Source organism: Zobellella endophytica (assembly GCF_003012775.1).
Classification (GTDB): domain Bacteria; phylum Pseudomonadota; class Gammaproteobacteria; order Enterobacterales; family Aeromonadaceae; genus Oceanimonas; species Oceanimonas endophytica.
Genome location: NZ_PXYG01000009.1, coordinates 1 through 56,115, shown reverse-complemented (window position 1 = coordinate 56,115; position 56,115 = coordinate 1). Strand labels below are relative to the sequence as shown.

General features: G+C 64.5%; 54 protein-coding genes (1 of these 54 only partly in view). 31 read left to right on the top strand and 23 right to left on the bottom strand.

Going from position 1 to position 56,115, the window contains the following annotated elements; translation table 11 throughout:
* Together eutB and C7H85_RS16740 are read left to right on the top strand one after the other, a co-directional pair.
* A protein-coding gene (eutB, locus tag C7H85_RS16745) for a hydroxyectoine utilization dehydratase EutB (protein WP_106730849.1) crosses the window boundary here: on the top strand, positions 1–197 show its end. 796 nt of this gene lie to the left of the window's left edge; the window shows 197 of its 993 coding nt (coding positions 797–993); its start codon lies beyond the left edge, outside the window; it ends in the stop codon at positions 195–197.
* Positions 198–235: 38 nt separating this feature from the next.
* Positions 236–1,180 carry a cyclodeaminase gene (locus C7H85_RS16740; RefSeq protein ID WP_106730848.1) on the top strand — a complete coding sequence of 315 codons (945 nt, stop codon included), beginning with the start codon at positions 236–238 and terminating at the stop codon, positions 1,178–1,180.
* Between the two features lie 65 nt (positions 1,181–1,245).
* On the opposite strand, the gene lysS is transcribed toward C7H85_RS16740, so the two are convergent.
* On the bottom strand, positions 1,246–2,730 hold the full coding sequence (gene lysS, locus C7H85_RS16735) for a lysine--tRNA ligase (RefSeq protein ID WP_168388275.1): 1,485 nt from the start codon (positions 2,728–2,730) through the stop codon (positions 1,246–1,248).
* Positions 2,731–2,786: 56 nt separating this feature from the next.
* A protein-coding gene (prfB, locus tag C7H85_RS16730) for a peptide chain release factor 2 (protein ID WP_106730847.1) occupies positions 2,787–3,885 on the bottom strand; the annotation gives its coding sequence in 2 pieces (ribosomal slippage) (positions 2,787–3,809 and positions 3,811–3,885; 1,098 coding nt in all).
* A 199-nt stretch (positions 3,886–4,084) separates the two neighbouring features.
* Between prfB and C7H85_RS16725 the strand changes: the two genes are divergently transcribed.
* The gene (locus C7H85_RS16725; RefSeq protein ID WP_106730846.1) at positions 4,085–5,965 is read left to right on the top strand and encodes a methyl-accepting chemotaxis protein; all 1,881 of its coding nucleotides are present in this window, start codon (positions 4,085–4,087) and stop codon (positions 5,963–5,965) included.
* A 374-nt stretch (positions 5,966–6,339) separates the two neighbouring features.
* Here the strand turns inward: C7H85_RS16725 and recJ are convergent, their stop codons facing one another.
* Both recJ and xerD read right to left on the bottom strand, forming a co-directional pair.
* Entirely contained in the window at positions 6,340–8,073 is a 1,734-nt protein-coding gene (gene recJ, locus C7H85_RS16720) for a single-stranded-DNA-specific exonuclease RecJ (RefSeq protein WP_106730845.1), read from the bottom strand.
* Positions 8,074–8,325: 252 nt separating this feature from the next.
* A complete protein-coding gene (gene xerD / locus C7H85_RS16715) occupies positions 8,326–9,213 on the bottom strand; it encodes a site-specific tyrosine recombinase XerD (RefSeq protein ID WP_106730844.1) in 888 nt (295 codons plus the stop codon).
* Positions 9,214–9,288: 75 nt separating this feature from the next.
* Here xerD and fldB point away from each other — a divergent pair, with 75 nt between their 5' ends.
* Complete coding sequence (fldB, locus tag C7H85_RS16710; protein ID WP_106730843.1) at positions 9,289–9,804, top strand: flavodoxin FldB; 516 nt, start codon at positions 9,289–9,291, stop codon at positions 9,802–9,804.
* Positions 9,805–9,808: 4 nt separating this feature from the next.
* Here fldB and C7H85_RS16705 read toward each other — a convergent pair whose 3' ends face one another.
* The 4 genes from C7H85_RS16705 to C7H85_RS16690 form a co-directional block, all read right to left on the bottom strand.
* A complete protein-coding gene (locus C7H85_RS16705) occupies positions 9,809–10,051 on the bottom strand; it encodes a DUF6868 family protein (protein ID WP_106730842.1) in 243 nt (80 codons plus the stop codon).
* Between the two features lie 95 nt (positions 10,052–10,146).
* Positions 10,147–10,521, bottom strand: a complete 375-nt coding sequence (locus C7H85_RS16700) for a DUF6746 family protein (RefSeq protein ID WP_210433683.1) — start codon at positions 10,519–10,521, stop codon at positions 10,147–10,149.
* A gap of 194 nt (positions 10,522–10,715) precedes the next feature.
* Entirely contained in the window at positions 10,716–12,032 is a 1,317-nt protein-coding gene (gene brnQ / locus C7H85_RS16695; RefSeq protein WP_106730840.1) for a branched-chain amino acid transport system II carrier protein, read from the bottom strand.
* 152 nt (positions 12,033–12,184) lie between these two features.
* Entirely contained in the window at positions 12,185–12,892 is a 708-nt protein-coding gene (locus tag C7H85_RS16690) for a tRNA1(Val) (adenine(37)-N6)-methyltransferase (RefSeq protein ID WP_106730839.1), read from the bottom strand.
* Positions 12,893–12,970: 78 nt separating this feature from the next.
* On the opposite strand from C7H85_RS16690, the gene srmB reads away from it, so the two are divergent.
* Entirely contained in the window at positions 12,971–14,281 is a 1,311-nt protein-coding gene (gene srmB, locus C7H85_RS16685; protein WP_106730838.1) for an ATP-dependent RNA helicase SrmB, read from the top strand.
* Positions 14,282–14,342: 61 nt separating this feature from the next.
* Positions 14,343–14,504, top strand: coding sequence for a hypothetical protein (locus C7H85_RS19750; RefSeq protein ID WP_158260114.1), 162 nt, complete (start codon positions 14,343–14,345; stop codon positions 14,502–14,504).
* Between the two features lie 109 nt (positions 14,505–14,613).
* Here the strand turns inward: C7H85_RS19750 and yaaA are convergent, their stop codons facing one another.
* Genes yaaA through C7H85_RS16670 form a run of 3 tightly spaced genes read right to left on the bottom strand, consistent with a single transcriptional unit; the run spans position 14,614 to position 17,578 of the window.
* The gene (gene yaaA, locus C7H85_RS16680) at positions 14,614–15,393 is read right to left on the bottom strand and encodes a peroxide stress protein YaaA (protein WP_106730837.1); all 780 of its coding nucleotides are present in this window, start codon (positions 15,391–15,393) and stop codon (positions 14,614–14,616) included.
* A gap of 10 nt (positions 15,394–15,403) precedes the next feature.
* Positions 15,404–16,513 (bottom strand): PilT/PilU family type 4a pilus ATPase, encoded by a 1,110-nt coding sequence (locus C7H85_RS16675; RefSeq protein WP_106730836.1) that lies wholly within the window; start codon positions 16,511–16,513, stop codon positions 15,404–15,406.
* Between the two features lie 30 nt (positions 16,514–16,543).
* Positions 16,544–17,578 (bottom strand): type IV pilus twitching motility protein PilT, encoded by a 1,035-nt coding sequence (locus tag C7H85_RS16670; protein WP_106730835.1) that lies wholly within the window; start codon positions 17,576–17,578, stop codon positions 16,544–16,546.
* 33 nt (positions 17,579–17,611) lie between these two features.
* Between C7H85_RS16670 and C7H85_RS16665 the strand changes: the two genes are divergently transcribed.
* Genes C7H85_RS16665 through mutT form a run of 10 tightly spaced genes read left to right on the top strand, consistent with a single transcriptional unit; the run spans position 17,612 to position 23,622 of the window.
* Entirely contained in the window at positions 17,612–18,304 is a 693-nt protein-coding gene (locus C7H85_RS16665; RefSeq protein WP_106730834.1) for a YggS family pyridoxal phosphate-dependent enzyme, read from the top strand.
* Positions 18,305–18,314: 10 nt separating this feature from the next.
* Positions 18,315–19,139, top strand: a complete 825-nt coding sequence (gene proC, locus C7H85_RS16660) for a pyrroline-5-carboxylate reductase (protein ID WP_106730833.1) — start codon at positions 18,315–18,317, stop codon at positions 19,137–19,139.
* Between the two features lie 9 nt (positions 19,140–19,148).
* The gene (locus C7H85_RS16655) at positions 19,149–19,700 is read left to right on the top strand and encodes a YggT family protein (protein WP_106730832.1); all 552 of its coding nucleotides are present in this window, start codon (positions 19,149–19,151) and stop codon (positions 19,698–19,700) included.
* Positions 19,697–19,999, top strand: a complete 303-nt coding sequence (locus C7H85_RS16650; protein ID WP_245879704.1) for a DUF167 family protein — start codon at positions 19,697–19,699, stop codon at positions 19,997–19,999. The genes C7H85_RS16655 and C7H85_RS16650 overlap by 4 nt, the downstream gene beginning before the upstream one ends.
* Before the next feature lie 40 nt (positions 20,000–20,039).
* Entirely contained in the window at positions 20,040–20,453 is a 414-nt protein-coding gene (locus C7H85_RS16645) for a DUF4426 domain-containing protein (RefSeq protein WP_106730831.1), read from the top strand.
* 47 nt (positions 20,454–20,500) lie between these two features.
* On the top strand, positions 20,501–21,097 hold the full coding sequence (rdgB, locus tag C7H85_RS16640; protein WP_106730830.1) for an RdgB/HAM1 family non-canonical purine NTP pyrophosphatase: 597 nt from the start codon (positions 20,501–20,503) through the stop codon (positions 21,095–21,097).
* On the top strand, positions 21,097–22,242 hold the full coding sequence (gene hemW / locus C7H85_RS16635; RefSeq protein ID WP_106730829.1) for a radical SAM family heme chaperone HemW: 1,146 nt from the start codon (positions 21,097–21,099) through the stop codon (positions 22,240–22,242). Before rdgB ends, hemW begins: the two co-directional genes overlap by 1 nt.
* 51 nt (positions 22,243–22,293) lie before the next feature.
* On the top strand, positions 22,294–23,028 hold the full coding sequence (gene zapD, locus C7H85_RS16630; RefSeq protein ID WP_106730828.1) for a cell division protein ZapD: 735 nt from the start codon (positions 22,294–22,296) through the stop codon (positions 23,026–23,028).
* Complete coding sequence (gene yacG, locus C7H85_RS16625) at positions 23,025–23,225, top strand: DNA gyrase inhibitor YacG (protein WP_168388273.1); 201 nt, start codon at positions 23,025–23,027, stop codon at positions 23,223–23,225. The genes zapD and yacG overlap by 4 nt, the downstream gene beginning before the upstream one ends.
* A complete protein-coding gene (mutT, locus tag C7H85_RS16620; protein WP_106730827.1) occupies positions 23,206–23,622 on the top strand; it encodes an 8-oxo-dGTP diphosphatase MutT in 417 nt (138 codons plus the stop codon). Before yacG ends, mutT begins: the two co-directional genes overlap by 20 nt.
* A 43-nt stretch (positions 23,623–23,665) precedes the next feature.
* On the opposite strand, the gene C7H85_RS16615 is transcribed toward mutT, so the two are convergent.
* Positions 23,666–24,403, bottom strand: a complete 738-nt coding sequence (locus tag C7H85_RS16615; RefSeq protein WP_210433682.1) for a FadR/GntR family transcriptional regulator — start codon at positions 24,401–24,403, stop codon at positions 23,666–23,668.
* A gap of 265 nt (positions 24,404–24,668) precedes the next feature.
* Here C7H85_RS16615 and C7H85_RS16610 point away from each other — a divergent pair, with 265 nt between their 5' ends.
* The 7 genes from C7H85_RS16610 to C7H85_RS16580 all read left to right on the top strand — a co-directional run bounded on the left by C7H85_RS16610 (position 24,669) and on the right by C7H85_RS16580 (position 32,454).
* Positions 24,669–25,640 carry a TRAP transporter substrate-binding protein gene (locus C7H85_RS16610; protein WP_106730826.1) on the top strand — a complete coding sequence of 324 codons (972 nt, stop codon included), beginning with the start codon at positions 24,669–24,671 and terminating at the stop codon, positions 25,638–25,640.
* 3 nt (positions 25,641–25,643) lie between these two features.
* Positions 25,644–26,264, top strand: coding sequence for a TRAP transporter small permease (locus C7H85_RS16605; protein WP_210433681.1), 621 nt, complete (start codon positions 25,644–25,646; stop codon positions 26,262–26,264).
* Positions 26,261–27,547: a TRAP transporter large permease gene (locus tag C7H85_RS16600; protein WP_106730825.1), complete on the top strand. Its 1,287-nt coding sequence runs from the start codon at positions 26,261–26,263 to the stop codon at positions 27,545–27,547. The genes C7H85_RS16605 and C7H85_RS16600 overlap by 4 nt, the downstream gene beginning before the upstream one ends.
* A 2-nt stretch (positions 27,548–27,549) precedes the next feature.
* Positions 27,550–28,575 (top strand): 4-hydroxythreonine-4-phosphate dehydrogenase PdxA, encoded by a 1,026-nt coding sequence (locus C7H85_RS16595; RefSeq protein ID WP_106730824.1) that lies wholly within the window; start codon positions 27,550–27,552, stop codon positions 28,573–28,575.
* Positions 28,576–28,694: 119 nt separating this feature from the next.
* A complete protein-coding gene (locus C7H85_RS16590; RefSeq protein ID WP_106730823.1) occupies positions 28,695–29,867 on the top strand; it encodes an L-rhamnonate dehydratase in 1,173 nt (390 codons plus the stop codon).
* A 4-nt stretch (positions 29,868–29,871) separates the two neighbouring features.
* Positions 29,872–30,867, top strand: coding sequence for an AraD1 family protein (araD1, locus tag C7H85_RS16585; RefSeq protein ID WP_106730822.1), 996 nt, complete (start codon positions 29,872–29,874; stop codon positions 30,865–30,867).
* Positions 30,868–30,876: 9 nt separating this feature from the next.
* The gene (locus tag C7H85_RS16580; RefSeq protein ID WP_106730821.1) at positions 30,877–32,454 is read left to right on the top strand and encodes an aldehyde dehydrogenase (NADP(+)); all 1,578 of its coding nucleotides are present in this window, start codon (positions 30,877–30,879) and stop codon (positions 32,452–32,454) included.
* A gap of 245 nt (positions 32,455–32,699) precedes the next feature.
* On the opposite strand, the gene parC is transcribed toward C7H85_RS16580, so the two are convergent.
* The 3 genes from parC to C7H85_RS16565 form a co-directional block, all read right to left on the bottom strand.
* Entirely contained in the window at positions 32,700–34,949 is a 2,250-nt protein-coding gene (gene parC / locus C7H85_RS16575; protein WP_106730820.1) for a DNA topoisomerase IV subunit A, read from the bottom strand.
* A 10-nt stretch (positions 34,950–34,959) separates the two neighbouring features.
* The gene (gene parE, locus C7H85_RS16570) at positions 34,960–36,855 is read right to left on the bottom strand and encodes a DNA topoisomerase IV subunit B (protein ID WP_106730819.1); all 1,896 of its coding nucleotides are present in this window, start codon (positions 36,853–36,855) and stop codon (positions 34,960–34,962) included.
* 110 nt (positions 36,856–36,965) lie between these two features.
* Positions 36,966–37,538: a YqiA/YcfP family alpha/beta fold hydrolase gene (locus C7H85_RS16565; RefSeq protein ID WP_106730818.1), complete on the bottom strand. Its 573-nt coding sequence runs from the start codon at positions 37,536–37,538 to the stop codon at positions 36,966–36,968.
* 334 nt (positions 37,539–37,872) lie between these two features.
* Between C7H85_RS16565 and C7H85_RS16560 the strand changes: the two genes are divergently transcribed.
* The 3 genes from C7H85_RS16560 to C7H85_RS16550 are packed head-to-tail and all read left to right on the top strand — an operon-like array spanning position 37,873 to position 40,917.
* Positions 37,873–39,186 carry a CmpA/NrtA family ABC transporter substrate-binding protein gene (locus C7H85_RS16560; protein ID WP_106730817.1) on the top strand — a complete coding sequence of 438 codons (1,314 nt, stop codon included), beginning with the start codon at positions 37,873–37,875 and terminating at the stop codon, positions 39,184–39,186.
* A gap of 16 nt (positions 39,187–39,202) precedes the next feature.
* Entirely contained in the window at positions 39,203–40,060 is an 858-nt protein-coding gene (gene ntrB, locus C7H85_RS16555; protein ID WP_106730816.1) for a nitrate ABC transporter permease, read from the top strand.
* Between the two features lie 11 nt (positions 40,061–40,071).
* A complete protein-coding gene (locus tag C7H85_RS16550) occupies positions 40,072–40,917 on the top strand; it encodes an ABC transporter ATP-binding protein (protein WP_106730815.1) in 846 nt (281 codons plus the stop codon).
* A gap of 1 nt (position 40,918) precedes the next feature.
* Here the strand turns inward: C7H85_RS16550 and C7H85_RS16545 are convergent, their stop codons facing one another.
* The 4 genes from C7H85_RS16545 to nudF are packed head-to-tail and all read right to left on the bottom strand — an operon-like array spanning position 40,919 to position 44,185.
* Positions 40,919–42,202: a nitrate regulatory protein gene (locus tag C7H85_RS16545; RefSeq protein WP_106730814.1), complete on the bottom strand. Its 1,284-nt coding sequence runs from the start codon at positions 42,200–42,202 to the stop codon at positions 40,919–40,921.
* Positions 42,203–42,262: 60 nt separating this feature from the next.
* Positions 42,263–43,048: a 3',5'-cyclic-AMP phosphodiesterase gene (gene cpdA / locus C7H85_RS16540; RefSeq protein WP_245879703.1), complete on the bottom strand. Its 786-nt coding sequence runs from the start codon at positions 43,046–43,048 to the stop codon at positions 42,263–42,265.
* A 56-nt stretch (positions 43,049–43,104) separates the two neighbouring features.
* On the bottom strand, positions 43,105–43,569 hold the full coding sequence (locus C7H85_RS16535; RefSeq protein WP_106730812.1) for a DUF1249 domain-containing protein: 465 nt from the start codon (positions 43,567–43,569) through the stop codon (positions 43,105–43,107).
* Positions 43,553–44,185, bottom strand: a complete 633-nt coding sequence (nudF, locus tag C7H85_RS16530) for an ADP-ribose diphosphatase (RefSeq protein ID WP_106730811.1) — start codon at positions 44,183–44,185, stop codon at positions 43,553–43,555. The genes C7H85_RS16535 and nudF overlap by 17 nt, the downstream gene beginning before the upstream one ends.
* Before the next feature lie 213 nt (positions 44,186–44,398).
* Between nudF and tolC the strand changes: the two genes are divergently transcribed.
* Complete coding sequence (gene tolC, locus C7H85_RS16525; protein WP_106730810.1) at positions 44,399–45,706, top strand: outer membrane channel protein TolC; 1,308 nt, start codon at positions 44,399–44,401, stop codon at positions 45,704–45,706.
* A gap of 103 nt (positions 45,707–45,809) precedes the next feature.
* Here the strand turns inward: tolC and C7H85_RS16520 are convergent, their stop codons facing one another.
* The 4 genes from C7H85_RS16520 to C7H85_RS16505 are packed head-to-tail and all read right to left on the bottom strand — an operon-like array spanning position 45,810 to position 49,799.
* Entirely contained in the window at positions 45,810–46,838 is a 1,029-nt protein-coding gene (locus C7H85_RS16520) for an AbrB family transcriptional regulator (RefSeq protein WP_106730809.1), read from the bottom strand.
* Positions 46,835–48,358: a tripartite tricarboxylate transporter permease gene (locus C7H85_RS16515; RefSeq protein ID WP_106730808.1), complete on the bottom strand. Its 1,524-nt coding sequence runs from the start codon at positions 48,356–48,358 to the stop codon at positions 46,835–46,837. Before C7H85_RS16515 ends, C7H85_RS16520 begins: the two co-directional genes overlap by 4 nt.
* Positions 48,359–48,362: 4 nt before the next feature.
* The gene (locus C7H85_RS16510) at positions 48,363–48,797 is read right to left on the bottom strand and encodes a tripartite tricarboxylate transporter TctB family protein (protein ID WP_106730807.1); all 435 of its coding nucleotides are present in this window, start codon (positions 48,795–48,797) and stop codon (positions 48,363–48,365) included.
* A gap of 12 nt (positions 48,798–48,809) precedes the next feature.
* Positions 48,810–49,799: a Bug family tripartite tricarboxylate transporter substrate binding protein gene (locus tag C7H85_RS16505; RefSeq protein ID WP_106730806.1), complete on the bottom strand. Its 990-nt coding sequence runs from the start codon at positions 49,797–49,799 to the stop codon at positions 48,810–48,812.
* Positions 49,800–49,925: 126 nt separating this feature from the next.
* Between C7H85_RS16505 and C7H85_RS16500 the strand changes: the two genes are divergently transcribed.
* From C7H85_RS16500 to C7H85_RS16485, 4 genes are all read left to right on the top strand, one after another.
* Complete coding sequence (locus tag C7H85_RS16500; protein ID WP_106730805.1) at positions 49,926–50,597, top strand: response regulator transcription factor; 672 nt, start codon at positions 49,926–49,928, stop codon at positions 50,595–50,597.
* Positions 50,594–51,997: a sensor histidine kinase gene (locus tag C7H85_RS16495; protein ID WP_106730804.1), complete on the top strand. Its 1,404-nt coding sequence runs from the start codon at positions 50,594–50,596 to the stop codon at positions 51,995–51,997. Before C7H85_RS16500 ends, C7H85_RS16495 begins: the two co-directional genes overlap by 4 nt.
* 10 nt (positions 51,998–52,007) lie before the next feature.
* Positions 52,008–53,084, top strand: a complete 1,077-nt coding sequence (locus C7H85_RS16490; protein WP_158260113.1) for an ABC transporter substrate-binding protein — start codon at positions 52,008–52,010, stop codon at positions 53,082–53,084.
* 153 nt (positions 53,085–53,237) lie between these two features.
* A complete protein-coding gene (locus C7H85_RS16485) occupies positions 53,238–55,850 on the top strand; it encodes a nitrate reductase (RefSeq protein WP_245879702.1) in 2,613 nt (870 codons plus the stop codon).
* Positions 55,851–56,115: the final 265 nt, after the last annotated feature.

Genomic DNA, 56,115 nt, shown 5'->3' with positions numbered 1-56,115 from the left:
CCATCGCCCGCGCCATGGTGCACTTCGTCGAGCACGAGAAGATGCTGGTGGAAGGTGCCGCCGTGGTGGGCGTGGCCGCCATCGAGCAGCACAGCCTGGACGTGCGCGGCAAGCAGGTGGTGTTCGTGGTCAGCGGCCACAACGTGGCGCTGGACACCTTCGACCGGGCCCGGGCGCTGGCGGCGGCATCGCGCTGACCGCCCCCCCATCGGGACATTCCGCTTTGGAGCAAAACATGAAGATTTATCATAAGGCGCAGATCACCGAGGTCACCGGCCTGACCGACGAGGCCCTGGCGGCGGTGGAAGCCGGTTTCGCCGCCCTGGGCCGGGGCGAGGTCACCATGCCGCCGGTACTCAGCATGAACATCGGCGAGAGCAACGGCGAAGTGGACGTCAAGACCGCCCATATCCGCGGCCAGGAACGGTTCGCCCTCAAGATAAGTTCCGGCTTTTTCGACAACCCCCAGTTGGGCCTGCCCAGCCTCAACGGCCTGATGATACTGTTTTCGGCCAAAACCGGGGTGGTGGACTCGGTGCTGTTCGACGAAGGTTACCTCACCGACATCCGCACCGCCCTGGCCGGCGCCATCGCCGCCAAACATCTGTCGCGGCCGGACAGCGGCTCGGTGGCGGTGATCGGCGCCGGCCTGCAGGCCGAACTGCAGGTAGCGGCCCTGGGGCTGGTGCGCCCGATCCGGGAAGTGCACGTGTTTGCCCGCAACACCGACAGCATGCTCGCCTACCAGAACACCATGGAGCATAAATACGGCCTGCCGGTGACCCTGCACCAGAGCGCGGCCTCCGCCTGCGCCCGGGCCGACATCGTGGTGACCACCACGCCGGCGTCCAGCCCGGTGCTGCATTGGGCCGACCTGCTTCCCGGCACCCACGTGACCGCCATGGGCTCGGACAACGGCCACAAGCACGAGCTGGAGCCGGCGATACTGGCCAATGCCGACGTGCTGGTGGTGGACAGGCGCAGCCAGTCGGAAACCATCGGCGAGCTGCACCACTTCCCCGGCTCCTTTACCAAACAGGTCCATGAGCTGGGCCAGGTGATTGCCGAGGCGCTGCCCCTGCGCACCGCGCCCGACCAGATCACCGTCTGCGATCTGAGCGGCACCGGGGTCCAGGACACCGCCATCGCCAACTACACCGCCACCCGCCTGGGTGGCTGAGCCATCCCAGAAACAAAAAAGCCGGTCGATGACCGGCTTTGAACTATCCTGGAGCACGCCCGGGCTTAGCGCTGCGGGCGCAGGGTCGGGAACAGGATGACGTCGCGGATGGTGTGGGAGTCGGTCAGCAACATCACCAGGCGGTCGATGCCGATGCCCTGGCCGGCGGTCGGCGGCAGGCCGTGCTCCAGCGAGGTCACGTAGTCCTCGTCGTAGAACATGGCTTCGTCGTCGCCCGCGTCTTTCTGATCAACCTGATCGCGGAAGCGCTGGGCCTGGTCTTCGGCGTCGTTCAGCTCCGAGAAGCCGTTGGCGATTTCGCGGCCACCGATAAAGAATTCGAAGCGGTCGGTAATGCTCGGATCCTTGTCGTTGCGGCGCGCCAGCGGCGACACTTCTTCCGGATACTCGGTGATGAAGGTCGGCTGGATCAGGCGATGCTCGGCGGTCTCTTCGAAGATCTCGGTGATCACCCGGCCCAGGCCCCAGCTCTTCTCGACCTTGATCTTGAGATCCTTGGCCACTTCGCAGGCGCCATCGAAGGTGGCCAGTTGCTCCAGGGTCACCTCGGGGTTGTACTTGAGGATGGCGTCCTTCATGCTCAGCCGCGTGAAGGGCTTGCCGAAGTCGAACACTTCCTCGCCGTATTTCACCTCGGCGGTGCCCAGCACCTGGGTCGCCACGGTGCGCAGCATCTCCTCGGTGAAGTCCATCAGGTCGCGGTAGTCGGCGTAGGCCCAGTAGAACTCCATCATGGTGAACTCGGGGTTGTGCCGCGGCGACAGGCCCTCGTTGCGGAAGTTGCGGTTGATTTCGAACACCTTCTCGAAACCGCCCACCACCAACCGCTTCAGGTACAGCTCGGGGGCGATACGCAGGTACATGTCCATGTCGAGGGCGTTGTGGTGGGTGATGAAGGGACGGGCCGAGGCGCCACCCGGGATCACCTGCATCATGGGTGTTTCCACTTCCATGAAGCCATGACCGTTCATAAACTGGCGGATGGCGGCCATTACCTGGGAACGGATCTGGAAGGTCCGGCGGGATTCTTCGTTGGTGATCAAATCCAGGTAGCGCTGGCGGTAGCGGGTTTCCTGATCCGACAGGCCGTGGAACTTCTCGGGCAGGGGGCGCAGCGCCTTGGTGAGCAGCTTGAACTGGTCCATGTTGACGTAGAGATCGCCCTTGCCGGACTTGTGCAGCACGCCGGTCACACCGACGATGTCGCCGATGTCCAGGCCGCCGTACTGATCCTTGATGATCTGCTGGGCTTCCTTGGTGGCGTAGGCCTGAATACGACCGGACATGTCCTGCAATGCCAGGAAGGGACCGCGCTTGGCCATGATGCGGCCGGCCACGGACACCACCTTGCCCAGGGCTTCGAGGGCGTCCTTGTCGTGCTCGCCGAATTCGGCCTGCAGTTCGCCGGCCAGGTGTTCGCGGCGGAAGTCGTTGGGGTGCGCGTTGGCCGGGCAGTCCTTGCGGATCTGCTCGAGCTTGGCGCGACGCTCGGCAATGAGTTTGTTCTCGTCTTGTAGCTGCTCTGTCATGATTAAGCCTTGTTTGAATCTTGTTTTGAGCCCTTCTGCCCGCCAGGGCCGGGGAATTACAGCCCAGACTTGAGGCTGGCTTCGATAAACTTGTCCAGGTCGCCGTCCAGCACCGACTGGGTGTTGCGGGTTTCGACCCCGGTGCGCAGGTCCTTGATGCGGGCGTCGTCCAGCACGTAGGAACGGATCTGGCTGCCCCAGCCGATGTCGGACTTGCTGTCTTCCATCGCCTGTTTCTCGGCGTTCTGCTTCTGCAGCTCCAGCTCGTACAACTTGGCCTTCAGCTGCTTCATCGCCTGATCCCGGTTCTTGTGCTGGGAGCGGTCGTTCTGGCACTGCACCACTATGCCGGTGGGCTCGTGGGTGATCCGCACCGCCGAGTCGGTTCGGTTGACGTGCTGGCCACCGGCGCCGGAGGCGCGGTAGGTGTCGACCCGCAAGTCCGCCGGGTTGATCTCGATCTCGATGTCGTCGTCGATTTCCGGATACACGAAGGCGGAGCAGAAGGAGGTGTGGCGACGGCCGCCGGAGTCGAACGGCGACTTGCGCACCAGCCGGTGCACGCCGGATTCGGTGCGCAGCCAGCCGAAGGCGTATTCACCGCTGAACCTGACGGTGGCGGACTTGATGCCGGCCACTTCCCCTTCGGACAGTTCGATGATCTCGCTCTTGAAGCCGCGGGCTTCGCCCCAGCGCAGGTACATGCGCAACACCATGTTGCACCAGTCCTGGGCTTCGGTACCGCCGGAGCCGGCCTGCAGGTCCAGGTAGCAGTCGGAACCGTCGTGCTCGCCGGCGAACATGCGGCGAAACTCCAGATCGGCCAGTTTCTTCTCCAGCGTGTCCAGATCGGCCTTGGACTCCTCGAAGGTGTCTTCGTCTTCTTCTTCCACCGCCAGCTCGACCAGGCCACCGATGTCCTCGATGCCCTGATCCAGCTCTTCCAGGGTGGTCACCACCCCTTCCAGGGCAGCCCTTTCCTTACCCAGTGCCTGGGCTCGCTCGGGCTGGTTCCATACATCCGGCTGTTCCAGCTCGGCGTTTACCTCTTCCAGACGCTCTTTCTTGGCATCGTAGTCAAAGGTACCCCCTAAGAAGCTGTGCCCGTTCAGACAGCTCCTTGAGTTTGTTGTACACAGGGTTTACTTCAAACATGGGTCGACAGACTCTCTGTTGTACTGAGTGAGTGTGTTTGGCGGCTCGCCAAAATCAGGGCGCTTATTCTACCGAAAGCCGGGCCTGAACGCAGCAGGGAGTGGCCATATTTCGAGCGACGTTCGATATTTAGTTTCAATTAATTTTTTTGAAACAGCCGTCGATATAATGAATCAACCACACAACCAGAATTAAAAACGTGAACAAATTAAAATTAAAGCACAAGATTCTGTTAAGTTTTATCGCTACCATTGTTATCACCGCCCTGATCCTCAGCGGCCTCGGCTTTCGGGACATGAAACACCAGTTGTATCAGGACAGCGAACAGCTGGTGTCCGGCCTGGCGCAGAAAGAAGCCGACAAGGTGGCCGAGTGGCTGGGCAGCCGCCAGACCATGCTGAGCGCCGCCGCCAAACAGCTGGGAGACAACCCCCTCTCTCCCCTGCAACTGGTGCAAGAGGCCGGTGATTTCCAGCTCGGCTTTTACGGCACGACCGAAGGCGTGATGCACGACAGCGATCCCCATATCGATCGCACCGGTTACGACCCTCGCAGTCGTCCTTGGTACCAACAGGCCCAGAGGGACAACAGAAGTATCGTCACCGCTCCCTACCTGGATGCCGCCTATAAGGTGCTGGTGGTGACTCTGGCCCAGCCGGTACAGCAAAGCGGCCGCCTGGCCGGGGTGATCGGCGGTGATGTGGCCATCACCAGCCTGATCGACGACATCAACGCCATCCGCCTGCCCGCCCGGGGCTACGCCATGATGCTCGATAAAAACGGTACCCTGATCGCCCACCGGGATGAAGCCCGGGTACTGCAGACCGCCACCCGCCTGGATCAGGCTTTGTCCGCCGCCAACCTGGCTCGCTGGCAGCAGGGCAACGCCCTGCATCCGGTGGTGCTGAATGGAGAAGACAAGCTGGTCCATGCCCAGACGGTGCCAGGCAGCGACTGGCAATTGCTGTTCGTGCTCGACAAGGCCGCGCTGGAAGCCCCACTCACCACCCTGCTGTGGCAACAACTGGGCCTGGCTGCCCTGGTGATCGTCGCCGCCGTGGTGCTGATCGGCCTGCTGGTACAGGTGCTGCTGGCGCCCCTGCTCAGGGTCTCCCGTGCCCTGGCCCAGATAGCCGACGGCCGGGGGGATCTCACCCAGCGTATCGAACTCTACAGCAAGGATGAAGTGGGCCAGCTCGCCGCCAACTTCAATCGCTTCGTCGACAGCCAGGCAGAGCTGATCCGCCAGATCCGCAGCCAGGCCGGACACCTGGGCAGCAACGCCGAGCAGGCCTCGGTGCGCGTCAATCAGACGGTAACCGAGCTGGGCCGTCAGCAGCAGGAAGTAGCCATGGTGGCCACGGCGGTGACCGAAATGGCCTCTGCCACCCAGGAGATCGCCAATAACGCCGAGCACACCGCCACCGCCGCCCAGCAGTCCTCGGCCAGCACCGAGCAGGGCAAGCAACTGGTACACAAGACCCGGGATTCCATCCAGTCCCTGGCCCGGGAAATGGCCGACGCGGCCTCGGTGATAGTGCGCCTGGATCAGCACGCCAGGGAAATTTCCAGCGTACTGGCCACCATCCAGGGCATTGCCGAGCAGACCAACCTGTTGGCGCTGAATGCCGCCATCGAAGCGGCCCGGGCCGGCGAGCAGGGTCGCGGCTTTGCGGTGGTGGCGGACGAGGTGCGGGTACTGTCCCAGCGGACCCACGCCTCCACCGAGGAAATCCAGGACACCATCAGCACCCTGCAGCAGGCCACCAGCGAAGCGGTGAAGCTGATGGACACCAGCCGCCATCTGGCGGATCTGAGCGTGGAAGACGCCGAGGCCGCCGCCCAGGCGCTGGCGGAGATCACCGCCGCCGTGGGGCTGATTTCGGACATGGCCAGCCAGATCGCCACCGCGGCGGAAGAGCAGAGCCAGGTGACCGGGGAAATCACCCAGAACACCACCGCCATCAAGGACGTGGCCGACGAGCTGGCCGAGGATGCGACCCAGTCCCTGCAGCAGTCGAAGGATCTGCACAAGCAAGCGGGCGAGCTGAACGGCCTGGTCAGCGCCTTTACCCTGTAACCGTCACCGGTGTTTACGGAATAACGCAAAAGGGCCCGAGCGGGCCCTTTCAGCTTGATGACAAAGTCGTTTGCTCTACAGGTATGGGCCGGCAAAGGACCAACTCCGCCGACACGCTGAGGGAGATGACACCCGCCCCCTGTGACGGTCGGCGGAGCCGTTCCCTTTGTCCGCCTGTTTTGGCCTGGGTGTTGGCTGATAAAGCGTCGAATCGCTGTGATCACTCTCACGAAGGCGGGAGTCCAGTGCAATCTTTCATGGATCTCCGCCTTCGTGGGAGAGATCTGGAAAAACAGACGATGGACGTTGTCCTGACCGAAGAGATCGGCCAAAAAGCTCCATAAAAATCCCTTTCTTATATAACGGCGTCGGCCCTACAACGGAGCCAGCTGCTCCACCAGCAGTTGCAGCTGGCGCCGCCCCTTCCATTCGTTGACATCCAGCTTGTAGGCCAGCTCCACCTTCTGAATGGCGGCATTGGGCCAGACACCCAGATCCACGTTGAAGGCGATGGCGTCGAAAATGGTTTTCCCCTCATCCGGGCTCAGCACCAGCTTGAGGTGCTTCTCCCCCACCAGCCGCTGCTGGATGATGCGGAACTCGCCATCGAACAGGGGCTCGGGAAAGGCCTGGCCCCAGGGGCCGGCGAAGCGCAACTGCTCGGCCAGCTCCAGGGTCAGCTCCTGTACTGCCAGTTCGCCATCGCTCAGGATTTCCCCGGCCAGCAGCTCGGGGCTGACCCATTCGTCCACCACCTGCTCGAACGCCGCCTTGAACGGGGCCAGCGCCGCCTTGGTCAACGACAGCCCCGCCGCCATGGCATGGCCGCCGAACTTGGTGATGAGGCCCGGGTGGCGGCTGTTGATGGCCTCCAGCAGATCCCGTAGGTGTACCCCGGGAATGGAGCGGCCCGAGCCCTTGAGCTCGTCCTCCCCCGCCTCGGCGAAGGCGATCACCGGGCGGAAGTAGCGTTCCTTGATGCGCGAGGCCACCAGCCCCACCACTCCCTGGTGCCAGTCGTCCTGATGCAGCACCAGGCCGGCGGGCAGCTCGCCGTCATCGATGCGCACCCGGGCCAGGCTGGCCAGCGCCTCCTGCTGCATGCTGGCTTCGATGGCCTTGCGTTCCCGGTTGAGCTCATCCATCAGCGCCGCCAGCCGGCGCGCCTCGTCCAGGCTGTCGCTGAGCAGGCAGGCCACCCCCATCGACATGTCGTCGAGCCGGCCCACGGCGTTGAGCCGGGGGCCGAGGGCAAAACCGAGATCCGAGGCCGCCATCCGCGCCTGGTTGCGGCCGGAAATGTCGATCAACGCCTGGATGCCGGGCCGGAGCCGGCCGGCGCGCATCCGCTGCAGGCCCTGGTGCACCAGCACCCGGTTGTTGCCGTCCAACGCCACCACGTCCGCCACCGTGCCAAGCGCCACCAGATCCAGGTAATCCGCCATGTTGGGCGCCCTGATCCCCTGCTTCTCGAACCAACCGTGCTCGCTCAGCGCCGAACGTAGCGCCAGCAGCAGGTAGAAGGCCACCCCGACCCCGGCCAGGTTCTTGGAAGGAAAGTCACAGCCATGTTGGTTGGGGTTGACGATGGCGTCCGCCTCGGGCGTTTCCTCGCCGGGCAGGTGGTGATCGGTAACGATCACCTGCATGCCTGCCGCCCTGGCCGCCGCCACCCCCAGGATGCTGGAAATGCCGTTGTCCACGGTGATCAGCAGCTCGGCGCCCAGGGCCACCGCCTCTTCCACCACTTGGGGACTCAGGCCGTAGCCGTAGTCGAAACGGTTGGGCACCAGGTAGCCGACCCGCTGTGCGCCCATGGCGCGCAGGCCGTGCACCATCAGCGCCGAGCTGGTGGCGCCGTCGCAGTCGAAATCGCCCACTATCAGTATGCTGCGCTGATCCCCCAGGGCCAGCTCCAGCAGCCGCACCGCCTCGGCCATGCCCTTGAAGCCGGGCTTGAGCAGGGCACCGGCCTGCAGGTTGAGCTGCTCGGGCAGCACCACGCCGCGGCTGGCATAGAGCCGCTGCAGCAGGGGAGAAAGGTCGGCGGGCAACTGATGGGGCGCGGCTTCACGCCGGCGGATGGGCAATCGGGAACGGGCGGACATGGGCTGACTTGTTTTTTAAACGAGCCGACCACACTAACCGCGCCGGGGGAAATTTGCAACGACCCACCGCAGACAGAGCCGGAAGCGATAAGCTTGAAGCTATAAGAGGAGTGGAATGTTGATCCCGAATTGTGCTGACGATTAGGCGGCGTCCGCACTCGAACAAAATTTGCAGGCATAATGCTGCATCAATAAATCACGCCTTCAGGCTTCCAGCTTATCGCTTACGGCTTCCAGCTCCGCCGCAGGCGGTTATCCCCTGGGATGATGCTGTTCGTGCAGGGCGTTGAGCCGGTGGGTGGCCACATGGGTATAGATCTGGGTGGTGGACAGGTCCGAATGGCCCAGCAGCAGCTGCACCACCCGCAGGTCGGCGCCGTGGTTGAGCAGGTGGGTGGCGAAGGCGTGGCGCAGGGTGTGGGGCGACAGCTCCATGGTGATGCCGGCGCGCAGGGCATAATGCTTGATGCGGTGCCAGAAGGTCTGGCGGGTCATCTGCCGGGCCCGGCGCGAGGGGAATACCACGTCCGACGGCTGCTCGCCCAGCAGCACAGGCCGCGCCTCCTTGAAATAGGTGGTCAGCCAGTACAGCGCCTCCTCGCCCATGGGCACCAGCCGCTCCTTGTTACCCTTGCCGGTCACCCGCACCAGGCCCTGGCGCAGGCTGACGCTCTCCATCGACAGGCTTACCAGCTCGCTCACCCGCAAGCCGGTGGCATAGAGCAGCTCCAGCATGGCCTTGTCGCGCAGCTCCAGGGGGTCGCCCACCTCCGGCGCCTGCAGCAGATTGGACACCTGTTGCTCGCTCAGATCCTTGGGCAGCCGCTTGGGCTGCTTGGGGCCGGCGATCAGCACGCTGGGATCGTCGGCGCGCAACTGCTCCCGGTGCAGGTACTGGAAGAAACGGCGCAGCACGCTCAGCATGCGCGCCGTGCTGCTGGCCTTGAAGCCCAGATCCAGCCGGTGTGCCAGGTACTGCTGCAAGGTGAGGCCGTCCACCGCCAGCAGGCTGCCACCCTCGCCGTCCAGCCAGGCGGCGAAGTGGGTCAGATCACTGCGGTAGGAGGCCAGGGTGTTGTCGGACAGCCCCTTCTCCAGCCAGAGGGCATCGACGAATTGTTCCACCAGGGGATGGCTCATGGTTACTCCGGGATCTGCCCTGCGCGCGGGCTTCTGTTATGATAGGGCCATTGTCAGTTGAGATGACGGAACCCCATGAATATCGGTCTCTTTTACGGCTCCACCACCTGCTACACCGAGATGGCCGCCGAGAAAATTCGCGACCAGCTCGGCGCCGAGCTGGTCGATCTGCATAATATCAAGGATGTGCCGCTCAAGCGCGCCCAAGACTACCCCATACTGATCTTCGGCATCTCCACCTGGGATTTCGGCGAACTGCAGGAAGACTGGGAATCCCACTGGGACGAGGTGGACCAGTTGGAGCTGGAAGGCCGGGTGGTGGCCCTGTTCGGCATGGGCGATCAGCTGGGCTACGGCGAATGGTTCCAGGACGCCCTCGGCCTGCTGCACGACAAGGTGGCCGCCCGCGGCGCCACCCTGGTGGGCTACTGGCCCAACCAGGGCTACGAGTTCGAGGCCTCCAAGGCGCTCACCGACGACGGCCGCTATTTTGTCGGCCTGTCGCTGGACGAGGCCAACCAGTACGACGACACCGACGCCCGCATCCAGGCCTGGGTAGCCCAGATACTGGAAGAAATTGCCGCGCTGTAATGGCCTAGAACACCATTTTCAACGCCAACCAGGGCACCAGGTTGAACAGCAATATGCCGATCTTGTACGCCGCCATGGCGGCGTAGTGGAGGGCATCGAACTGCTCGGGGGCAAGGAGGAACCAGCGCCCGTGCAGCCGGTGCATCCACTCCCTGGCAAAACGGAACACCAGAAACCAGAGCAGCAGAATGCCGTAGTTGAGCCCCAGGCACCACAACAGAAAATCCTGACCCGCTTCCATCGCCATCGCCTCATCCCCGAGTATCCTTCCATCAAGTGTACAGGCCCGGCACAAAAGAAGGCGGCCTTATGGCGGCCCACAGAAAACGCCGGATATATTACTCAGTGAACAAGGGTACGGGACACCTTGAGATAGGCCTCGCCCCTGTCCTTGACCACCTGGGGCTGATTGGTCTCGGAGGCGACATGCACTTCTTCCAGGGTCTGTGCCAGGGTCGCGGTTTCCTCATTTATTTTGGCCAGGGCGTTTTCCAGGGTGTAGGTGAGCTGATGCACCTCGTTCAGGGCGGCCGGCGTCAGTTCACCCACCAGCAGTTCGGCCAGCCTGGTGTTGTATTCTGAGAAGTTGGCCACCGCCTGCGTCAGGGTCTCGGCCGGTTCCCCCCCGTAATGATCCGGCCGCGCATCGGCCTGCACATGGGCCGCCAGCAGCAAAGGCAGGGCGGAGAATAATGATAGCGGAAGGGGTTTCATCATGGTGTCCTCGAATGGTGGGTTGAATATCAAGCTCAAACAAAACAATGATAATTATTATCATTTCTGTTTTTAAATGATTGATGTAGATCAACCCTGACCCATTCAATTAATTTGGCAGCCAAGATCCTGCACCACAAAAAGCAAAGGGGCGGCCCGATGGCCGCCCCCTGGGGACAAGATCCGCGTCTGGCGACTCAGGCCAGGGCTTCTTCCCGGGCCTTGCCCGCCACCAGGCCGATCACCGCGGCGACAGCGGTCGGCAGCACCCAGGCCATGCCGACGCCGAACAGCGGCAGGAAGTCGAACAGGACCATGTTCAGGCCCGCTGCCTGCATGCCGTCGAGCAGACCAAACGCCAGGGATACGGCGATGATCAGGCGGAAGGCGAACACCGGCGACTTCATCAGCGGCCGCAGGTAGGTGGCCAGCACCAGGGCAATAGCCACCGGATACAGCGCCACCAGAATGGGAATAGACACGGCAATCAGGGTGCTCAGGCCGACGTTGGCGACCAGCATGCAAGCCAGCGCGATCATCACCACCCAGCGGCGATAACTGCCCTTGCCGGTCAGGTTGTGGAAATAGTCGGCGCAGGAAGACACCAGACCCACGGCGGTGGTCAGGCAGGCCAGGGTGACGATGCCCGCCAGGATCCACAGGCCGGGGGTGCCGAACAGGGCCAAGACATAGGCACTGATGATCTCGCCGCCGTTGCTGGCGGACTCCACCACGCCCAGGCTGGTACCGCCCAGAATGAACAGGGAAGTGTAAACAAAACCCAGGCCGGCGGCGGCAATCAGCGCCGCCATCATCAGGTAGCGGGACTGGGCGCGGGGCTCGATCACGCCTTTCTTGCGCAGCACGTCCAGGATCAGGATGGCGAACAGCAGAGACGCGAAGGTATCCATGGTGTTGTAGCCTTCGATAAAACCCTTCACGAACGGCTGGTGCAGGTAAGCTTCGGCCACCTCGGGCTGGGTCCCCTGAGGATTGACGAAGACGGCGACGGCCAGGATGATCAGCAGCAACAGCAGTATCGGGGTCAGCAACTTGCCCACCGCTTCCAGCAACCGGCCCTGGCTGAGGGAGAGCAGCAGCGCTACCCCGAAAAAGACGATGGTGTACAGGGTGAGAGCCGCCTGCCCCGGATTGTCCAGGAAGGGTTTCACGCCCATCTCGAAGGCCACCAGGCCGGTACGGGGAGCGGCGAAGGCCGGGCCTATGATGATGAAGATGGCACAGCCCATCACGGTCACCACCACGGGGGGCAGATAACGGCCCATGGTGGGCAGGCCGCCGCCGGCCAGGGCGGCGGCGACCAACCCTGCCAGCGGCAGGCCCACGGCGGTCAGCAGAAAGCCGAACATGGCACTGTTCAGGTTTTCTCCGGCCAGAAAGCCGGCCAGCGGCGGGAAGATGATGTTCCCGGCCCCCAAAAAGAAGGCGAAGGTCATAAAACCCAAGCCCATCACATCAAAAGTGGATAACGACCTGTTCACAACAAACCTCATTGCGGTTGCCCGCGCAAAGATAGCTTCGTTTGGAAACTAATGATAATAACGATACGGCATGCTGCCAGCAGCGAGTTGTAAAATACTAAAAACTGGCACACCCCGAGCTTGCCAGTAGCATAATGATGTGAAAATTATCTTCAAGGCAAAATTTACATCTTCAAATAAAAATCGGCCACCATCTGCTTATATATGTCGCCATGATCATTTTTTTCAGTATTAATAACAATTTCACCCACATAAGTGCAGTTTTTAATGCTGGAAAATTGCAATAAAAACCGACCCGGGCTTCTCCCCTCTCTGGTGATCACCGCCTGTTTTTCGGTCAGATGTAAATCATTAAAACCGGCCTGATTAATAGCCTCATCCAGCGACTGCCAGGGTAAAATCACACATAATCTGCCATCCTCGGCGAGCAAACGTTTCCCATGGCCGAACAGCTCCGCCAGGCTCAGGCTGCCGGTGTGGCGGGCATCCGCCCGGGCCCGGCTGTCGAACGGCTGACCATGGGCAAAATAAGGCGGGTTGGAAACGACGAGATCGAAGGCCGCGGCCTGGTACCGCTGCAGGGCCCCTTCCACAATCTCGACCCGACCGGACCAGGGCGAGTCCGCCACGTTGTCCCGCGCCTGGCCGGCGGCGGCGGCATCCAGCTCCAGCCCGGTGATCCGCACCCCGGGCTCGCTGCGCTGGGCCAGCATCAGTGCCACCAGCCCCGAGCCGGTGCCCACGTCCAGAATGCGGCGCGCCCGCCCCAGCGGCGTCCAGGCCCCGAGCAGGATACCGTCGGTGCCCACCTTCATGGCGCACCTGTCATGGTTGATATGAAATTGCTTAAAGGTAAAACCGCGCCCGGCCATGATGTTTCACTATTCCTGTCAGGTTTTTTTATCCGAGTTCGCCTATAATACCCGCCTTTTAGGCTGACGAGATCGATCATGAGCAGTATGACCTTCGAGCAACTGGAACTGGATCCCATTCTGGTACGCGCCCTGGCACGCATGGGCTATGCCAGACCCACCACCATTCAGAGCCAGGTCATTCCCGAAGCCATGAGCGGCCGGGACATCATGGCGTCGGCGCCCACCGGCACCGGTAAAACCGCCGCCTTCCTGCTGCCGGTCTGTCAGCACCTGCTGGACTTCCCCCGCCGCCAGGCCGGGCCGGCGCGCATCCTGATCCTCACCCCCACCCGCGAGCTGGCCAAGCAGATCGCCGATGACGCCAAGGCGCTGCTGAAGGAAACCGGGCTGCGGGTGGAAGTGATCACCGGCGGCATCCACGCCGACAAGCACCTGCCCGCGCTCACCAAGACCACCGATATCGTGGTGGCTACCCCGGGCCGGCTGCTGCAGTATATCGAAGAAGAATCCTTCGACAGCCGGGACATCGAAATGCTGATCCTCGACGAAGCGGACCGCATGCTGGACATGGGCTTTATCGGGGATGTGGACCGCATCGCCGCCGAGGCCCGCTGGCGCCGGCAGACCATGCTGTTCTCCGCCACCCTGGAAGGCCGCGGCCTGATGAAGTTCGCCGCCGACATCCTCAAGGATCCGGTAGAGCTCAGCGCCGAACCGCCGCGCAGCGAGCGCAAGAAGATCAACCAGTGGCTGCACCTGGCCGACGATCCCGAGCACAAGTTTGCCCTGCTCACCCACCTGCTGCGCCAGGAAGAAGTGAGCCGCAGCATCATCTTCGTCAAGACTCGCGAGCGGCTGATGGAACTGGCCAGCCGGCTACAGCAGGAAGGACTGGACAACGCCTGGCTGCGCGGCGAAATGGATCAGGAAAAACGCTTCGAGGCGCTGCGCCGCTTCCGTAACGGCAAGGTCAATATCCTGGTGGCCACCGATGTCGCCGCCCGGGGCATCGATCTGCCCGAAGTCAGCCATGTGATCAACTACGACATGCCGCGCACCGCCGACGTCTATGTGCACCGTATCGGCCGCACCGGCCGCGCCGGCCGCAAGGGCACCGCCATCAGCCTGGTGGAGGCCCACGACATGCCGCTGGTGGTCCGGGTGGAACACTACACCGAGCAGAAGCTCAAGCGCCGGGTCATCGACGAGTTGCGCCCCAGGCATAAGGAAGCCAGTGTGAACTCGCGCAAGAAGAAAGACGACGAGGACAAGGGCAGGAAAGCGGCCCAGCCCAAGAAGAAGGTGCGCCTGCGCGAGCAGAAGGCCAAGGGTAAGCCGAAGTGGGCCAGGGAGAAGGCCCCGGCCAATCGCAAGCCGGAAGAGTAACCACTCACTGTTGCTCCGGCCCCGGTTTGAACTATGCTCAAACAAAAAGCGCGGAGTAACCATGATGGCCAATGACTATACCGGCCCGGAACGGCGCCGGGAGCAAAGACGCAAGATCGCCGATCGGCGGGATCTGATCCGCTGGGAGCCCGACAAGGCGGATCGCCGCCAGGGTTCAGGGCGGCGGCAATCCGACCAGACCCAGCCGTACTGGCGGCGCTAAAAGAAAACCGGCCCTCGGGCCGGTCAAAATGAAGAAGAAGAGAATTGAGAAAATTCAGTAGACACATGCTGTAGGAAAACGGCCGGAACAAAAAGTTCCGGCCGTTTTTTTATTTTTCCTGAGCTTCCCGCTTGAACACCAGTTCGGTGGCGGTGGACTCAGCCTCGACAAAATAGTAGCCGGCGCTGTCGAAGGCGGTGAGCTGGCTGACTTCGCTCAGCCGGTGCTCAATGATGTAGCGCGCCATCATGCCCCTGGCCTTCTTGGCATAAAAGCTGATGATCTTGTACTGGCCGTTTTTGCAGTCCTTGAACACCGGGGTCACGATCTGGCCGTCGAGCCGCTTCGGCTTCACCGCCTTGAAGTACTCGTTGGAAGCCAGGTTGATCAGCACGTTGTCGCCCTGCTCCGCCAGCGCCCGGTTGAGCGCGTCGGTGATGATGTCGCCCCAGAACTGGTACAGATCCGCACCGCGCTCGTTGTCGAGCCGGGTGCCCATCTCCAGCCGGTAGGGCTGCATCAGATCCAGCGGCCGCAGCACCCCGTACAGGCCCGAAAGCATGCGCAGGTGGTACTGGGCAAAGGCGAAATCGTCCTTGCCCAGGGTTTCCGCGTCCAGCCCGGTGTAGACGTCCCCCTTGAACGCCAGTATCGCCTGCTTGGCGTTGGCAGGGCTGAAATCCGGCTGCCAGTCGGCGAAGCGGGCCGCGTTAAGCCCGGCCAGCTTGTCGCTGATGCTCATCAGCTTGCCGATCTCGGCCGGGGTCAGCCGGCGGGCCCGCGTGATGAGTTCGGCAGCATGATCCAGCAACGCCGGCAGGCTGTAATCGGCGATCACTGGCGGCGTGTCATAGTCCAGGGTCTTGGCGGGGGAAACCACGATCAGCATTGCGTGTCCTCTAAGATTCTATCGTCACATTATCGAGCAGGCTGGAGTCCAGCCCTCCGCCCCCGTGCAGCTTGATCATCAGCCGCAGATCGTTGGGCGAGTCGGCGTAGGCCAGGGCTTCGCTGTAGCCTATATGCTGCTGGGTGTAGAGGTCAAACAACGCCTGATCGAAGGTCTGCATGCCCTGCTCCCGGGATTTGGCCATGATCTCCTTGAGCTTGTGCATGTCACCCTTGCGGATCACATCCGCCACCAGCGGGGTATTGAGCAGGATCTCGAAGGCGCCCCGGCGATGCCGGCCGTCGCGGGTGGGGATCAGTTGCTGGGCGACGATGGCCTTGAGGTTGAACGACAGGTCGAACTGCAGCTGGCGGTGCTTTTCCTGGGGCACCAGGTGCATGATGCGGTCCAGCGCCTGGTTGGCGTTGTTGGCGTGCAGGGTCGCCATGCACAGGTGGCCGGTCTCGGCGAAGGACAGGGCAAAGCCCATGGTCTCTTCCGAGCGGATTTCGCCGATGAGGATCACGTCCGGCGCCTGGCGCAGCGAGCTTTTCAGGGCGGCGTCGAAGGACTCGGTGTCGATGCCCACCTCCCGCTGGGTGATGATCGACTGACCGTGTTCATGAATATACTCCACCGGGTCCTCGATGGTGAGGATATGGCCGCCGGCATGACGGTTGCGGTGGCCGATCATCGCCGCCTGGGTGGTGGACTTACCAGTGCCGGTGCCGCCCACGAACAGCACCAGGCCGCGCTTGGTCATGGCGATGTCGCGCAGGGTCTCGGGCAGGTACAGCTCTTCGAAGGTGGGAATATGGCTTTCGATGCGCCGGATCACCATGCCCGCCTTTTCCTGCTGCCAGAAGGCACTGACCCGGAAGCGACCGAGATCCTCCCGGCTGATGGCGAAATTGGCTTCCTTGTGCAGATGAAAGCGCTCGCGCCACTCCGCGTTCATGCAGGACTCCACCATGGCCAGGGCCTCGGCTTCCGACAGCGGCTCCGAGCCTACCGGCAGGAATTTGCCCTGGGTTTTGACCGTCGGCGGAATGCCGACGGAGATATACAGGTCCGATGCTTTCTGCTCCAGCATGGCACTCAGGAAAGGGGTCAACTCCATCACAACCTCCGACGCCCGTGGCGTTTACATTCAGATACTCTGCGGATCGACTGCCTTGGTGCGGGCATCCACCGGGGCCACCATGCCGCTGGTGACCAGCATTTTCAGGCTTTGATCCATGGTTTGCATGCCGTGGGCCATGCCGGTCTGGATCACCGAATACATCTGCGCCACCTTGTCTTCGCGGATCAGGTTGCGGATGGCGGGGGTGCCCAGCATGATCTCGTGCGCGGCGATACGCCCCCCGTTGATGCGCTTGAGCAGGGTCTGGGAAATGACCGCGCGCAGGGATTCGGAAAGCATGGAGCGTACCATGTCTTTTTCCGCGCCGGGAAAGACGTCGATGATACGGTCTATGGTCTTGGCCGCCGAGGAGGTGTGCAGGGTACCGAACACCAGGTGGCCGGTTTCCGCCGCGGTCAGCGCCAGGCGGATGGTTTCCAGGTCGCGCAGCTCGCCCACCAGTATGATGTCCGGATCTTCCCGCAGCGCCGAGCGCAGGGCGTTGCTGAAGGAATGGGTATCCCGGTGCACTTCCCGCTGGTTGACCAGGCACTTCTTGTTGCCATGCACGAATTCGATGGGATCCTCGATGGTGAGGATATGCTTGTTGAAGCTGTCGTTGATGTGGTCGATCATCGCCGCCAGGGTGGTGGACTTGCCCGAACCGGTCGGGCCGGTGACCAGCACCAGGCCGCGCGGATATTCGGAAATACGGCGGAAGATCTCCGGTGCCCCCAGTTGATCCAGCCCCCACACCTCGCTCGGGATCACCCGGAAGGCCGCCGCGGCGCCGCGGGCCTGGTGAAAGGCATTGACCCGGAAGCGCGCCAGCCCGGGCAGTTCGAAGGAAAAGTCGACCTCGAAGTTTTCTTCCAGCTCCTTGCGCTGGCGATCGTTCATGATGTCGTACACCAGGCGGTGCACGTCCCTGTGATCCAGCACCGGCAAATTGATCTTGCGTACCTCCCCGTCGACCCGGATCAGGGGCGGCACCCCCGCCGACAGGTGCAGATCGGATGCATTATGCTTTACACTAAACGCCAATAGTTCCGTAATATCCATAAAAATTCCCTGTCGTTTTTGGTTCTCTATTATATGAATACTATCGCACACCACCTGCAACAAGTTCAGGACAGAATCGCCAAGGCCGCCAGTGAATGCGGCCGCCACCCGGACGAAGTGGGTCTGCTGGCGGTGAGCAAAACCAAGCCCGCCCCCGCGGTGGAAGCCGCCTACGCCGCCGGCCAGCGCCAGTTCGGCGAAAACTATGTGCAGGAAGCGATTGAAAAAATCCAGGCGTTGAAGGATAAGTATCCGGATATCGTCTGGCATCTTATCGGCCCGCTGCAATCCAACAAGAGCCGCCTGGTGGCCGAGCATTTCGACTGGGTCCAGACCCTGGACCGGCTCAAGACGGCCCAGCGGCTCAGCGCCCAGCGGCCGGCCGGATTGCCGCCCCTCAATGTCTGCCTGCAGGTCAACATCAGCGGCGAAGCCAGCAAGTCGGGGCTGGCGCTGGCCGAGGTGCCGGCACTGGCGGAGGAGGTAGCCCGGCTGCCGGGTATCCGCCTGCGCGGGCTGATGGCCATCCCCGAGGCCACCGACGACGGCGAAGCCTTGCGTGCACAATTACTAGAGTTGAAGCAACTCTTTGATAGAATGGCAGAAAAATACCCCGGGATAGACACCCTGTCGATGGGGATGAGTAACGATTTAGAACTCGCAGTGGCCTGTGGCAGTACCCTGGTAAGGGTTGGCACGGCTATTTTTGGCTCCCGCAACCCTTGAGTGCTCATTGATGGAACACAGAAAACTCGCCTTTATCGGCGCGGGCAATATGTCTCGCAGCCTGATCTCCGGACTGATCCAGGCCGGCTATCCGGCCGACCTTATCATTGCCGCCAACCCTTCCTTCCCCAAGCTGGACGGCCTGGCGGCCGAATTCGGCATCGCCACCACCCAGGATAACGCCGACGCCGCCGCCCGGGCCGAGGTGCTGGTGCTGGCGGTCAAACCGCAGATGATGGCGGCCATGCTGGCGAAACTGGTGCAGACCACCGGCGGACTGCAGGGCAAATTGCTGATTTCCATTGCCGCCGGTATCAGCCTCGACCGCCTCGAACAGATGACCGGTGGCCACGACCGGCTGATCCGCACCATGCCCAATACCCCCTCGCTGCTGGGGCTGGGCATGACCGGCCTTTACGCCAAGCCGCATATCGGGCAGGCGGATCGGGACTATTGCGAGCAGATGATGCAGGCAGTGGGCAAAACCCTGTGGGTAGGGGCGGAAGACGGCATCAATCAGGTGATCGCCGCCGCCGGCAGCGCCCCCGCCTATTTCTTCCTGTTTATGGAAGCCATGGCCGAGGAAGCGCAGAAGCGGGGATTCTCCGCCGCAGAGGCCCGCCTGCTGGTGCAACAGACCGCCCTGGGTGCCGCCCAGATGGTGGCCGCCAACCCGCAGCTCTCCCTGGCCGAGCTCCGTGCCCAGGTCACGTCCAAGGGAGGCACCACCGCCGAAGCCATTCGCTGTTTTCAGGAGCAGGGGCTGGCCCCCCTGGTCAGCCAGGCCATGGCCGCCGCCGTAGCCCGGGCCCGGGAACTGGAAACGCAGCTCTAAGGAAACATGATGAATACTGCTTACTACCTGATTAATACGGTTTTCGATCTCTACCTGATGGTGGTGCTGTTGCGCATCTGGCTGCAGTTGGCCCGGGCCGATTTTTACAATCCGTTCAGTCAGTTCGTGGTCAAGGCCACCAATCCTCTGCTGACCCCGATGCGCCGTTTCATTCCCGGCTTTTTCGGCATCGACTTCGCCGCCCTGGTGCTGGCTCTGCTGGTGGCCATGATCAAGCTGCTGCTGTTCAAGGCCATGAACCTGCTGTATGCGGACTGGATCACCATAGTGCTGGTCAGCCTGGTGACGGTGGTGAAAAAGGCCGGTGTCATGCTGTTCTGGATCCTGATCATCCGTGCCCTGCTGAGCTGGGTCAGCCAGGGCCGCAGCCAGATTGAGTACGTGATGCACCAGCTGACCGAGCCGCTGCTGACTCCCCTGCGCCGCGTCATTCCCCCCATGGGCGGGCTGGACCTGTCCATCCTGGTGGCCTTTATCGCCCTGCAGGCGCTGAACTGGCTGATGGGCGACCTGTTCGGCCCGCTGTGGTGGCAGCTTTGAGCCAGCCAGTCCGGCTGGAGCAGGACCGGCTCTACCTCAGCCTGTACCTGCAGCCCAAGGCCAGCCGGGATCAGTTCCTCGGCCGGCACGGCGACGAGCTCAAACTGGCCATCACCGCGCCGCCGGTCGACGGCCAGGCCAACGCCCACCTGCTGAAGTGGCTGGCCAAACGCTGCCGGGTCGCCAGGTCCCAGGTGTCGCTGCAAAGCGGCGCCGGCAGCCGCCACAAGCAGGTGATGATAATTCAGCCACGAGAAATCCCGCCGGAATTGGCGGAACTCCTCGGCAACAATGCCTAAACTTAAGAACAAGTAAGCCCTTCAGTATTAAGGAACCCTTATGTTGAAAGTCATGTTGTCCGCACTCTTGCTGTTGTCGGCAAGCCAGGCCCAGGCTGCGGAAACCAAACTGGGCGACTGGACCGTTCACTACAGCGCCTTTGCCTCCACCTTCCTGACACCGGAAGTGGCCCGCAGCTACAACATAGAGCGCAGCCGCTTCAACGGCCTGGTCAATATTTCCGTGGTCGATGCCCAGGGCGTGACCCAGCAGGTCAATATCCGCGGCGAAGGCAAGAGCCTGCTCGGCACCGTGCGCCCGCTCGAGTTTCAGCCCATCCGCGAGGGCGATGCCATCTATTACATCGCCGAAGTACCCTACCGCAATGAAGACAACATCCTGTTCACCATCGAGATCCAGAACCCGCAGCAGGGGGGAAATTTCTCGTTCCGCCACACCTTTTATGTGGACTGAGCAGCCGTGCTATCATGCCCGCCTGGCATGATTAGGATCCGACTCGGGTGAAACAGATAGTACTGGCCTCCGGCAACGCCAAAAAAGTTGCCGAGCTGCAGAGCCTGCTTGACGGCTTTGGCCTCAGGGTAGTGCCGCAAAGCGCATTCCAGGTGGTGGACGCGGAAGAAACCGGCACCACCTTCGTGGAAAATGCCATCATCAAGGCCCGCCATGCGGCCCGCATCACCGGCCTGCCCGCCATCGCCGACGATTCCGGCCTGACGGTGGACGCCCTCGGCGGCCGTCCCGGGGTCTATTCCGCCCGCTTCGCCGGCCCCGCCGCCACCGACCAGCAGAATGTGGTACGGCTGCTGGCCGAGCTGGAAGGGCTGCCCAGCGGCCTTCGCAAAGCCACCTTCTGGTGCGTGCTGGTGTATCTGCGCCATGCGGATGATCCCACTCCGCTGATCTGCACCGGCAGTTGGCAAGGTGTCATCACCGAACACCGCCAGGGAGAGCACGGCTTCGGCTACGATCCTGTGTTCCTGGTGCCTGAGCTGGCCAAAACCGCCGCCCAGCTGAGCCCGGCGGAAAAAAACCGCCTCAGCCACCGGGGCCGGGCCCTGCAGCAGTTACAAGCCCTGCTGCAAGAGGAAGCCTGATGCTGCAACTGCCGCCGCTCAGCCTCTACGTGCACATTCCCTGGTGTGTGCAGAAGTGCCCCTATTGCGACTTCAACTCCCACGCCCTGAAGGACACCATTCCCGAGCAGGACTACGTCGAGGCACTGCTCGACGACTTGCGCCAGGACCTGCACCTGGTCCAGGGCCGGCCCCTGCACAGCATCTTTATCGGCGGCGGCACCCCCAGCTTGCTCAGCCCCGAGGCCATCGCCCGGCTGCTGGCCGGAGTGCGCCGATTGGTCCCCTTCGAAGACGATATCGAAATCACCCTGGAAGCCAATCCGGGCACGGTGGAAGCCGGTCGTTTCAAGGGATTCCAGCAGGCCGGGGTCAACCGCATTTCCATTGGCATTCAGAGTTTTCAATCCGAAAAGCTGCGCCGTCTCGGCCGCATCCACGATCCGGAGCAGGCCCGCTTCGCCGCCCGCGAGGCGGCTGCCGTGGGGCTCAGGACCTTCAACCTGGACCTGATGCACGGCCTGCCCGAACAGAGCCTGGAAGATGCCCTCCACGATCTGGAGCAGGCGCTCGCGCTGGCGCCGCCGCACCTGTCCTGGTACCAGCTCACCATAGAGCCCAATACGCCCTTCGCCTCGCGCCCGCCGGCCCTGCCGGAAGACGAGGTGCTGGCCGACATCTACGAGCGGGGCCACGCCCTGCTGCTGGCCCACGGCTACCGCCAGTACGAGGTATCCGCCTACGCCAGGCCGGGCCATGAGGCCAGGCACAACCTCAATTACTGGCGTTTCGGCGATTACCTCGGCATCGGTTGCGGTGCCCACGGCAAGGTCACCCTGCCGCTCGAAGGCAGGCTGGTGCGCACCGTCAAGGTCAAGCACCCCAAGGGCTACCTGGATCCCGAACGCCCCTACCTGGATCAGTACTGGCCCATCGCCGCGCAGGATCTGTCGCTGGAATACTTCATGAACCGGCTGCGCCTGTTCGAGCCCATTCCCCGGTACGAGTTCCAGCGCCTCACCGGTCTCACCCCGGAACGGCTCACAGGCCCCCTGACAGCGGCGCTGCGCCTTGAACTGCTTGAACAACAAGGCGATCACTGGCTGGTCACCCCGCTGGGCCGGCGCTTTTTAAACCGGCTGCTCGATTTGTTTATCGAGGACTGATGCGGGTAAACTTGCCGTCATTACCGCCGTCACTCTGCAGGCCGGAGCCTTATGTCATCACTGGTTTATGAATTTCCGCTCAATGAAAAATGTCGCAACTACCTGCGCCTGAACGAACTGTTGCAGCAGGTGCACCATTGTCGCACGCTAAATGCCAGCGGCCAGGCCACCGCCTTGTTCAAAGCGCTGCTGGATACCCTGGAGCTGCTGGAACGCTGTGATATCCGCACCGATCTGGCCAAGGATCTGGAGGCCCAGCGCGGCAAGCTCGACGCCTGGGCTCAGGTACCGGGCGTCGATGCCGAGGCCTTGCACCAGCTGGAACAGCAGTTGGCGCAGCTCAGCCAGCAGCTGCCCCGGGCGGCCCGGTTGGGCCAGTTGCTGCGGGAGGACAAACTGCTCGCCGCGGTGCGCAGCCGCTTCGCCATTCCCGGTGGCCTCTGCCCCTTCGATGTGCCCCAGCTGCACTACTGGCTGCACCTGCCGGCGGTGCGCCAGCAGGAAGATATCGACGGCTGGCTGGCCCAGCTGCAGCTGCTGCAACAGGGGCTGGCGCTGCTGCTGACCCTATGGCGGGAAGCCGGGCACTTCCGTCCCGAGCAGGCGGCGAACGGCTTCTTTCAGGACAACGCCGAGCTGACCGAGATGATCCGCCTGCGCCTGCCCGCCGAGCAGCCGTTGTATCCGGTGGTCAGCGGCAACAAGTACCGCTTCACCATCCGTTTTCTGCCGGTCGGCAATCACGAGCCCGGCAACATCGACTTCGAACTGGCCAATATCAGATGAACAAACCCATGACAGTCCCCTGCCCCACCTGCAGCACCACGGTGGAATGGGGCGAACAGAGCCCCTATCGTCCCTTTTGCAGCAAGCGCTGCCAGCTGATCGATCTCGGCGAATGGGCCGACGAGGAAAAGCGTATTCCCGGCGATCCCGCCTGGCTGCCGGAACAGGATGGTGAGAATGACGACTGGAACCATTAAGAAATCGGTGCTGGTGGCGGTGGGGGTGATCGAGAACGGCGCCAGCGAGATCTTTATCTGCCGCCGCGGCGAGAGCCAGCACCAGGCCTTCAAGTGGGAATTTCCCGGCGGCAAGGTGGAAGCCGGCGAAACCGTGTCCCAGGCCCTGGCCCGGGAGCTGGAAGAGGAGATCGGCATCCGGGTGGCGAGCTGCCAACCCTTTATGCGCATCGAGCACGATTACGGCGACAAGCAGGTGATCCTGGATATCCGCAAGGTCACCGCCTTCGAGGGCGAAGCCCACGGCCGCGAAGGCCAGCCCAGCCGCTGGGTGCCTATCCCTGAGCTGCACCGCTACGACTTTCCCGCCGCCAACGCCCCCATAGTGGAAAAACTGCAGGTACAAGCCGAAGGCTAGAAGCTGGAAGCAATATACCCACCCCACACCCGGGCCGGCTCTCTCAGCCCGGCATTTTCTCCCGGGTGGTGCTGTAGACGCTGGTCAGGTGGCCGAGCATGGCCTGCTCGGCGGCGTCTTCGTCCCCCCGGGCCAGGGCCTCGACGATCTGACAGTGCTCGCCATAGCTGCGGGCGATGGCGCCCGGCTCCAGCATGACGCTGCGGCGGATATTGAGCCCGTAGGAATACAGCTCCTCCGAATACTTGAGCAGCAGCTCGTTGCCCGCGTATTCAGCGATCAGCTTGTGGAAGCTCTTGTCCGACAGCTGGAAGTGCACCGGGTTGTCGAACATCTCCGCCTGGGCGTCCAGCATCCTGCGCAGCTTGTCGATCCCCGCTTGGTCGATGCGCACCGCCGCCTTGCGGGCGATGGCCGCCTCAATCAGGCTGCGGCTCTCGAACACCGTGTCGATATCGTAATTGTTGACGCCAATCGGGCTCATATGGGCATAGCTGTCGTGGAAGCGCGCCAGCTGGGCCTCCCCCGCGTTGATCCGGGTCTTGCTGCCGTGGGACACCGAGATCAGGTCATAGGCCGCCACCAGCCGCAAGGCCCCGCGCACCGTTTCCCGACTGACCCCGAACAACTGGGACAGCTCCCGTTCGCTCGGCAGCACGTCGTTGTCGCGCAGCAGGCCGGTGACGATCATCTCGATGATCTTTTCCGCCAGAATGTCTTTCTTGGTCTTGTTCTCCAGGGTCTGCTCAAAGGCAAACACCGTCTCCTGTGCCGTCATCATGGGCGTCTCCCGCAGCCAAACTGGACTAAATACTAGACCACTAGAATGACCATGGCAAGACATCACAAATTTTCACAAACAAAATAAAAACATAAGGACACAAAAGATTAACAAATCGGCTTGACACCCCACCGGGTAGCTGACTAAATTAAACGCCAACTGGTACGGTAAACCAACCAGCATACCAGTTAAGCTTTTCAAGCGAACACGAGTAGGACACGCCACCCTGCCGGGCCGCCCCGCAGGAACCACAAGGAACCATGCCATGTTTAACAAACTGCTTACCGCCTCCGCCCTGACCCTGGCGCTGACCGCCACCCAGGCCCACGCCGAGAAGCTCGTCTTCGCCATCGGCGGCAGCCCGCAGAGCCTGCAGGGACAAACCGCCAGGCTGTTCGCCGACAAGCTGCAGGAACGGCTCGGCGACGCCCACCAGGTGGAGTACTACGACAGCGCCCAGCTCGGCGACGAGCGCCAGCTGGTACAGAAGATGCGCCTGGGTACCGTGGATCTGGCGGCCATCTCCTCCATCATGTCGTCCATCTCCGACGACTTCGCGCTGTTCGATCTGCCCTTCCTGGTGCAGGACAGGGATCACTTGCTGAAGATCGACGAACAGATAGTAATGACCGAGCTGGCCGCCTCCGCCGAGGCCCGCGGCCTCAAGGTGCTGTCTACCTGGGAGAACGGCTTTCGCCAGATCACCAACAACGACAGGCCCATCACTACCCCGGAAGATCTGAAAGGCCTCAAGATCCGCACCCCCCAGAGCGAGTGGCGCACCATGATGTTCACCCAGTGGGGCTCCAACCCGACCCCCATGGCCTTCTCCGAAGTCTTTGTCGGCCTGCAGACCGGGGTGGTGGACGGCCAGGAAAACCCGCTCACCAACATCGAGGGCGCCAAGCTCAACGAGGTGCAGAAATACCTGTCGATGACCGATCACGTCTATTCCCCGATCTGGCTGATCGCAGGCATGAGCGGCTGGGACAAGTTCCCGGCAGAGGTGCAGGCCGCCATTCGTGATACCGCCCGGGAAGCCCAGCAGTGGTCGCTGGACGAGGGCGAGCGGATGGACAAGGACTTGCTCGAGGCCTTTGCCGCCGCCGGCATGCAGGTGAACCACGCCGACAAGGCCGCCTTCATGGCCGCTAGCCAGCCGGTGTACGACCGCTTCGCCGAGCAGGTCGGCAACGGCAAGCAACTGGTCGACAAGGCCATCGCCCTGGGGAACTAAACCATGCCACGAACCCTGACTCAAGGTGCCGCCACGGCGGCACCCCATCAGCCCCAAGGAGCCGCCATGACCTCCTTGCTCAGTGTCCTGAAAACCTGGCTCGAACGGGGCCTGGAGGTGTTCACCATCGGCCTGCTGCTGGCGCTGACTACCATAGTGGTGGCGGCGGTGTTCTTCCGCGCCGTCGGCAGCTCCATCGTCTGGTATGACGAAGTGGCCTCCATCGGCCTGGCCTGGCTCAGCTTCTACGGCGCCAGCCTGGCCGCGCTCAAGCGGGCACACATGGGCTTTCCCGGCCTGATCACCGCCGCGCCCGTAGCCCTGCGCAGCCTGTTGTTCGTGCTGTCCGAAGTCATCGTGATCGGCTTCTTCGCCATCATGGGCTGGTTCGGCTACCAGGTGCTGGAGGTCTTGGCCTGGGATAGCCTGGTGTCCCTGCCCGGCGTCGGCATGGACTTCACCCAGTCGGTCATTCCGGTCAGCGCCGCCCTCTTCATCCTGTGCGAGCTGGTCAGCCTGCCCGCCGCCTGGCAGAAGATGTTGAGCGGCATCGACCCCGAACACGAAGCCATCGACGAAGCCATTCGCCAGGCCGAGCAAGATCTGAAGGAGAGCAAGTCATGATGCTGCTGATTGTGATACTGGCGCTGTTCGCCCTGGTGCTGATCAACGTGCCCATCGCCGTGGCCATCGGCGTGGTGGCGGTGGTCGGCGTCTGGTTCACCATGGGCTGGGACGCCCTGGTCAACGCCCCCCTCACCCTGTTCAACGGCGCCACCAGCTTCCCGCTAATCGCCATTCCGCTGTTCATCTTCGCCGGTGCCCTGATGAACACCTCGGGCCTGTCCAAGCGGCTGATCAACCTGGTCACCGCCGTGGTCGGCTTCGTGCGCGGCGGCCTGGCCATGGTCAACGTGGGGGTCTCGCTGTTCTTCGCCGAAATCTCCGGCTCGGCAGTAGCGGATGTGGCCGCGACCGGCTCCATCCTCATCCCCGAGATGAAGAAGCGCAAGTACAACAAGAACTTCGCCGCCGCCATCACCTCGTCTTCCGCCTCGCTGGCAATCATCATCCCGCCCTCGATCCCAATGATCCTCTACGGTGCCATCTCCAACACCTCGGTGATCAAGCTGTTCGTGGCCGGCGTGGTGCCGGGCCTGCTCGGTGCCGCCATGCTGGCCGGCTTCTGCTACTACTACGCGGTGAAGTACGATCTGCCCCGGGAAGAAGCCTTCTCCCTTAGCCGGCTGGGCAAGGCCTTCAAAGAGGCCTTCTGGGCGCTGTTGCTGCCGGTGATCATCCTCGGCGGCATCTTCGGCGGCTTCGTCACCGCCACCGAAGGCGCGGGCATCGCCGTGCTGGCGGCCATCGTCATCGGCGGCTGTATCTACCGGGAGTTCAACCTGCAACTGCTGTACCGGGCGGTGCTCGACGGTGTGGTACAGACCTCGGTGGTGATGCTGCTGGTGGCCACCTCCGCCATCCTCGGCCTCTTCCTCACCGAGATGCAGCTGCCGCAACAGCTGGCCCGCCAGATCCTGGCCATCACCTCCGAGCCGGTGCTGGTGCTGGCCCTGCTCAACATGCTGCTGCTGCTGCTCGGCATGTTCCTGCACGGGGCCGCCGCCATCATACTGGTGGTACCCATCGTGATGCCGCTGGTGCAGCAGATCGGCATCGACCCCATCCACTTCGGCATCATCGTCACCCTCAACCTGGCCATCGGCCAGCAGACCCCGCCGGTCGCCTCGGTGCTGGCCACCTCCTGCTCCATCGCCAAGGCGGACATGTGGGACGTGACCCGGGTCAACCTGCCGATGATCCTGGTGCTCTTCATCATTCTGATGCTGGTGACCTATGTGCCCTTTATTCCCATGGGCCTGGTCGAATACATGTACGGAGCCTGAACATGACTGAACTGAAACCCGTAGTAGCCCTGACCCTGGGCGATGCCGCCGGCATCGGCGCCGAACTGATCGCCCGGCTGCTGGCCGAGCCCGGCGTCGGCGAGCAGGCCCGCACAGTGCTGGTGGCCGACGAATGGCAGTGGCAGCAGGGCCAGCAGCTGGCCGGCACCGACCATCAACTGCCGGTGGTAGCCCGCTTCGATGAAGTCCACCAGCACCCGGGCCCGGTGCTGCTGAAGGTGGACACCCTGGCGCCGGCGCAGGCCCGTTACGCCGAGGTGAGCGGGGCCTGCGGCGCCTCCACCCTGGAGATACTGCGCCTGTGCCTGGACGCGGCTCAGGCCGGCGAGGTGGATGCCATCTGCTTCGCGCCGCTCAACAAGCACGCCATGAAGCTGGGCGGGCTCCAGCACGAGGACGAGCTGCACTTCTTCGCGGAATACCTGGGGGTGGAGGGCTACTTCTGCGAGTTCAATACCCTGGGACACCTGTGGACCTCGCGCATCTCCTCCCATGTGCCGCTGAAGGATGCCTACAAGTATCTGACCGTGGACCGGGTCAAGGCCGCCTCCCAGCTCATCTGCCAGGCGCTGCGGCAGGCCGGCTTCGAATCGCCCCGGGTGGCGGTGGCCGCCTTCAACCCCCACGCCGGCGAGGGCGGCACCTGCGGCCGGGAGGAGATCGACGTCATCGCCCCGGCGGTGGCCCAGTGCCAGGCCGAGGGCTACCCGGTGAGCGGCCCCTACCCGGCGGACACCCTGTTCATCCGCGCCCGGGACGGCGACTTCGACGCCGTGGTCACCATGTACCACGACCAAGGCCAGATCGCCATCAAGCTGCTCGGCTTCTCCCAGGGGGTGACGGTGCAGGGTGGCCTGCCCATCCCCATCACCACCCCGGCCCACGGCACCGCCTTCGACATCGCCGGCCAGGGCAAGGCCAGGGTGGGGCCGACCCGCAACGCCTTCGACATCGCCTGCCGCATGGGGCTGGCCAGGCGGCGACGGACCCTGGCCGCCACCGGCTAAGGCACAGCACGGCTAACAAAGAGACGGCGCGGGCCCGGGAACGGGCCCGCACGGGCAAGCCTTGCCCGAACAAATTTGCAAACAATATTCAAGCAATTGTTTTATAAGGAATTAACCATATGAAAATCATCAATGTACGCGCCCGGGTATTCGAATGGAAAGGCCACACGGTGCCGCCCCAGCCCCACTTCTGCTCCAACGCCATGGACCTGCTGTGGGACAAGGGCGACTCCATGGGCACCTTCCGCTTCCACGGCTGGACCGTGGTGGAAGTGGAGACCGACGACGGCCTGGTGGGCATCGGCAACGTGGCCCTGGCGCCGCGCATCGCCAAGGCGATCATCGACCAGTACCTGGCCCCCCTGGTGCTGGGCCACGACCCCTTCGACTACGAATACCTGTGGCAGCGCATGTACCGTTCCACCCACGCCTGGGGCCGCAAGGGCGTGGCCATGGCCGCCATTTCCGCCATCGACATCGCGCTCTGGGATCTGATGGGCAAGGCCACCGGCCGGCCGGTGTTCAAGCTGCTGGGCGGCCGCACCAAGGAGAAGATCCCCTGCTACGCCTCCAAGCTCTACCGCACCGACCTCGGCGAGATGCAGGCCGAGGCCCAGCGCTACCTGGACCAGGGCTTCACTGCCATGAAGATGCGCTTCGGCTACGGTCCCAAGGACGGCCCCGAAGGCATGCGCAAGAACCTGGACAGCGTGGCGGCGGTGCGCGAGGTGATAGGGCCGGACGTGGATCTGATGCTGGAGTGCTACATGGGCTGGAACCTGGAATACGCCAAGCGCATGCTGCCGAAGCTTGAGAAGTTCGAGCCACGCTGGCTGGAAGAGCCGGTGCTCGCCGACGACATCGACGGCTACGCCGAGCTGAACCGGCTGACCAGCATTCCCATCTCCGGCGGCGAGCACGAGTTCACCAGCCACGGCTTCCGCCAGTTGCTCGACAAGCGGGCGGTATCGGTGATCCAGTACGACACCAACCGGGTCGGCGGCATCACGGCGGCGCACAAGATCAACGCCCTGGCGGAAGTGTACGGGGTGCCGGTGATCCCCCACGCCGGCCAGATGCACAACTACCACCTGACCATGTCCACCCTGGCCTCGCCCATGTCCGAATACTTCCCGGTGCACGAGGTCGAGGTGGGCAACGAGCTGTTCTACTACATCTTCGAGGGCGACCCCACACCGGAAAACGGCTTTATCGACCTCGACGAGCACAAGCCCGGCCTGGGACTCACCCTCTCTCAGCGTTATCTCGACCAGTTCAACATAGTGGAGTAAGGCCATGCGTTTGATTCAGTTTGAATACCAGGGCCGGCTGGCGGTCGGTACGGTGGAAGACAATCAACACATCCGCCTGCTCGAGGTAGAGGGCGGCACCTACCAGCTGGCCCGCGACGCCCTGGCCCATGGCCGGGCCCTGGCGGAAGAAGCCAGGCTGCGGGCCGGCGATACCCGTCTCGACTACGAGCAAATCGTCCGCGAAGGGCGGCTGCGGGCCCCCCTCAGCCATCCGGATCCGGCCCATTGCCTGGTGACCGGGACCGGCCTGACCCACCTGGGCAGCGCCGACACCCGTTCCGCCATGCACGCCAGGCTGGCCGCGGGTGAAGAAACCCTTACCGACTCGATGAAGATGTTCAAACTGGGGCTGGATGGCGGCAAGCCCGCCGCCGGCGAGATCGGTGCCCAGCCCGAGTGGTTCTACAAGGGCGACGGCAGTATCGTCGTCGACCCGGAGGCCCCGCTGCCGGTGCCCGCCTTCGCCGAGGATGCCGGCGAGGAGCCGGAGCTGGTGGGCCTCTACCTCATCGACGAGCAGGGCCACCCCTGGCGCCTGGGCTATGCGGTAGGCAACGAGTTCTCCGATCATGTCACCGAAAAGGCCAACTACCTGTGGCTGGCCCACTCCAAGCTCAGGGCTTGCAGTTTCGGGCCCGAGTTGCTGCTGGATCCGCTGCCGGTCCGGCTCGAGGGACAGAGCCGCATCCTGCGCAACGGCGAGGTACTGTGGCAGAAACCCTTCGTCACCGGCGAAGAAAATATGGCGCACAGCTTCGCCAACCTGGAGCATCACCACTTCAAGTACGCCCAGTTTCGTCGTCCGGGCGATGTACATGTACATTTTTTCGGCACCTCGACACTGAGCTTCGGCGACGGCATTCAGACCCGGGAAGGCGATGTGTTCGAAATCAGCCTTCCCGCCTTCGGCCGCCCGCTGCGCAATCCTGTGGCTTGGCAGCAGGAGCAAACCATTGCCACAGTACGTCACTGGAACTAGGAGAAACCCATGTCACTGACAGCACAGCTGCTGCTGGGCAGCCGCCAGGCCAGCGGCGAAGCCGCCGCCATTTACGGTATCAACCCCGCCACCAACGAACGGCTGGAGCCCGGCTACCCTGGTGCCAGCCCGGCCCAGGTGGCCGAGGCCTGTGCCCTGGCCGAGACCGCCTTCGAGCCCTACCGCCACAGCGCCCCGGCGGCCCGCGCCGCCTTTCTGGAGGCCATCGCCGCACAGATACTGGCGCTGGGCGATGCCCTTATCGAGCGTGCCATGCTGGAAACCGGCCTGCCCCGGGCCCGACTGGAGGGAGAGCGGGGCCGCACCATCGGCCAGTTGCTCCTGTTTGCCGAGGTGGTACGCGCCGGCGACTGGCTGGGAGTACGCATCGACCCGGCGCAACCGCAGCGCACGCCCCTGCCCCGCGCCGATCTGCGGCTGCAGCACCTTCCCCTGGGGCCGGTGGCGGTGTTCGGCGCCAGCAACTTTCCGCTGGCGTTTTCGGTGGCCGGCGGCGACACCGCCTCGGCCCTGGCGGCCGGCTGCCCGGTGGTGGTGAAGGCCCACTCGGCCCACCCGGGCACCTCCGAGCTGGTCGGCCGGGCGGTGGTGGCCGCGGCCCTGGAGAGCGGTATGCCGGACGGCGTCTTCTCCCTGCTCTACGGCAGCGGTAACAGTGTCGGCCAGGCACTGGCGGCGGATCCGCACATCAAGGCGGTCGGCTTCACCGGTTCCCGCCAGGGCGGCCAGGCTCTGCTTGCCACCGCCCAGGCCCGCCGCGAACCCATCCCGGTCTATGCGGAGATGAGCAGCATCAACCCGGTACTGCTGTTGCCCGCCGCCCTGGCTAACCGCACCGACACCCTGGCGGCGGGCTTCGCCGGCTCGCTGCAGCTCGGCGCCGGCCAGTTCTGCACCAACCCCGGGCTGATACTGGGACTGGACAGCCCGGCGCTGAACCGTTTCGCCGAACTGGCCGCCGAGGCGCTGACCCGGGCCGAGCCCCAGACCATGCTGACCCCCGGCATCCATCAGGCCTATCGGGAGGGCGTCGATGCCCTGAGCCGGGCCGAGGGTGTGGAAAGCCTGGGATCAGGGCCGGAAGATGCCAGGCCGAACGGCTGTCAGCCCCGGTTGTTCCGTACCAGCGCCACGCACTTCCTGGCGGACGAGCAACTGCAACAGGAGGTGTTCGGCGCCAGCGCCCTGCTGGTGAGCTGCCGGGACGAGACCGAGCTGGCGGCGGTGCTCGACACGCTGGAAGGCCAGCTCACCGCCACCGTGCAGATGGATGATCAGGACGGCGCCCTGGCCCGGCGGCTGCTGCCGCGGCTGGAGCGCAAGGCCGGCCGGGTGCTGTTCAACGGCTTTCCCACCGGGGTCGAGGTATGCCACGCCATGGTGCACGGCGGCCCCTGGCCGGCCACCTCCGACAGCCGCACCACCTCGGTCGGCTCGGCGGCGATACAGCGCTTCCTGCGCCCGGTCTGCTACCAGGACTGCCCGCCCGGCCTGCTGCCCGAGGCACTGCAGGACGACAACCCCTGGCACCTGCGCCGCCTGCAGGACGGACGCTATTCCTCCTGAAACGACAAGGCCCGATTGCTCGGGCCTTCAGACTGACTTAAACACGCAACGCTGATGCCAGAATAGGCGGACAAAGGGAGCGGCTCAGCCGACCGTCACAGGGGACGGGCTTGCCTCGCCTTGACGAGCCATTTCAGCCTGACCGAACATCCAATGAATGTTCGCAGCAGGCTGAAACGGCGAGTGTCAGTTCCTGAAGCGTGAAGCGGGGGCAACATCAGCCTCCCGCTTCCAGCCTCGAGCTGTCAGGCTTCCAGCTCGATGCCGTCCACCCGTTGCAGGCCCCTGGGCAGCAGGGCGCCGCGGCGGCCGCGCTCGCCCTTGTAGTGCTCGAGATCGGCGGGCTTGAGGGTCAGCTTGCGCTTGCCGGCGTGCAGGGTGACGTTCATGCCCTCGGGCACCACCACCAGCTGCTTGATGAAGTCCTCCCGGGCCTGCACCTTGGCGGAAGGGATGCCGATAATCTTGTTGCCCTTGCCCTTGGCCAGCAGCGGCAGGTCCTTGAGCGGGAACAGCAGCATACGCCCCTCGTTGGTGATGGCCATGCACAGGTCGCTGTCCAGGGTGGCGATGGCGGCGGGCTTGAGCACCCGCCCACCTTCCGGCACCGAGAGCAGGGCCTTGCCGTTCTTGTTACGGCTGACCATGTCGCCGTAGCGGCAGACGAAGCCGTAGCCGGCGTCGGAGGCCAGCAGGAACAGGCTATCGTCCTCCCCCATCAGCACGAAGCGGGCCTGTTCGCCCGGGCTCAGGCTGCAGCGGCCGGTCAGCGGCTCGCCCTGGCCCCGGGCCGAGGGCAGGCTGTGGGCGTCCAGGGCATAGGCCCGGCCGATATTGGACAGGAACACCGCCGCTTCGTTGCTGCGTCCCATGGCGGCATCGAGGAAGCCGTCGCCGGCCTTGTAGCTCAAGGCCCCGCCATCCACCTCGTGCCCCTTGGCGGCACGGATCCAGCCCTTCTCGGACAGCACCACGGTGACCGGCTCGCTCGGCACCAGTTCCTTCTCGCTCAGGGCTTTGGCCTCTGCCCGCTCCACCAGCGGCGAGAGCCGATCGTCGCCGTATTTGTCGGCGTCGGCCAGGATCTCCTTCTTCAGCAGGGTGCCGAGCCGACGCTCGGAGCCCAGGATCTGGGCCAGTTTGTCGCGCTCAGCGGCCAGCTCGTCCTGCTCGCCGCGGATCTTCATTTCTTCCAGCTTCGCCAGGTGGCGCAGTTTCAGCTCGAGGATAGCCTCGGCCTGGGTCTCGGTCAGCCCGAAACGCGCCATCAGCACCGGCTTGGGCTCGTCCTCGGTGCGGATGATGTGGATCACCTCGTCGATATTGAGGAAGGCAATCAGCAAGCCGGCCAGGATGTGCAGCCGAGCCTCGACCTTATCCAGCCGGTACTGCAGCCGGTTGCGCACCGTCTCGCGGCGAAAGCGCAGCCATTCGTTCAGGATCAGATCCAGGCTCTTCACCTGAGGCCGGTTGTCCAGCCCCAGCATGTTGAGGTTGACCCGGTAGTTTTTCTCCAGATCCGTGCTGGCGAACAGGTGCTGCATCAGCTGTTCCACGTCCACCCGGTTGGAGCGGGGGATGATCACCAGCCGGGTCGGGTTCTCGTGATCCGACTCGTCGCGCAGATCCGCCACCATCGGCAGCTTCTTGGCCTGCATCTGAGCGGCGATCTGCTCCAGGATCTTGCCGCCGCTGGCCTGGTGCGGCAGTGCGGTGATGACGATATCGCCCTGCTCCAGCTGGTAGACGGCGCGCATCTTGATGCTGCCCTTGCCGGTTTCGTAGATCTTCTGGATCTCCGCCCTGGGGGTGATGATCTCGGCCCGGGTCGGGTAATCGGGCCCGGCCACGAAGCCCATCAGCTCGGCCACGGTCGCCTGGGGGTGCTCCAGCAGGTGCACGCAGGCATTGGCCAGTTCGCGCACGTTGTGGGGCGGGATGTCGGTGGCCATGCCCACGGCGATGCCGGTCACCCCGTTGAGCAATATGTGTGGTAGCCGGGCCGGCAGCATGCGCGGCTCCTTCAGGGTGCCGTCGAAGTTGGGCGTCCACTCCACCGTGCCCTGGCCCAGCTCGGACAGCAGCAGCTCGGAAAAGCGCGACAGCCGCGCCTCGGTATAGCGCATGGCGGCGAAGGACTTGGGATCGTCCGGCGCGCCCCAGTTGCCCTGGCCGTCCACCAACGGGTAGCGGTAGGAGAAGGGCTGGGCCATCAGCACCATGGCCTCGTAACAGGCGGAGTCGCCGTGGGGGTGGTATTTACCCAGCACGTCGCCCACGGTGCGGGCGGATTTCTTGTGCTTGGACAGGGCCGACAGGCCCAGCTCGCTCATGGCGTAGATGATGCGGCGCTGCACCGGCTTCAGGCCGTCGCCGATATGGGGCAGGGCCCGGTCCATGATCACGTACATGGAGTAGTTGAGGTAGGCCTGCTCGGTGAAGGTGTGCAGCGGCAGGCGCTCCACCCCTTCCATGGTAAAGTCGTGGTTGCTCATTCTCTCGTCCTCAGGCCAGGGGGTCGACCAGGTTGCCCTTGGTTTCCAGCCATTCCCGGCGATCGCCGGAACGCTTCTTGGCCAGCAGCATGTCCATTAGTTGCTCCGTGGCCTCGGCATCCTCCACCGTCAGCTGCACCAGCCGGCGGGTGTTGGGATCCAGGGTGGTTTCGCGCAGCTGCTTGGGGTTCATCTCGCCCAGGCCCTTGAAGCGGGTGACCTGCACCTTGCCCTTTTTCTTCTCGGCGGCGATCCGCTCCAGCACCCCGTCGCGCTCGTCCTCGTCGAGGGCGTAGAACACCTCCTTGCCCACGTCGATGCGGTACAGGGGCGGCATGGCCACGTACACATGGCCCCGCTCCACCAGGGTGCGGAAGTGGCGCACGAACAGGGCGCACAGCAGGGTGGCGATGTGCAGGCCGTCCGAGTCGGCGTCGGCCAGGATGCACACCTTGCCGTAGCGCAGGTCGGACAGGTCGTCCGAGTCCGGATCCAGGCCGATGGCCACCGAGATGTCGTGCACTTCCTGGGAGGCCAGCACCTGGCCGGACTCCACTTCCCAGGTATTAAGAATTTTCCCGCGCAGCGGCATAATGGCCTGGAACTCCCGGTCCCGCGCCTGCTTGGCGCTGCCGCCGGCCGAGTCCCCTTCCACCAGGAACAGCTCGCCCTGCATGGGGTCCGAGCAGGCGCAGTCGGTCAGCTTGCCGGGCAGGGCCGGGCCCTGGGTCACCTTCTTGCGCACCACCTTCTTGGCCTGGCGCAGCCGGCGCTGGGCGCTGCTGATGCACAGCTCGGCGATCTGTTCGGCCAGCTCGATATGCTGGTTCAGCCACAGGCTGAAGGCGTCCTTCACCACCCCGGAGACGAAGGCCGCGCTCTGGCGCGACGACAGCCGCTCCTTGGTCTGGCCGGCGAACTGGGGATCCTGCATCTTCACCGACAGGATGTAGGCGCAGCGCTCCCAGATGTCGTCCGGAGTCAGTTTGACCCCGCGCGGCAACAGGTTGCGGAACTCGCAGAACTCGCGCATGGCGTCCAGCAGGCCCTGGCGCAGGCCGTTGACGTGGGTGCCGCCCAGGGCGGTGGGGATCAGGTTGACGTAACTCTCGCCCAGCCCTTCGCCGCCGTCCGGCAGCCAGGTCAGGGCCCATTCCACCGCCGAGTGCTCGGCGGCGAAGTTGCCGGTAAACGGCTGCTCCGGCAGGCAAGTGAACTCCTTCACCGCCTCCACCAGGTAATCCTTGAGCCCGTCCTGATAGCACCACTCCAGGGTCTCGTTGTTGACCCTGTCCTCGAAGCGGATGGCAAGCCCGGGGCAGAGCACCGCCTTGGCCTTGAGCAGGTGCTTCAGGCGGGTGGAGGAAAACTTGGGCGAGTCGAAATAGCTGGCATCGGGCCAGAAGCGCACCCGGGTGCCGGTGTTGCGCTGGCCGCAGGTGCCGGTCACGGTGAGCTCGCTCACCTTGTTGCCGTGCTCGAAGGCCATCTCGAACACCTGGCCGCCGCGCCGCACGGTGACGTCCACCCGGGTACTCAGGGCGTTGACCACGGAAATGCCCACCCCGTGCAGGCCGCCGGAAAACTGGTAGTTCTTGTTGGAGAACTTGCCGCCGGCGTGCAGCTTGCAGAAGATCAGCTCCACCCCGGAGATGCCTTCCTCCGGGTGGATGTCCACCGGCATGCCCCGGCCGTCGTCGATCACCTCGAGCGACTGGTCGTCGTGCAGTATCACCTCGACCTTGCCGGCGTGGCCCGCCAGGGCCTCGTCCACGCTGTTGTCGATGACCTCCTGGCCCAGGTGGTTGGGACGGGCGGTGTCCGTATACATGCCGGGGCGACGCCGCACCGGCTCCAGGCCATTGAGCACCTCAAGGGCGTCGGCAGTATATTGACTCGATGTCATATTGACCTTCGGTAATCAGGGGTATTGGCGGGCATCTTACTACTGAAAGCCGGAAGCTTGAAGCTGGAAGCCTGAAGGACTTGGAACACCTCCCGCTTCCAGCTTACGGCTTACAGCTTGAGAAAACGGATGATCTGGGCGCAGTAGTGCTCGAAGCCGATGAAGGAATGGTCGCCGCCCTTCTGGATGCAGACCCGGGCGAAGCGGTAGTAGTCCAGCGCTTCCCGGTAGTCGAGCACCTCGTCACCTTGCTGTTGCAGCAGCCAGATGCGCTCCAGGCAGCCCGGCGCGTCCACCCGCAGGGCGGCCAGCTCGGCCATGTGCCCGGCGGTCAGGACATAGCGCTCGCCGGTATAGGGGTTGTGCTGCTCGCCCAGCCAGTCGCCGAGCAGGATATGGGGATTGACCGCCGGGTTGATCACCACGGCGCGTACCCCGTACAGCTGGGCCACCCGGGTGGCCCAAAAACCGCCGAGGGAGCTGCCCGCCACCCCGAAGGGACCCTCCAGCCCATCGCAGATCGCCGCTATCTGACTCCAGGCCGCCGCCGGGGTGGCCGCCAGCTGCGGACACACCAGGCGGATATCGGGCCGGTGCCGGGCGAGATGCTCTCCCATCAGCCGGGCCTTGATCGACTGGGGTGAGGAATTGAAGCCGTGCAGATAAAGCAGCGTGGCCGTCATGCTGTGCACTCCTGCGGAAAAAAACTGCCTGCGAGCTTACCCGCCCGCCCCGGCAACCACAACGACATTCACTGCCTTAATGCGGTGCAAAACGCACCATCATGAGCCAGGCCGACCACCCGTGAACCGGCCCGTGAAACACCACCAAAGGGTTAACCCTTAAGAAATAACTCTTTAGTGGCAACCTTTCCACGCTGGCACGGTTTCTGCTTTGAAAGCACATAGACGAGTCCAACGGCGGACTCCTTCATTCAGGCAACGTTGCCCACCGCAGGCTGCATGCAGATGCAGCGGCGAGTGGGCTTTTTTTTTTGGCAAATCGAAGGAATGAACCATGACCAAGAAAATGTCCGTCCCCGTGGACGCCGCCGGACGCCGGCACTTCCTCAAAGCCTCCCTGGCCGCCGCCGGCGGGGCCGCCCTGTGGAGCAGCCTGCCGAGCCTGGGCTGGGCGGCGGAAAGCACCGGCCCGCTCGAAACCAGGTCCGCCAAGCTGGGCTTTATCGCCCTCACCGACGCGGCGCCGCTGTTCGTGGCCGACGAGAAAGGCTTTTTCGCCAGGCACGGCATGACCGAAGTGCAGGTGCTCAAGCAGTCTTCCTGGGGCACCACCCGCGACAACCTGGTGCTGGGCTCGGCCAGCAACGGCATCGACGGCGCCCATATTCTCTCCTCCATGCCCTACCTGATCAGCTCCGGCGCCATGACCGCCAACAATGTGCCCACCCCCATGTACACCCTGGCCCGGCTCAACCTGGCCGGCCAATGCATCTCGGTGGGCAAGGAGTACCAGGAGCTCAGGGTCGGGCTGGATCTGGCCGAGTTCAAGCAGGCGCTGGCCGCCAAGCAGGCCGGCGGCCACCAGGTGAAAGCGGCCATGACCTTTCCCGGCGGCACCCACGATCTCTGGATCCGCTACTGGATGGCGGCCGGCGGTATCGATCCCAACCAGGACATTTCCACCATAGTGGTGCCGCCGGCACAGATGGTGGCCAACATGAAGGTGGGCAGCATGGATACCTTCTGCGTGTGCGAGCCCTGGAACGAGCAGTTGATCCACCAGGGCATCGGCTACACCGCCAACACCACCGGCGAGTTGTGGCACAACCACCCGGAAAAGGCCTTCGCCATGCGCGCCGACTATGTGGACCAGCACCCCAACGCCACCAAGGCGCTGCTCAAGGCGATCATGGAAGCACAGATCTTCTGCGAACAGCCGGAAAACCGCGAGGAAGTAGCACAGATCTGCGCCAAGCGCCGCTGGATCAACGCGCCCTTCAAGGACATCATCAATCGCATGCAGGGCCACTTCGACTACGGCACCGGCCGCATCGTGGAGAACAGCCCGCAGCAGATGCGCTACTGGAAGGACCAGGCCTCCTACCCCTTCCAGAGCCACGACCTGTGGTTCCTGGTGGAAAACATGCGCTGGGGCTACCTGCCCACCAACCTCGACACCCAGGCACTGATCGCCCGGGTCAACCGGGAAGACCTGTGGCGGGCCGCCGCCGCCGAGCTGGGAGTGGACAAGGCCGACATCCCCGCCTCCCGCTCTCGCGGCATCGAAACCTTCTTCGACGGCAAGCGGTTCGATCCCGAGAACCCCATGGCCTACCTCGACAGCCTGGCCATCAAGAAGCTGGCCTGATCCAAGGAGCATTATCATGAGCACCGACAGCACTTCCGCATCGATCAATCCCCTGGACAAGGTCCGCCGCCGGCCGGCGGCGCTCACCCCCGTACTGCGCTACGGCCTGAACCATCTGGCCCCGCCGCTGGTGATCCTGGCCGGGCTGCTGTTGCTGTGGGAGCTGCTGTGCTCCGGCAGCAACGCCGCCCTGCCGCCGCCCAGCCAGGTGCTGAGCGATACCTGGGAGCTGATCGCCGATCCCTTCTACAACAACGGCGGCAACGATGTGGGCATGGCCTGGCAGATCCTCGCCAGCCTGGAACGGGTGGCCTACGGCTACTGCCTGGCGGTGGTGGCGGGCGTGAGCCTGGGGGTCCTGGTAGGCCAGTCCACCTGGGCCATGCGCGGCCTCGACCCCATCTTCCAGGTGCTGCGCACCGTGCCGCCCCTGGCCTGGCTGCCGATCTCCCTGGCCGGTTTCCAGGACAGCAACCCGTCCGCCATCTTCGTGATCTTCATCACCTCCATCTGGCCCATCATCATCAACACCTCGGTGGGGGTGCGCAACATTCCCGAAGACTACCGTAACGTGGCCCGGGTACTGCGGCTGAACGGCGCCGAGTATTTCGTACGTATCATGCTGCCCGCCGCCGCTCCCTACATCTTCTCCGGGCTGCGCATCGGGGTCGGCCTGTCGTGGCTGGCCATCGTCGCCGCCGAGATGCTGATCGGCGGCGTGGGCATCGGTTTCTTTATCTGGGACGCCTGGAACGCCTCGCTGATCAGCGACATCGTGCTGGCCCTGATCTACGTGGGCCTGGTGGGCTTCGTACTGGACCGCATCGTGGCGGTCTTCGGCCAATGGATTAGCCGCGGCACCAGCGCCGCCTGAGGATAAACATCATGAGCCATCATTACCTGACCATCGAAAACGTCGACAAGGTTTACTCCACCACCGGCGGTGCCAGCACCGTGCTGCAAGGCGTCAACCTCAGGGTGAACAAGGGGGAATACATTTCCATCATCGGCCACTCCGGCTGCGGCAAGAGCACGGTGCTCAACATCGTCGCCGGCCTGACCGGCGCCAGCGGCGGCGGCGTCATCCTGGACGGGGCCGAGGTCACGACCCCGGGCCCGGAGCGGGCCCTCGTGTTCCAGAACCACTCCCTGCTGCCCTGGCTGACCGTCTATGAAAACGTGGCCCTGGCGGTGGACAAGACCTTCCGCCACAGCAAGACCAGGGCCGAGCGCCAGGACTGGATACTGCACAACCTGGCGCTGGTGAACATGGGCCACGCCCTGCACAAGCGGCCGAGCGAAATCTCCGGCGGCATGAAGCAGCGGGTGGGTATCGCCCGTGCCCTGGCGATGGAGCCCAAGGTACTGCTGCTGGACGAGCCATTCGGTGCCCTCGACGCCCTGACCCGGGCCCACCTGCAGGACGAGGTGATGCGCATCCAGCACGAGCTGCACAATACGGTACTGATGATCACCCACGACGTGGACGAGGCGGTGCTGCTCTCCGATCGCATCGTGATGATGACCAACGGTCCGGCCGCCACCATCGGCGAGGTGCTGACCATCGACCTGCCCCGGCCCCGGGACAGGATCGCCCTGGCCGACAACCCGCACTACAACCACTACCGCCATGAGGTGCTGCGTTTCCTCTACGAGAAGCAGCGCAAGCTGGAGCCGCTGCGCCCCCGGCGGGAAGCCGCCCCGGCGGCGGCCCGGGCCGCCAAGGCCTGAGTCAGGTCCACATCTCGGCCAGGGCGAGCAGCTCCCTGGCCACATCCAGCTGGCGCCGCCCCTGCTCCATGGAGGTGCGGCGCAGCAGCTGGTGGGCCTCCTCTTCCGACAGCTGGCGGTGGGTCATCAGCAGCCCCTTGGCCCGCTCCACCACCTTGCGCTCTTCCAGCGCCGTTCGGGCGTTGTTGAGTTCGTCCTGCATCTGCTGCAGACGGCGGGACTGGGACTGCAGCAGCTCGATCAGCGAGCGGCCCAGTTGCGGGCTCAGGCCATGGTAACCGTCGCTGCCGGCCAATCCTCCTTGTGCCGAGCAGAACACCACGAAGGCGTCGTCCTGGCCCTGCTGGAAACGGGGCAGCAGATCGACCACCGAACAGTGCTGGGCCAGGCTGTCCCGGGCGCCGTTGAGCTTGCCGGCGCACAGCACCTCGAGCCGGGCGGCCAGGCACAGCTCCACCTGCTGCATGGTATCGATGCGGACGCTCATCACCTCGAACCAGCGCTGCCCCAGCCGGGGGTCGAAGGCGGTGCGCTCGTTGCTGGTGCACAGCAGCCGGCGCAGGCGCTCTACCTCGATCAGGCCGGTGTCCTGCTGACACTGGCGCCATACCGCCCAGGATGCCGGATCCACGAAGCCGGCGAACACCTCGAAACAGCGCTCCTCGCCCTCGATCAGGTGCTGGATGCGGGGCGAAATATCGCCGCCGCCATGGCCGGAGGCGAAGGCCGCCGCCCCCGCCGCCCGTTCCTGGCCGGTGAGCTCCTTGCCCTGCATGAAATGGAACATGGCCACCAGCAGCCGGGCGATATCCGGATCCACCGCCGCGTCGGCGGCCTCGAACACCACCGCCAGCAGCCCCTGCACCAGTTCGGTATAGACCTGGGTGGCAGCCGCGGCCGGGATCGCCAGGCGATCGACCTCGTCCCGCAACCGGTCGATGTCCGACAGTATGTGCACCGCGTAACCGATGCGGTTGAGCAGCCGGCTGCCGGCCTGCACCGTGTTCTGGCGCAGGTGGAGCGCGGCCAGGGCCTGGTGGAACTGGCCGGTGTAGCGGCAGCTGTCACGCTGCCATGCCTGCAGCTCGGGGCCGAAGCGTTCTCCGCCCGAGCCCAGGTACATGTTGGAGGCCCCACGCTCCCGCTGCAGGGCATGCACCAGGTGGCTGATGCAGACCACCAGTTGCCCCATGCGCAGCAACTGCTCCAGGGTCTGGATCTCGCATTCCTTGGAGGCGATCAGGTAATCGGTGGCGTCGGGTCGGCCGGCTGAGGTCTCTGCCATGGTCTTGCTCCGTTGGGCTAAAGTGCTTGAACCAACGGAAGCAAGAAATACGCCAGCTGGCTAGTAACCGGTGGCGCTGAAGTCGGGCACGAAGGCGTCCGGCGGCAGCCGCCACACCCGGGTGCTGAGCCGGCCGTCGGGATAGAGGGACAGGGCCCGCCAGCCGGGCGCCGTGGTATCCAGGGCGAAATCATCTGACAGGGGCTTGAACTGGATGCAGGTGGAGGGGCTGGCCAGGTAGCGCACCCCGTCGTGCACCTCGTCGAAGCCCTGGTGCACATGGCCGAACAGCACCGCCCGGCTGGCCTGGTGCCGGGACAACCGCTGCCGGAAGGCCTCGGCATTCCTCAGGTTGTGCTGATCCAGCCAGGCGCAGCCCACCGGCACCGCCTGGTGGTGCACCGCCACCAGCAGGTGATGGCGCGGGTAGCGACGGATCACCTCGTCCAGCAGCGCGAGCTGGGCCTCGGCCAGCTCGCCGTGGGCCTTGCCCCGCACCTGGGTGTCGAGCAACAGGATTTGCCAGTGGGCCAGCAGCAAATGCTTGGCATTGCTGATGCCGGCCGCATCCAGCTCGGCCTGCATCACCGGGGCGTCGTCGTGATTGCCCGGCAGCCAGTACACCGGCGGTGCCAGCGTCGCCATCAGCCCGGTGAAGCGGCGGTAGGACTCGGGGCTGTGATCCTGGGACAGATCGCCGGTGGCCAGAATGGCGTCCTTCGGCTCGGCGTCCTCGCGGATGGCCTCGACCACCGCCCGGCAGCTGTCGAAGGTGGCGATGCCCAGCAGTTCGGTGCCGGCGTCGGCGAAGAGATGGGTGTCGGTGATCTGCAGCAATTCTGCCACGCCGTCTTCACGGTGGCTGCCAAGATGGGTGCTATCGGGGGAAGTCGTTGCCGTGTTCAAACCTGTTTAACCGTGCTGAATCCGTGGTATAGGCAACATTTCAGCCATTCGGCCAGAAAGAGGTTCACCTGTTCTTTTTCGTTGGGGTGATGCATGTTTTTATTCGGATAATCATAACTCGGCTGCAGGGTGAAAATCTGCTGACTGGCACACACTTCGGCCATGCGCACGTCGTGGTAGAGCCGCACCCGTACCTTCATGCGCATAAAGCAGGGCAGCCCGGGGGTGCACTGCTCGATGGACACATGCCAGGTGTAGGGGGCAATCTCCAGCACCCGCAGCACGAACAACAGCTGCTCGTTGATGCCCACCGACACGCTCTCGCCCACCACCGCCCGCCGGGGCAGCAGTTTCATCAGCGCCAGATAGTTGGTGTCGCAGGTACGCTGCAACGCCTTGAGATCCGGTACATGCCTGCGCGTGGTGGTCACCGATACCAAGTGTTTATCCTCTCTGTACATCAGGGTTGCCCGGCTGCCGCCGGTGCAGTTCCAACCATTGTAGTGCGATTACGCTGGCGGCATTATCAATTTTTTCTTCGGCCAGCCACCGCATCGCCTGGGCCCGGGGCAGGCGATGGACCCGGATATCCTCGCCCTCGTCGGCCAGGCCGGCATGGCTGGCCGCCTCTGCCGCGTCGACTTCACCGATAAAGATGGTGATGCGCTCGCTGCAGCCGCCGGGGCTGGAGAAGTAAGTGAGTGCGCGGGTCAGGGATTTCAAGGTCAGGCCCGCTTCTTCCCGCGCCTCGCGACGCACCACGTCCTCTTCCGACTCGCCCTCTTCCACTATGCCCGCCACTATCTCCAGCAACCAGGGACTGCCCGCCGCCTGGATGGCCCCGACCCGGAACTGCTCGACCAGCACCACTTCGTCGCGCACCGGATCATAGGGCAGCACGGCGGCGGCATGGCCCCGGTCGAACAGCTCCCGGGTCAGCGAGGGCCCCCAGCCGCCGGCGAACAGCCGGTGCCGCAGTTTCACCTTCAGCAGGCGGAAAAAACCCTGGTATCCCACCTCCTCGGCCTGGATCCGCATGTCTTCCCGGCCGAAGCGTGCCTGGTTTTTCGTGGTCATATCGACTCCCGTCTTGACATTCAACCGGCAGATTTTAGACTGGCAATATCTGAATGAACGTTCATTCAAGCGCGTTAACGGCTTGGTTTTGCTGGCCGATCTATATTACTGCAACGATAACGGGCCATGTTACCGTTATAATGAGCTTACTCAAACAAGATGCCTGCCCCCAGCACGGCGATAATTGGTCCATCCGTTATTTAAGGCTAACAAATGAAAAAAACGCTGTTGTCGACCCTGGTGCTACTGTGCACGGTGGGCCCGGTTCATGCCGAAGACCTGCTGGATATCTACCGGCAGGCCACCCAGAACGACCCCCAGGTACGGGAAGCCAAGGCGCGCCGCGACGCCGCCTTCGAGCAGATCAACGAGTCCCGCGCCCCACTGCTGCCCCAGGTGGACCTGGGCGCCGGCGCCAGCTATGTGCAGAGCAACCATGACGACCGGAGTACCCGCTCCACCGCCAACCTGGGCGCGACCCTGAACCAGGCACTCTATCGCCGTGCCACCTGGGTCAACCTGGACATCACCGAAAAAACCGCCGCACAGAGCGACGTGGTCTACAAGCAGGTACAGCAGAACCTGATCCTCAGGGCTACCCAGGCCTATTTCGACGTGCTCGCCGCGCAAGACAACCTCAGCTTCGTCCAGGCCAACAAGGAAGCGGTCAGCCGCCAACTGGATCAGACCCGGCAGCGTTTCGAGGTAGGCCTGAGCGCCATGACCGACGTGCACGAGGCCCAGGCCCAGTACGACCAGGCTCTGGCCGAGGAGATCGCGGCGGAGAACGCGGTCAACAACGCCAAGGAAGTACTGCGCGAGCTCACCGGCATGAGCTATGCGCAACTCAGCGAACTCGACACCGACTCCTTCAGCCCGCAGCAGCCGGCCACCGCCGCCGACGCCTGGCTGGAAACCGCCCTGGAGCTGAACCTGGAGCTGCACAGCCAGCGCATCAACAAGGACATCGCCAACGAGCAGATCGACCTGGCCCGCACCGGCCACGAGCCGACCCTGGACCTGACCGCCGGCCTGACCAGCAGCTACAGCGATTTAAAGAATCCGAACCAGGGCAACAATGACGGTACCCTGAACGAAGGCAGCATCGGGCTGTCCTTCAACCTGCCGGTCTATTCCGGCGGCGCCGTCAGTTCCCAGGTCAAGCGGGCCCGGCACAACTACGTGGCGGCCAGCGAACTGCTGGAGCGCAGCTTCCGCTCGGTGCAGAGCCAGGTGTATTCCTCCTACAACGACGTCACCGGCGCCATCGGCTCCATTCGCGCCTTTGAGCAGTTCGTGGTGTCGGCGGAAAGCGCGCTCAGCGCCACCGAAGCCGGTTACGAGGTGGGCACCCGCACCATAGTGGACGTGCTCAACGCCACCCGCCAGCTGTACGAAGCCAAGCGCCAGCTGTCCGAGGCTCGCTACAACTACATCCTGAGCCAGCTGCGGCTGAAGCTGGCCGCCGGCAACCTGACCGAACAGGATCTGGTGGACATCAACAACGGGCTGATACGGTAGGAAAAAGGCCGGGGCCCGCACCCCTCGGACGGCTGGCAAACCGGCGTATTTCCCGGTGCTCGCTCCCGCGAAGGCGGGAGTCCATATACGGAGATGACGACAGTTACTCCCCGGGTTCACGACGCGGTTCGGTGCCGGCCCCTGCCTGCTGCATCAGCCAGCCGGCGCTGGCGCTGAGCAACAAAATGCGCAGCACATGGTGGAAGATGACCCAAGAGGGCTCCAGGCCGGTGACCAGCGCCAGGTAGATCATCGCCTCCACCGCCCCCGGGGCATAGGCCAGCCACACCTGGAACAGGGGCACCTCCAGCCACCAGGCCACCGCCGCCGCCCAGATCAACGCCATCACCGAGCTGGACAGGCTGATCAGCACGCCGATCACCAGCAGGTAGCCCATCTCCCGGGCCGGCAGCGGCCGCAGCCGGCTGCCCACCAGCGCCCCCAGCAGCACCATGCCGAGCGGAATGATGCCCGCGCTCGGCACCGAGGCCACGCCCTGCCAAGCCGCGTAACCGCCGGCGGTCAGCACTCCCGCCAGGATATAGCTGGCCGGCAGGCGCAGCCGGCCGCCCAGCCGCCCCAGGACATAGGCCGCCAGGATCAGCAGGCCGCTGTGCAGCGGCGACAGCTCGGTCGCCACCGGCGCATCGGCCACCGGCACCCATTCCAGCGCCATGGCGAGCCCGACCGTCGACACCAGCACGATGACCCTGACCGTCTGGGACAGGATCACCCGCAGCGGATTTTCGAGCTGGGTCGCCAGCGCCGCCATCACCGACAGCGCCCCCGGCGAGGCCGCCAGCATCGCTTCCTGCCGTGACCAGCCCAGCCGCCGCAACAGGTACTGGGTCAGGGGGATCTGGGTGGCCAGACAAAGCAGCAGCCCCGCCACGCTGAACAACAGCGAGGCGGGGCCGGGAAAGTCGAGCTCGAGGCGCAGGCCGACGGCCACCCCCAGGATGGCCTGGATCGGTGGCAGCAGGGTTTTCGGTAGCCTGACCGCCACCCCCAGCATGGCGGACAACGCCACCAGCAGCATGGCGCCCAGCAGCCAGTCGGAAGGAAAGCCGGCCCAGTGGGCCAGCCCGCCCCCTGCCGCACCGATGGCACAGGTGCGGAGCAGGATCATCATCCCTGTGCCACCTCCCCGGCCTTCAACCCGGCCAGGCGACGCCGCCGCCGGCCCATCAGCCAGGGCAGCACCAGTACCGCCAGGCTCATCAGCCAAAGGCCGAGGGTCACGCCGTTGTTGAACAGTATGCCCCAGTCGCCGGCGCTGATGGACAGGGCCCGGCGCAGGTTGTCTTCCAGCACCTCGCCCAGCACCAGGCCGAGGATCACCGGCGCCAGCGAGAAGCCCAGCTTGCGCAGCAGAAAGCCGAACACTCCCAGCAGGATCATGAAAAACAGATCGAAGCTGGCCCCGTGGATGGAGTAGATGCCCACGAAGGTCAGCATCACGATCACCGGCACCAGGTAGGCCTGGCGCACGCTGAGCATGCGCACGAAGATCCCGACCAGCGGCAGGTTCATCACCAGCAGGGCGATGTTGCCCACGAACATGGAGGCGATAAGTCCCCAGGCGATGTCCGGCTTCTGGCTGAACAGCAGGGGGCCCGGGGTCACGTCGAACAGCAGCAGGGCACCGAGCAGGATGGCGGTGGTGCCGGAGCCGGGAATCCCTAAGGTCAGCATGGGCACCATGGAGCCCACCGCCGCCGAGTTGTTGGCCGCCTCCGGCGCCGCCAGACCGCGCACGTCGCCGTTACCGAAGTCGTTGTCCTCGCCGGCCATGCGCTTTTCGGTACCGTAGGCCACGGCGCTGGCGACGGAGGCGCCGGTGCCGGGCAGTACACCGATCACGAAACCGATCAGCGTGGAGCGCAGCACCGTCCAGCGCACCTTGACCAGGTCGGCGGCGTTCACAAAGGACTTGCTCACCTTGTCCATCTTCATGTTGCCGCTGTAGTGGTGCTCGACCAGCAGCAGTATCTCGCTGATGGCGAACATGCCGATCACCACTACCAGGAAGTCGACCCCGTCGAACAGGCTGGTCAGGCCGAAGGTGAACCGCAGCACGCCGGTGCCGGAGTCGACCCCGACGGTGGCCAGGGCCAGGCCGATAATGGCGCCGATCACCGTCTTCACCGGGCGGGAACCGACCATGGAGGCCAGGCAGCACAGGGCGAACACCATCAGCGCCACGAACTCGGCGGGGCCGAAGGTCACCGCCAGCCGGGTCAGCAGCGGGGTGAAGATCACCAGCAGCACCAGGGCGCCCATGGAGCCGGCGAAGGAGGACACCGCCGACAGCGCCAGCGCCCGGCCGCCCTCGCCCCGCTTGGCCATGGGGTAGCCGTCCAGGGTGGTCATGATGGCGCCCGCGTCCCCGGGCACGTTGAGCAGTATGCTGGAGATCCGCCCGCCGTATTCGGCGCCGTAATAGACCCCCGCCAGCAGTATGATGGCCGAGGCCGGCTCCAGCCCGATGGAATAGGCCAGCGGCAGCAGGATGGCGATGCCGTTGATGGGGCCGATGCCCGGTAGGGCGCCCATCAGGGTGCCGAAGAAACAGCCCGCCAGCACCAGCGCCAGGTTCATCGGCGTCAGGGCCACGGCAAAGCCGCCGGCCAGGGTAGATAAAACATCCATGCAGTTAACCTCCAAACACCGCGCCTACCGGCACGTTCAGTTCCAGCACCAGGCTCAGCAACACATAACCCACCAGGCCCAGGGCCGCGGAGTAGAGTGCCCCCCGTCCCCAGCCCAGGCCGAAGATCCGGGCGAAGACGGTGCCGACCAGCCAGGTAGACAGCACGAAGCCCAGCGGCTCGAAGCTCCAGGCGTAGGCCAGCAGACAGAGCACCACCAGCAGGTGGCGGCCGAACATGCCGCCGCCGTAGGCTTCCTTGAGCCGGTCGGGCCTGATCATCAGCCAGGCCGCCGTGCCGAACAGCAACGCAGCCAGGATCAACGGTATGGCCTTGGGGCCAACCGGTTCATATTGAAAGGGCACTTCCAGTCGCCAGGCGGCGGCCCCCAGGGCCACCGCCGCCACCATCAGGGCGAGGGAAAAAAGACGATCCGCCATGCTTGCCCCCCGTTACTTTACCAGACCCATCTGCCGGGACAGGGACTGGAAGCCGTCCACCTCGGACACCACATAGCGCTCGAACGCCTCGCCGGCCAGGTCCATCGGGAACAGCCCCTGCTGGGTGCGCACCCGCTCGAACTCGCCGCTCTCATGCAACCGCTGGAACTGCGCCACCCAGTAGGCATAAGCCTCGTCGGACGCCTCGGGCGCCATGTAGAAGCCGCGCACTATGGGCCACTCCATGTCGTAGCCCTGCTCCCGGGCGGTGGGAATGGCGGCGAAATCCCCTTCCAGCCGCTCGGGAGCCAGCACCGCCAGCACCTTGACGATGCCCGCGTCCAGCTGTCCCTTGATCTCGGAGATGTCCCCCGGGAACACCTGGATATGGTTGCCCAGGATGGCGGCGGTGGCGTCGCCGCCCCCTTCATAGGCCACATAGCGCATGGTGCGCGGATCCAGCCCCAGGTTCTGGTAGAAGAACGCCGCCTTCATCCAGTCCTGGCTGCCCACGGTGCCGCCGGCGCCGAACACCATGGCACCGGGGTTGGCCTTCACCGCCTCCGCCAGCTCTCGCAGGCTGTTCCAGGGCGCGTCGCCCTTGACGATGATGGCGCCGTAGTCGGTGCCGATGGAGCCCAGCCAGCGGGCGTCGTCCACCCCGAGATCCGCGCCGAACTTGCCCAGCGCCAGGTTCAGCGACGAGCCGGTGCTGAAGGCCACCACGGCGTTGTCATCGCTGCGGCGGTTGCTGTTCATATGGGTATAGGCCACGGCGCCGACCCCGCCCGGCATGAAGGTCACCCGCATCGGCTCCTCCAGCAGGCCGGACTTGTCCAGGCTGGAGGTCAGGATGCGGCAGGTGAGGTCGAAGCCGCCGCCCGGCTTGGCGGGGGCGATACATTCCGGTTTTTTGGGGGTAAACTCGGCCAGGGCCGGGCCCGCGGCCATCATCAGCAGGCCGCTGCCCAGTACAGCGTGAACCAGAGGGCGTAGTTTCATATCGTTATCTCCTTGGCGACAATTCCATGACTTCTCTTGTTTTGGATAAAAACAAGTTGTTAACATCCGCCATGCTAGCGCCCCAAGCTGTCACCAAGCTGTCACCGGAAAAAAGAGGGAGTCAGAGTGCGTATTCTTGTGATCGAGGACACAGTGGTCCTGGGGGAAGCCATCGCCGACCGGCTGCAGAAGCTGGGCCATGGCACCGATCTCATCGGCAACGGCCGCCAGGCCGCCGACTGGCTGCGCCACCAGCGGGTCGACCTGATCATCCTGGATCTTAACCTGCCCGGCCTCGGCGGCGAGGCCCTGCTGGCCGAGCTGCGCCAGCGCAAGAGCACCACGCCGGTACTGATCCTCACCGCTCGGGACGGCATCGACGATCGCATCAAGCTGCTGGATCTGGGCGCCGACGACTACCTGACCAAGCCGTTCGACTTCGGTGAGCTGGAAGCCCGGGTCCGCGCCCTGCTGCGCCGCCGCCAGGGCTACGCCGCCGACATCAGCGAACACGGCAACCTGGTATTCAACCGGACCGCCAAGACGGTCACCATCGACCACCGGGACTGCCCGCTGCTCAACCGGGAATTCCGCCTGCTGGAGATCTTCCTCGGCGGCCTGGAGCGGGTGATGAGCAAGGAGGAACTGACCGAAAAACTGTTCAACGCCGACGAGACCCCTTCCGCCAACGCCATCGAGCTCTACGTGGCCCGCCTGCGCAAGAAGCTGGCCGGCAGCTCGGTGCAGATCCAGACCCTGCGCGGCCTCGGCTACGTGGCCCGGGTCGGCCCGCCATGAGCAGGGCCGCCGAGCACCATCCGGCCCTGCGTCGGCGCCTGCTGCTGATCAGCGGTGCCGTGCTGACCGGCCTGGCCCTGCTGGCGGTGGCGCTGATGGTGTCCTACAGCCGCAAGACCGCCGATCGCAGCTACGACCTGATGCTGGGCAGCGCCGTGCTGCAGATGGCGGACGCGGTTCGCCACGGCGGGCAGGGATTCAGCGTGGACATTCCCGTCTCCGCCTTCGCCACCCTGGCCCAGGCCCCGGAAGACCGGGTGTTCTACCGCATCAGCATCAACGGGGAATTCCTGACCGGCTACCGCGACCTGCCGGCACCGCCGGGCAAATCCCCCTCGCGGCGACCGCTGACCCAGGAGCGGCCGGACTTCTACACCGCCGACTACGCCGGGGAACACATCCGGGTCGCCCGCCTGACCCGGCTGAACACCGAGCGGCTGCCGCCGGACCAGATCACCATAGAGCTGGCCCAGACCCGGCTGGCCCGCCGGCAGCTCAGCGAGGAGATGATGCACCCGGCGCTGGAGTTGCTGCTCGGCCTGCTGGCCAGCGCCCTGCTGCTGCTGTGGCTGGGCATCTACTACGCCTTCCTGCCCTTCAGGCAGCTGGCCCGGGCCCTGGCCCGGCGGCAGCCGCGGGATCTGACGCCGCTGTCGCTGCCGGTGCCCCGGGAAACCCTGCCCCTGCTCGACACCATCAACCATTTCATCGCCCGCCAGCACGAGATACTGGCACGCATGGAATCCTACACCTCGGTCGCCGCCCATCAGCTGCGTACCCCGCTCGCCAGCCTGCGCGCCCTGTGCGAGAACGCCCGGGACGAAGCGGACGAGGACAAACGCCGCCGGCTGCTGTCCGGCCTGATCGGCCAGTGCGACCAGCTGTCGCTCACCGTGCGCCACCTGCTGAACCAGGCGGTGCTCGATCACCGCTTTCACAGCCGGGAACTGGTGCCGGTGGAGCTGAACACCCTGGTGAAAGGCGTCTGCCTGGAGCTGGCGATCCAGGCCCTGCACCGCCGGGTGGCGCTGGCGTTCGAACCGGCCGACGCCCCCCAGTGGATAGCGGGAGACGAATTTGCGCTGACCCAGATGCTGAAGAACCTGATCGAAAACGCCGTCGCCCACAGCCCGCCGGAGGCCCAGGTGGAAATCCACGTACTGAGCCGGGCCGCGCCCGCCATCCATATTCTGGATCGGGGGCCGGGCCTGCCGGAGGCGGAAAAGGCCCGGGTGTTCGAGCGCTTCTACCGGGGGGCGGCCAGCCGCTACGCCGGCAGCGGCCTGGGCATGGCCATCGCCCGGGACGTGGCGGAGCATCACGGAGCCCGCATCCTGCTGCACGACCATGCGCCGAGCGGGCTGGATGTGGAAATTCGCTTTCAGAACAAGACCAAATAAGGGCTTATCCATGAAGGGGACAGCACACCTCAACCTCGGCCTCTGGCTGCTGCTGTGGCTGTCGCTCCCGGCCTCGGCGGCGGAAGAGTTTCGCCTGCCGGCCCGGGGCGACCGGCAACAGGAACTGGTGCTCTACAGCGCCACCGACTATGAACACCTGTCGCCCCTGCTGCGGGAATTTCAGCAGGCTCATCCGGGGGTGGCCATCCGCTTTGTCGATCTCAATTCCCGGGAGCTGTACCAGCGCTTCCTGGCCGAAGGCCAGGATTCCCACGCCGATCTGCTGCTCAGTTCGGCCATGGATCTGCAGCTGAAACTGGTGAACGACGGCCACGCCCGGCCCCACCGCTCGGAGCGCACCCTGGCGCTGCCGCCCCAGGCCCACTGGCGTCATGAGCTGTTCGCCTTCACCTTCGAGCCGGTGCTGATGGTGTTCAACCGGGAACGGCTCGGGCGGCACGAGATCCCGCGCAGCCGCCAGCAGCTGCTGAGCCTGCTGCGCCGTGAGCCGGAGCGCTTCAGCCGCCGTATCGCCACCTACGACATTGCCGCCAGCGGCGTCGGCTACCTGCTCGCCAGCCAGGACAGCCAGCAGGGGGAGACCTACGGCCGGCTGCTGGAAGCCTTCGGCAGCCTGTCGGTCCGGCTCGACGACAACAGCAACGACATGCTCGCCGCCCTGGCCCGGGGTGAGCTGGCCATCGGCTACAACCTGCTCGGCTCCTACGTCGCGTCCGCCATCGCCCGGCATCCCCAGCTGACGGCGGTGGCGCCGGAGGATTACACCCTGATGCTGATGCGACTGGTGCTGATCTCCCGCCACGCGCCCCACCCCGTCCTGGCGGGACAGCTGCTCGACTTCATGCTGTCGGCCCGGGGCCAGGCCGCCCTGGGCCGGGCCGGCCTGCAGCCGCTGCTGGAGGCCGGCCCGGAGCAGACCAGGCTGACGATAAGGCCCCAGGGCCCCGTTACCCTGATCCCGCTGACCCCGGCCCTGCTGCCGCCGCTGGACCGGCTCGACCGGCAAGGTTTTCTCCGGGCCTGGCAAAGCTCCATCGAGCCCCAGCCCCCGGTGCCCCAACGGTAATCACCAGGCTGCACCATGATATGGCTTTTGCCTTATGACTGTGCAACCGCCGTTCCCGACCAACTGTTAATTTATTGATAAAAAAGAAAATAATATCATGGCATAGGCCTTGCTTTATGACTGACAGAGTCACTTATTATTTACAAGGCCACTATGACAGCTTCGATCCATACCACCTGCCCCTATTGCGGCGTTGGCTGCGGCGTTAAGGTCGACAGCCAGGGCATTCCCAGCGGCGATACCCAGCATCCCGCCAACCTCGGTGCGCTGTGCGTCAAAGGCATGGCCCTGGGCGAAAGCCAGACCCTGCCGAACCGCCTGCTCTATCCGCGGGTGAACGGCGAGCAAGTGGACTGGCCCCAGGCCGTCGAGCATATCGCCCATCGCCTGGGCGACATCATCGAGCGCCACGGCCCCGGGGCGGTGGCCTTCTATGGCTCGGGCCAGATGCTGACCGAAGACTACTACGTGGCCAACAAGCTGATGAAGGGCTTTATCGGCTCCGCCAATATCGACACCAACTCCCGGCTGTGCATGTCCTCCGCCGTGGCCGCCCACCAGCGCGCCTTCGGCGAGGACGCAGTGCCGGCCAGTTACGACGATATCGACGACGCCGAACTGGTGGTGATCGTCGGCGCCAACACCGCCTGGACCCACCCGGTATTGTTCCGCCGGCTGGAAGCCGCCAAGGCCGCCAACCCGAACCAGCAGTGGGTGGTGATCGACCCCCGCGCCACCGCCACCAGCCAGCAGGCGGATCTGCACCTGGCCGTCACCCCCGGCACCGATCTGGTGCTGTTCAACGGCCTGGCCCGCCGCATCCTCGACAGCGACCGCCTGGACCGCCACTTCGTGGAGCAACATGTCGCCGGCTTCCCCGAGCTGTACCGGCAGTTGTCCGGCCCCGAATACCGCCCCGACAACGTGGCCCGGGTCACCGGCCTGTCCATCGCCGAGCTCAACCGCTTCTACCAGCTGTTCCTCGACCACCCCAGGACCCTGACCCTGTTCTGCATGGGCATCAACCAGTCCCTGCGCGGCACCGACAACGCCGGCGCCATCATCAACTGCCACCTGCTCACCGGCCGCATCGGCAAGCCCGGTGCCGCTCCCTTCTCCCTCACCGGCCAGCCCAACGCCATGGGCGGGCGGGAAGTGGGCGGCCTGGCCAACCAGCTGGCGGCCCATATGGACTTCGCCCCGGCCAACCGGGACAAGGTGGCCCGCTTCTGGGGCAGCGACCGCCTGGCCCGGGCCCCCGGCCACAAGGCGATGGAGATGATCGATGCCATCGAGCGGGGCGAAATCAAGGCGCTGTGGGTGATGGGCTCCAACCCGGCGGTGTCGCTGCCCGACAGCGCCCGCGCCCGCCGCGCCCTGGCCAAGTGCGAGCTGCTGATCGTCTCCGACATCAGCCCCAACACCGACACCGCCAAACTGGCCCAGGTGCTGCTGCCCGCCGCCGGCTGGGGCGAGAAGGACGGCACCGTCACCAACTCGGCGCGCATCATCTCCCGCCAGCGCCCCTTCAAGCCGGCCCCCGGCGCCGCCCGGCCGGACTGGTGGGCCCTGTGCCAGGTGGCCCGGGCCATGGGCTTCGGTGAGGCCTTCGGCTTCGCCTCCGCCGCCGACGTGTTCCGCGAGCACGCCGCCCTCACCGGCTTCGAGAACCACGGCGAGCGGCTGTTCGACATCTCCGCGCTCAGCACCCTGAGCGATGATGAATTCAACGCCCTGATCCCGCGCAGCTGGCCCCTGGCCGGCCGGGACGGCGGCCCGGCCCGGCTGTTCGCCGAGGGCCGCTTCCCCACCCCCGACGGCAAGGCCCGGTTGCAGTTGAGCGCACCGCTCGCCCCCGCCGGCGGGGGTGCCGAGCTGCTGCTCAACACCGGCCGGCTGCGCGATCAGTGGCATACCATGAGCCGCACCGGCCACGTGGCCCGGCTGATGGCGGCGGCCACCGAACCCCAGGCCCAGATCCACCCGGACACCCTGGCCCGCCACGGGCTGAACAAGGCCGAGCTGATCGAGCTGCGCAACGAGCACGGCGCCACCCTGGTGCGGCCGGTGGCCGACGAAGGCATGGCCCCCGGCCAGGTGTTCGTGCCCATGCACTGGAGCGAGGAATTCAGCGCCGGCGGCCGGGTCAACGATCTGGTCGAGGCCCGCGGCTGCGCCCTCTCCGGCCAGCCCGCGTTCAAGCAGAACCCGGTGCAGGTGAGCGCCGTGGAGCACCGGTGGCAGGCCAGCTGGATTGCCACCGAGGCGCCGGCCTGGCTGCCGCAATGGTGGAGCCGGCGTCCGCTGGCCCAGGGCGAGTGCTGGAGCCTGATCGACAGCCGCTCCGATGCCGAGGAAGCCAGGACCCGGCTGACCGCCGAAGGCAGCTGGCTCGACTGGCCCCTGCCCCAAGGACGGCTGCTGGTCAACCTGGAGCAGGGCAAGATCGCCGGCCTGCTGCTGCTGGGCCTGTCGCCCTGGCACATCAACCCGGATCCGCTGGCGGCCCTGCTCGGCACCGCCCTGCAGCCCAGCCTGCTGCTCGGCCAATTGAGCCAGGCCCTGGCCGGCAACAGCAAGCTGGTATGCAGCTGCTGGAGCGTGAGCGAGGCGCAGATCCGCCGCGCCGTCGAGCAGCACGACATCACCGAGCTGCCCCAGTTGCAACAGCTGTTGAAATGCGGCACTCGCTGTGGCTCCTGCGTGCCGGAGCTGAAACAGATACTGGCGGTGTGCCAGACCCGGCTTCAGGGAGAGAAAATCTGACCGGGCCCTGGCCCGGCTCCCCGTACCGATGTTCTCGTTATCTCGGGCCCGGCCCGAGCCGTTTCCTCCAAACTCTGCCATTTGGCTGACTCCCTTGTTCGCAAGGGAGTTTTTTTTATTTTCGGGCGGCAAAAATAAGGTTCTTCGCGGAGTCGTGGGGAAGTGAAGATTGACAGACAGAGAAGCGGTACATTGGTCGTCGCCAAACAAACCCGCACCGCCACTCTGCTGTCACCATGGATATTATTGATTTTTACTCTTTTTG

What these genes read in the sequence shown, in the direction of transcription:
- C7H85_RS16610 (WP_106730826.1), top strand. Translation starts at nt 24,669, where the DNA reads ATGTTTAACAAACTGCTTACCGCCTCCGCCCTGACCCTGGCGCTGACC.
- xerD (WP_106730844.1), bottom strand. Translation starts at nt 9,213, where the DNA reads ATGAGCCATCCCCTGGTGGAACAATTCGTCGATGCCCTCTGGCTGGAG.
- lysS (WP_168388275.1), bottom strand. Translation starts at nt 2,730, where the DNA reads ATGACAGAGCAGCTACAAGACGAGAACAAACTCATTGCCGAGCGTCGC.
- C7H85_RS16485 (WP_245879702.1), top strand. Translation starts at nt 53,238, where the DNA reads ATGACAGCTTCGATCCATACCACCTGCCCCTATTGCGGCGTTGGCTGC.
- C7H85_RS16590 (WP_106730823.1), top strand. Translation starts at nt 28,695, where the DNA reads ATGAAAATCATCAATGTACGCGCCCGGGTATTCGAATGGAAAGGCCAC.
- brnQ (WP_106730840.1), bottom strand. Translation starts at nt 12,032, where the DNA reads ATGAGGTTTGTTGTGAACAGGTCGTTATCCACTTTTGATGTGATGGGC.
- C7H85_RS16615 (WP_210433682.1), bottom strand. Translation starts at nt 24,403, where the DNA reads ATGATGACGGCACAGGAGACGGTGTTTGCCTTTGAGCAGACCCTGGAG.
- C7H85_RS16705 (WP_106730842.1), bottom strand. Translation starts at nt 10,051, where the DNA reads ATGGCGATGGAAGCGGGTCAGGATTTTCTGTTGTGGTGCCTGGGGCTC.
- C7H85_RS16655 (WP_106730832.1), top strand. Translation starts at nt 19,149, where the DNA reads ATGAATACTGCTTACTACCTGATTAATACGGTTTTCGATCTCTACCTG.
- C7H85_RS16580 (WP_106730821.1), top strand. Translation starts at nt 30,877, where the DNA reads ATGTCACTGACAGCACAGCTGCTGCTGGGCAGCCGCCAGGCCAGCGGC.
- C7H85_RS16645 (WP_106730831.1), top strand. Translation starts at nt 20,040, where the DNA reads ATGTTGAAAGTCATGTTGTCCGCACTCTTGCTGTTGTCGGCAAGCCAG.
- C7H85_RS16520 (WP_106730809.1), bottom strand. Translation starts at nt 46,838, where the DNA reads ATGATGATCCTGCTCCGCACCTGTGCCATCGGTGCGGCAGGGGGCGGG.
- C7H85_RS16515 (WP_106730808.1), bottom strand. Translation starts at nt 48,358, where the DNA reads ATGGATGTTTTATCTACCCTGGCCGGCGGCTTTGCCGTGGCCCTGACG.
- C7H85_RS16665 (WP_106730834.1), top strand. Translation starts at nt 17,612, where the DNA reads ATGAATACTATCGCACACCACCTGCAACAAGTTCAGGACAGAATCGCC.
- C7H85_RS16510 (WP_106730807.1), bottom strand. Translation starts at nt 48,797, where the DNA reads ATGGCGGATCGTCTTTTTTCCCTCGCCCTGATGGTGGCGGCGGTGGCC.
- araD1 (WP_106730822.1), top strand. Translation starts at nt 29,872, where the DNA reads ATGCGTTTGATTCAGTTTGAATACCAGGGCCGGCTGGCGGTCGGTACG.
- srmB (WP_106730838.1), top strand. Translation starts at nt 12,971, where the DNA reads ATGAGCAGTATGACCTTCGAGCAACTGGAACTGGATCCCATTCTGGTA.
- C7H85_RS16550 (WP_106730815.1), top strand. Translation starts at nt 40,072, where the DNA reads ATGAGCCATCATTACCTGACCATCGAAAACGTCGACAAGGTTTACTCC.
- C7H85_RS19750 (WP_158260114.1), top strand. Translation starts at nt 14,343, where the DNA reads ATGATGGCCAATGACTATACCGGCCCGGAACGGCGCCGGGAGCAAAGA.
- mutT (WP_106730827.1), top strand. Translation starts at nt 23,206, where the DNA reads ATGACGACTGGAACCATTAAGAAATCGGTGCTGGTGGCGGTGGGGGTG.
- hemW (WP_106730829.1), top strand. Translation starts at nt 21,097, where the DNA reads ATGCTGCAACTGCCGCCGCTCAGCCTCTACGTGCACATTCCCTGGTGT.
- C7H85_RS16565 (WP_106730818.1), bottom strand. Translation starts at nt 37,538, where the DNA reads ATGACGGCCACGCTGCTTTATCTGCACGGCTTCAATTCCTCACCCCAG.
- C7H85_RS16690 (WP_106730839.1), bottom strand. Translation starts at nt 12,892, where the DNA reads ATGGCCGGGCGCGGTTTTACCTTTAAGCAATTTCATATCAACCATGAC.
- C7H85_RS16700 (WP_210433683.1), bottom strand. Translation starts at nt 10,521, where the DNA reads ATGATGAAACCCCTTCCGCTATCATTATTCTCCGCCCTGCCTTTGCTG.
- zapD (WP_106730828.1), top strand. Translation starts at nt 22,294, where the DNA reads ATGTCATCACTGGTTTATGAATTTCCGCTCAATGAAAAATGTCGCAAC.
- C7H85_RS16595 (WP_106730824.1), top strand. Translation starts at nt 27,550, where the DNA reads ATGACTGAACTGAAACCCGTAGTAGCCCTGACCCTGGGCGATGCCGCC.
- yacG (WP_168388273.1), top strand. Translation starts at nt 23,025, where the DNA reads ATGAACAAACCCATGACAGTCCCCTGCCCCACCTGCAGCACCACGGTG.
- parE (WP_106730819.1), bottom strand. Translation starts at nt 36,855, where the DNA reads ATGACATCGAGTCAATATACTGCCGACGCCCTTGAGGTGCTCAATGGC.
- ntrB (WP_106730816.1), top strand. Translation starts at nt 39,203, where the DNA reads ATGAGCACCGACAGCACTTCCGCATCGATCAATCCCCTGGACAAGGTC.
- nudF (WP_106730811.1), bottom strand. Translation starts at nt 44,185, where the DNA reads ATGACCACGAAAAACCAGGCACGCTTCGGCCGGGAAGACATGCGGATC.
- fldB (WP_106730843.1), top strand. Translation starts at nt 9,289, where the DNA reads ATGAATATCGGTCTCTTTTACGGCTCCACCACCTGCTACACCGAGATG.
- proC (WP_106730833.1), top strand. Translation starts at nt 18,315, where the DNA reads ATGGAACACAGAAAACTCGCCTTTATCGGCGCGGGCAATATGTCTCGC.
- C7H85_RS16670 (WP_106730835.1), bottom strand. Translation starts at nt 17,578, where the DNA reads ATGGATATTACGGAACTATTGGCGTTTAGTGTAAAGCATAATGCATCC.
- C7H85_RS16505 (WP_106730806.1), bottom strand. Translation starts at nt 49,799, where the DNA reads ATGAAACTACGCCCTCTGGTTCACGCTGTACTGGGCAGCGGCCTGCTG.
- tolC (WP_106730810.1), top strand. Translation starts at nt 44,399, where the DNA reads ATGAAAAAAACGCTGTTGTCGACCCTGGTGCTACTGTGCACGGTGGGC.
- yaaA (WP_106730837.1), bottom strand. Translation starts at nt 15,393, where the DNA reads ATGCTGATCGTGGTTTCCCCCGCCAAGACCCTGGACTATGACACGCCG.
- C7H85_RS16740 (WP_106730848.1), top strand. Translation starts at nt 236, where the DNA reads ATGAAGATTTATCATAAGGCGCAGATCACCGAGGTCACCGGCCTGACC.
- C7H85_RS16560 (WP_106730817.1), top strand. Translation starts at nt 37,873, where the DNA reads ATGACCAAGAAAATGTCCGTCCCCGTGGACGCCGCCGGACGCCGGCAC.
- C7H85_RS16545 (WP_106730814.1), bottom strand. Translation starts at nt 42,202, where the DNA reads ATGGCAGAGACCTCAGCCGGCCGACCCGACGCCACCGATTACCTGATC.
- C7H85_RS16605 (WP_210433681.1), top strand. Translation starts at nt 25,644, where the DNA reads ATGCCACGAACCCTGACTCAAGGTGCCGCCACGGCGGCACCCCATCAG.
- C7H85_RS16495 (WP_106730804.1), top strand. Translation starts at nt 50,594, where the DNA reads ATGAGCAGGGCCGCCGAGCACCATCCGGCCCTGCGTCGGCGCCTGCTG.
- C7H85_RS16535 (WP_106730812.1), bottom strand. Translation starts at nt 43,569, where the DNA reads ATGTACAGAGAGGATAAACACTTGGTATCGGTGACCACCACGCGCAGG.
- parC (WP_106730820.1), bottom strand. Translation starts at nt 34,949, where the DNA reads ATGAGCAACCACGACTTTACCATGGAAGGGGTGGAGCGCCTGCCGCTG.
- recJ (WP_106730845.1), bottom strand. Translation starts at nt 8,073, where the DNA reads ATGTCCGCCCGTTCCCGATTGCCCATCCGCCGGCGTGAAGCCGCGCCC.
- C7H85_RS16675 (WP_106730836.1), bottom strand. Translation starts at nt 16,513, where the DNA reads ATGGAGTTGACCCCTTTCCTGAGTGCCATGCTGGAGCAGAAAGCATCG.
- C7H85_RS16600 (WP_106730825.1), top strand. Translation starts at nt 26,261, where the DNA reads ATGATGCTGCTGATTGTGATACTGGCGCTGTTCGCCCTGGTGCTGATC.
- C7H85_RS16490 (WP_158260113.1), top strand. Translation starts at nt 52,008, where the DNA reads ATGAAGGGGACAGCACACCTCAACCTCGGCCTCTGGCTGCTGCTGTGG.